Genomic DNA, 53733 nt, shown 5'->3' on the forward strand with positions numbered 1-53733 from the left:
CGCACTTTTGCCGCACGAGCCCATTTCCGGCCGATGTAGGTAGTTTGCATACGCATTTTCGACAATTCGGCAGGACGGTTTGAGTGGTTGAAGACGCCGCTTGCCATAAAAAGACGGCCCCGCCGGTAGCGGAGCCGTCTCGCTTCATATGATCAGTTCTACTGGATCAAGTTGGCGTCGGCCAGCATCCGCCGGATCATCGCGGCCGTCTCCGCCCGCGTTACGATGCCCATCGGCCGGAGCGCGCCGGACGAGCCGTTTACGATATGGTGGCGGATCGCCGCCGCCATCCCGGTACGAGCCCACTCGTTCACCTGAGCGCCGTCGACGAAGGCGGCGACGACAGCTTCGGCCTCCGCGTCGGAGACGGACGTGTCCGTCCCGGCCAGCTTCAGCGCCCGCACGGCCATCGCGGCCGCTTCCTGGCGGGTGATCGTCGCCTTCGGGCGGAACGTCCCGTCCGCGTAGCCGACGATCAGCCCGTACGACTCTGCGGCCGTCACCGCGCCGCCGTACCAATCGGCCGAGCCGACGTCCCGGAAGAGCTCGGACGTCTCCCCCGCCGGCATACCGAGCGCCCGCGTCAGGATCGCGGCGAATTCCGCGCGGGTGACGGCATCGTCGGGCCGGTAGCGGGCATCGTCGCCGCCGCTCAGAACGAAGCGCGACGCCAAATCGGCGATGTCCCGCTCCGCCCAATGCCCGGACGTATCCGCGAACGTCCGGTCGCGGCGAACCAAGACATAGTCGCTATTGGTCAAGCTGCGAATGATCGCCCACGTCCGCCCGTCCCGGGTTGCGAACGAGGTCGGCACCGGGCGCGCCGTGCCGTCCTCCTCCCAGACGACGGCCGTCGTGACGGCGCTCGGCTCCATACCGGAGGGCAGCGGAATTTCCCGGCTGACGTAAGACCCGAGGCGGTCGACCGCAAACGTCCGATCTTGATAGGTCGCCGTCACCACGAAGCTCACCGGCGGGGCCGCAAGCGCGAACGCCCCCGCGCTTGCCGCTTCCTCAACCTGCTGGAGGATGGCGGCGGCGCTTTGGCCGATCTCGATCTGCAGCGCGATCTCGGATAGCGGCACCGCATCGCCGAACGTCCGGGCGATCCGATCGATCCCGAGCGCCTGCGCCGGCAAAATGTAATTGCCGTTCGGCGTGCGCACCTCCAGCTGTCCCTCCCGGACGGCCAGCGCCTGAAGCGCCGCCCCTGACAGGCCGGTCATCACACGTTCCGCGGCCTGCTTCACCGGGATGACGACGAGCGGACGGTCCCCTGCTTGGGCGAGCTGCTCCGTCAGCTTGTCGCTGTCGATCGCGATCTGCAGGCGTACCTTCCCTTCGGCCCCCGTCGCGGTGACGGTTGCGAGCGGCTGCGGCTTGCCGCCGATTTCGATGGCGAAGCCGTTATCGCCTTTCGGCGGCTCCGTCGTCGAACCGCCCGTCGCCGGCGGCGTGCCCGGTCCCGGCGACGGATCCGTCGGGTCGGTCGGGTCGGTCGGGTCAGTCGGGTCCGTCGGATCGGTGGGGTCCGTAGGATCCGTCGGGTTCGTCGGGCCGCTTTCCCTCGTCACCTCGATGACATAGTCCGTCATCGGTGACGAGAAATCCGCGCCCGCGACCGTCACATGAATGACGTTCAGACCTACGCGCAGAGGCACCTCCTCGGAGGGTGCGCCGATCGCGAGCGCATACGGTCCGTCTGCCAGCCGGCCGGCTTCGTCATATACCGCGGCCGACACGGACAAGCCGCCGTCCCCGTAAGGCGTCAGCCGCAGCGCGGACGTCCCGTTCGCCACGCGGGCCGCATAGCCGGTCGTCTCCGGCGCGAAGTCCGGCGTCAATGACCCCTCGCTCAGCGTCAAGCCGCTCAGTCGGGCCGTCTCCGGCTCGGTCGGATCTTGGACTCGCCATTGCGCGTACAGCTCCACGTTTGCGGCCGGCATCGGGAACGTCGCGCCCGCCGCATACGAGGTCCCCTGCCCATCCGGCTGCGTGTTCCAGCCGGCGAATGCGTAGCCCGGCTTCGATAGCACGCCGCCGTTGCCCCGCACCGCGACAATCGCGCCCGCTTCGTACGCGTTGCTGTCTACCGGAACGCTGCCGCTCACGCTACCGCCTCCGAAATAGGTCACGCCGTATGTCGGGTTCGCCGTCCACTGCGCGTACAGGACGACGTCCGCCGTCCCGATCGTCAGCGTCTCTCCCGGCCGGTACGATTGTCCGCTGCCGTCCGCGGCCGTATTCCATCCGGAGAAGGTCGCCCCGGCCTTCGCGAGCTGCCCCGTATTGCCGAGCACATCGGCTTCCTCGCCCTCCCAATAGGCGAGCCCGTCGACCGGTACGGTGCCGCCCGTGTTCCCGTTTCCTCTATAGATGACGCTAAAGGTCGGGATATCCTCGGTCGTGACCGACTTCATCGCATAAGCGCTCTTGGCGCCGGCCAGGTCCCGAACGATCACGTTGAAATAATACGTGGTCCCGAAGACAAGCCCGGACACGACGAGTGAATCGATGTCCTTCGTCTCGGGTCCGACGGGGATGCCCTTCGACTCGATCCCGCTCACCGAGTCGAGATTCGCCTTGGTCGACCGATAGACGCGATAGCTCAGCTCGCCCTGCGGCGACAGGTTGTCCGACGCTTTGACCCAAGAGAGCTTCACGCTGTCCGTCGTCACGTCGGTCGCGGCGATCGCGCCGCTCCCCACGTCCGGTCCGGTTACGTCCAGGACGGCTCTGCTCAGCTCCGGCGTCTTGCGGGTCGTCTGCGTGCCGTCCCCGATTTGTCCGTAGCCGTTGAATCCCCAACCGTATACGGTGCCGTCGCTTTTCATCGCGGCGCTGTGAAAGGCGCCCGCCGCGATGAGCGAGACGTCCGACAGCCCGGGAATTTGGACGGGAGCATAGGTGCCCACCGTGGTGTAGCCTAGGCCCAGCTGGTATTGCGTATTGAGCCCCCACGTCCAAGCCGTGCCGTCTTCCTTCAACGCCAGACTGTGCCAGCCGCCGGCGGCGATCGCCTTCACGGGACCGAGGCCGGCCGCTTGTACGGGAACCAGTCTGTTTTTTGCGCTGCCGTCCCCCAACTCGCCGTACGTGTTCAGCCCCCAGCCCCACACCGTCCCGTTTTCTTTCAACGCCAAGCTGTGGTAGTTGCCCGCGGAGATCGCGACCACGTTGCTGATCCCGGTGACCTGAACAGGTGTCGGTTGGCTTTCCGCCGTCGTTCCGTTGCCCACTTCTCCGTCTTGGTTGAAGCCCCATGCCCAAACCGTACCGTCACGCTTGAGCGCCAGACTGTGGTAGCCGCCGGCGGACACCGCGACAACGTCGCTCAAGCCCTCGATCTTGACCGGTACATGCCGTTCTTCAAGCGTGCCGTCGCCGACTTCGCCGCTGCCGTTTTTGCCCCATGCCCACACGCTGCCGTCCGACGTCACGGCGAGCGTATGGTAGCCGATTCCGCCGGACAGCGCCACGACAACGCCCTGGATGCCTTCCACCTGTACCGGAAGCAGCCGATCGGTCGTCGTCCCGTCTCCCAATTGGCCGTTGACGTTCGACCCCCACGCCCAGACCGTACCGTCGTTTTTCAGCGCGAACGTGTGGCGCACGCCGGCCGCGATCAACTTGACATCCGTCATCTCCTTCGCCTTGATCGGACTAAGACGGTTCACCGTCGTGCCGTCGGCGAGGCCGCCGAATTCGTTGCCGCCCCAGCCCCAGGCCTGTCCAGCGGTATCTACGCCCACCGTATGATAATAGCCGGATACGAGCTGCGGCTGGACCGGCGCCCCGGCGTCCGCGGCGGCAGCTCGCCCCGGTCCGATCGGAACCCATCCCCATGCCAGCAAAAAACACAGCAGCGCACAAGCCGCTCGTTTCATTCCATTCCCCTCCGTTACCTTGATCTTCGGACATTGTACCGAAGGAGAGCGGCCCGGGGGATTAGCGAAAGTTAACTGTTGCGTCATTTTGTCACGCAATCCAAGTAAAAACGGCTCCGCGTCTTCAAGAAAGATGGCGGCACGTTTTTATCGGAGACGGATCAGTAAAGGGTAGGTGAACTTATACTTTCTGATCCGTTAAAAAAAAGAACCCGGCAGCAAGCGATCGTCGCTTGCCGCGCAGGTTCTCTCTTCTTAGCTATTCGCAGATTGCATCAATGCCGCGCTCGCCCGGTCAAGGTCCGCGATCAGCTCCTGCGGATCCTCCAGTCCGACGTACAACCGGACCAGCGAACCCGGAACCGATTCGTACCCCGGGCCGAGGCGTCCGACGGTGACGAGGCTTTCGTGCCCGCCCCAACTGACGCCGATACGGAAATATTCGAGCGAGCTCGCCCACGCCTTCATGCGTTCGGCGGGCAGATCGGTCTCGAAGGAGAACAGGCTGCTCGCTCCGATCATCTGCCGCTTGGCCAGCTCGTGCTGCGGGTGGGCGGCGAGCCACGGATGGTTGACGGTGCGCACGAACGGCAGCGTCGCCAGATGGTTCGCGACCGTCAGGCCGCTCCGCTCCGCGCGCTCGAGACGCAGCGGAAGCGTCCGCAGGCCGCGCATCGCCAGCGAGGCCGTGTGGGCGGTCATGATCCCGCCGAACAGCAGGTACTCCCGCGCGTTGACGCGATTGATCCGCTCTTCGGATCCGATCAGCACGCCGCCGACGATGTCGCTATGTCCGCCGATGTATTTGCTGATCGAATGGACGACGAGGTCGACGCCCATCGCGAGCGGATTTTGCAGAATCGGCGTCGCCCACGTGTTGTCGATAATCGTCACCGCGCCGATGCGCTTCGCCAGCTCCGCGCAGGCGCGCAGATCCTGCAGCCGGAAAGTCAGCGTCGTCGGGCTTTCCAGGTAGATCAGCTTCGTATTCGGCCGGATCGCCGCCTCCAGCGCAGCCATCGAGGTGCCGTCCGCGAAGGTCGTCTCCACGCCGAACTTCGGCAGAAAATACGTGAGCAGCTCTCTTGTCGGACCGTACGCTTGGTCTACGCAGACGATATGATCGCCTCCGCGGACGTTCGCGAGAATCGCGGTCGAGATGGCCGCCATGCCGGAAGCGAAGCAGCGGGCCTTCTCCCCGCCCTGCAGCTCCGCGAGCCTCGTTTCGAGCTGGCGGACGGTCGGGTTGTGTCCCCGCGAGTACATCGGTATATCGTCGGTCCCGGTCGATGCCCGGTCGAACGACTCGTAATCGGAGAAGGTAAACAGGCTGTTTTGATAAATCGGCATGACGACGGCGCCGTGATGCCCGCCGTCATGCGGGTCGTGCGCGACCGTCGTATAAGGATCGCGCCCGCCCGCCTTCGCGGCCGCGCCGCCGTTGCCTTTTTCTAGCTCCTCCACTGAATGTCCTTCCCTTCCATAAGATGATGAGATCTGGTTGCAGGATAGCGGAGATGCCGCCTCAGCCTTTGACGGCGCCCTGGGTCAGTCCCTCTACGATGAACCGCTGGCAGATCGCGAACAGCACGACCGTCGGGACGACGGACAGTACCGTGGCCGCGGACATGGAACCCCAGTCGATATCGAACTTGGTGATGAACGAGTTCATCGCGACGGGCAGCGTCTTGGAGCTTTCCCGGTCGATGAACATGATGGCCATGAACAGCTCGTTCCAGTTTTGCACGAAGGCGAAAATGAACGTGGCGGAGATGCCCGGCATCATGATCGGCACGATGACCCGGTATAGCGCGCCGAGTCTCGAGCAGCCGTCGATCATCGCCGCTTCCTCGAGGCTGGCCGGAATGCGTTGGAAGAAGCCGCGCAGCATGATCGTACAGAACGGCACCAGGCCGACGGTGTACATGAGGATCAGGGACGCCTGCTTGTTCAGCAGCCCCATCTTCGACATCATCATGTACAGCGTGCTGAAGCCGATGAACAGCGGAATCATCTGCGTAACGAAAAACGCCATCATGAGCTGCCCGCTCCCCCGGAAGGCGAACCGCGCCAGGACGTAGCCGCTCAGAATCGTGACGACCAACACGATCGCGGCGGCGACGAGCGAGATGAACAGACTGTTGCCCAGATAGACGTGAAACTTCGAAATTTTGAAGATCTGCACGTAGTTATCGAGCGTGAAATGCTTCGGCCAATACTGCAGCGGCAGCGTGAAAATCTCGTTGCGGGGCTTCAGCGAAGTGATGATCATCCAGTACAGCGGGAACACCATGAACACCAAATAAATCCCGAGCACGACAATCTTGCCGGCGAGGCCGAGCTTCGCGTACCTTTTCTTCATTAGAAGTCACCAGCCTTCCCCGCGCGGGTCGCGAACAGATAGAAGGTCGTGAACAGCACCAGAATCCCGATGCAGATGATGCCGATCGCGCTCGCCTGGCCATAGTCGCCGGAGAACACGATCTTGTCGAGCATGTACGTCGTCAGGATGTGCGTCGATCCGGCCGGTCCGCCGTTCGTCATCCCGTAGATCAGATCCGGGAAGTTGAAGATCCAGATCACCCGCAGCGCGGTCGTGGAAATGATCGTCGGCATGATGTACGGAATCGTGACGTGGCGCAGCTGGCCAAAGCTGCTCGCGCCGTCGATCTCCGCCGCCTCGTACAGCTCCGACGGCACGGACTGCAGCGCCGCGAGCAGCATGATGGCGAAGAAGGCGACGCCGTACCAAACGTTGGCGACGATGACGGAGAACATGGCCCATTTCGGATCCGACAGAAACCCGATCCGCTCCGAGATGAGGCCGAGCTTGAGCAGCAAGTCGTTGATGACGCCGATCTGCCCGTTGAACAGCCAGCGCCAGATGATGCCGATGAGGAAGCCGGACAGCGCCCACGAGTAGAAGACGAAGCCCTGATACACGCCGCGTCCGCGGAAGCTCTTGCGCATGATCAGCGCCACGGCGAAGCCGATGGTGAACTGGAGCACGAGCGAGATCGACACCCAGAGCGCCGTGTTTTTCAGGATCGTGCCGAACTGCGCCGAGCTCGTCACGGTCTTGAAATTGTCCAGACCGATATATCGGACGTCCGTCAGGTTAAACAGCGAATAATTGCGAAATGCGACGTCGATGCCCTTTACGATCGGATAGTACGTAAATCCGAAGACGAGCAGGATCGTCGGGAGCAAGCATAAGAAGATAAACGTCTGCGTGCGGTTCAGCCGAAATAGCTTCAACTTCATCGACTCCTCCCGGAACGGCAGACGGCGCGTAGAGGGAACCTACCCGCCGCCTTGCCTTGCGTTCCTTATTTGCCCTGTTGCTTCTCGTTGGTCCAGTAGGCGTCCCACTTCTTCAGTGCGTCGTCGATCGACAGTCGGCCGAGCAGGACGGCTTGCGCGTCTTGCTGGACGATCTTCCGCCATTCGCCGAAGCCCTTATAGTCCGTCTCCGGCTTGTAAGGAACGAAGTGCTCCGGATCGTTCGACATGTCGATGTACGGCTTGTACGCGCCTTCCTTGAAGTAGCTGTCGACGGATGCGCTGTTGTGAATCGGGATGACGCCGGCCGTCTTCGTGAAGATCGCGTTCTGCTCCGGGCTGGAGAGGAACTCGATCAGCTTCCAGGCTTCCTCCGGATGCTTGGAGTACGAGGTCATGCCCCAACCGGCCGCGCCCACCTTGTAGTGCGAGATGCCCGTCGGACCGACCGGCATCGGAGCGGTCGCCCACGTGCCTTCTCCAAGCTTCTGCTTGACCGGATCGATCGTATCGGGATCCTGAATCAGCATCCCCGTCGCGCCGGAGACGAAGCCTTGAACCTGCTCGGCGAACGCCCAGTTGATCGAATCCTTCGGAGAGCCGTCCTTGTACAGGTTCGTATACAGCGTCAGGCCTTGCTTGGCTTCCGGCGTGCTGAAGATCGTAGCGCCGCTCTTCAGGAACATCGCGTCGTCCGTGTTCACGTTCGCGCCGTTGAAGTCCCGGAGCAAGTCGACGATATAGCCGTCGGCGCCGGAGCCGCCGCGGAAGGAGTAGCCGAACCGGTTGTTCGCGGAGTCGGTCAGCGTCTTCGCCGCGTTCAGGAGGTCGTCCCACGTCCTCGGCGGGGTCAGGCCCTTTTCGTCAAACCAGTCTTTGCGGTAGAAGAGCATTTTTTGATAAAGGCCGTAAGGAATGTAGTAGGGTTTGTTCTCGATGTAGTTGGCCATCGCGATCGAGTTCGCGTTCAGGTCTTTGTAGCCGCTCCAAGCGTCGGTGTACGTCGTCAGGTCGGCGATCCATTTGTTCGTGACGAACTGCTTGACCGTAACGTCGCGAACTTCCAGGACGTCGAGGCTCTCCTTGCTGTTCAGCATGGTGGAGATTTTGTTGTCAGCGCTCTCGAGCGGCGGCGAAATCAATTCGACCTTGATGTTCGGGTTCGCTTCTTCGAAGCTCGCGATCATCTTTTTGATCACTTCGGTACGGGCGGGACTCGTGAGACTCTCGATCATCTTCAGCTTCACGGTGCCTTTGCCGTCTCCGCCGCTATCGCCGCTGCCGGAGCAACCGCTTACGACGCCTGCTGCAAGCGCTGCCACCGCAGACAGGGCCAACCATCTGTTCGTCCCCTTCATACTACCAACCTCCACCTTTTGTGTTTAGCGCCATCCTGTCGACCCGTATACCTGTCTGATAGGTCAAGTGATCTTCCGGCCATGCCCGAAGCGCCCTGCATATCTCTGTTGTATACGGTTCGCGACCCTGCTATATACCTGTCTGATAGGTCTACAGGGTTTGCGTTAGTCAAATCATAATATGAGGCTGTTGGATCGTCAATACGTTTTGTCATCTTTCTTCGGGCTGCGGCAAAAATGAAAACGCTGTACTGGCATTCATATGAAAAATTGCGTTAACTTTTCTAACATCAATGTCCGTATTTTCGAATCGAAGCTTCCATATTGTCCATCAACATGTATAATTCCTGACGTGCCTTCACCGGATCCCGGTCGACGATTGCTTTGAATAAGGTTTGGTGGAAAGGATAGCTCTCCTCAAAAATTTCTTGCTTGCCGAAGGGGGCGTTCCAAAAAACGGAGAACAGCTCCCACACCGACTCAACGATGCTTTGCAAAATCGGATTGCCCGTGGCTTTGTAGATCGCTTGATGGAACTTCATATCCGCGATCGAGCTCTCGTGCCCGCGCGTCCTGCTGATCTCGACCAGATAGTAGCGCATCTCCTCTTGCTGCTCCGGCGTGGACCGCAGCGCCGCGAGCTCTACCGCCACCGTCTCCAGCGCCTTGCGCACATCCATCAGCTGCAGCAGCGCCTCGCGTTCGTCGTCGATCCGGATTTTGGCCGACATGTGATACTGCGCCGTTTCCTTCACATAGATCCCTTTGCCGTTGACGACTTCGATGACGTCGCTCGCCTCGAGATACCGCAGCGCTTCGCGCAGCGACGAGCGCCCGACGCCCAGGTTGCGCATGATCGTTTCGGCGGGCGGAAGCTTGTCTCCTTTCTTGAGGTCGTTGCTGCGAATGTACTCCTTCAGCTCCTCGGATACCATCTCGTGCATTCTGACCTTATTGATTTTTTTCATTTGCGACTTCCCTTCTTTGTCCGCAATCCAATCTCATTATAGCAATTCTCCCCTCGAAAGGAACCCTGACGATGCAGGGAGCGCGATCGGGCGGGCTGTTGTCGGCGAGAAAATAGCTTTCGAGGCGGTCGCGGAGCTTGCAGTTTCGTCATGTTTGACGAAGCTCGAGGGTGCTCCGGCCCATTTGTTCCCTAATTGAACCATGTCGCGTCTGCCCGCCGAATAAGGAACATTTTGTTACCTATTTGCACCATGCCGCGTCGGATCTGCCAAGTAAGGAACATTTTGTTCCCTATTTGCACCATATCGCTCCAGACCCGCCAAATAAGGAACACTTTGTTACCTATTTGCACCATGCCACGCCAGACCTGCCAAATAAGGAACATTTCGTTCCCTATTTGCACTATATGCAGCCAGAACTGCCAAATAAGGAACATTTTTCTCCCTATCTGCACTATGCCGCGCCCGGCGAGTCCATGACGTCCCTCGACGCCGAAAAAACGAAATAGGGAGCGTTTCGCTCCCTATTTCTACCGCGTAATCAGGGGTTGATCTTGATGGTGAACGTGGAGGTCGTGTTTTGGATCGGCGTAGCGACGTTGTTGAACTTCAGGTTGTTGAATGTGACCGTGCCGACGGCTGGCCCTTGATTTGACTCTGGCATCTCGTTCGCCCAGATGCCGAAGCCTGATTTGGCGTCGTAGGCATCCCCGCTCTTCTTCACGCCGGAAATCGTGATGTTCGTAAAAATCGTGTCGGCCACGGGATACTGCGCCTGGCCTCCGACATAGTTCGTCTGGAACATGATGCCGTGATACGTCGGATCGATGATGTCCACGTCGCTGACGCGGATGCCCTGGAAGACCTTCGAAGCGGAGAACACCCAGATCGCCGGGAACGTCTGTCCGTTCCAGAAGTGGCCGCCCGCGCGAACGATAGAGATATTCTGCAGGTTCGTCGTCGGGGACGCTCCGAAGCCGTTCATCGGATAGCCGAAGTCCAGCGAACTGATGGTGATGCCCGAATAGCAGAGCGTGTCGGCGATGTAGATGTTGCGGAACGTGTTGGCGTACCCGCCGTATACCGCGATCCCCGCCGCCCGCCAGGTAAGGATGGACGTCAGATTCTCATACACGTTGTCCTTCATGTCCGCGCCGCCCGCGTCGATGGCGGAGAACAGCGCGAAGCTGTCGTCGCCGGTCGCTCGCGCCTCGTTGTTCGAAACGAGATTGTTGGTGCTGCCGTTCGTCATGTTGATCCCGTCGGCGAACGTGTTGCGGATCCGGGAATTTTTGATCGTCATGAAGTCGGTATTGGCGCCCCAGTACATGCAAACCTGATGCTCGGTCCAGATGTTGTCGATCGTGATGTTGGCCACGTTGGCGAAATCGAACACCTTGCCCGGCCCGTCGATTCGCGACGTGTAGTTGCCGAAGTACGCGAAATTGGCGAAGGTGGAGCCGTTCGCGGACGAGCTGGCGGTAAACCCGATATCCGTATTCGTCTGGTTCGAAGGCGCGACGAATCGCGTATACCACGGCCCCGCTCCGATCACTTTGATCGCTTTGCCGTACACTTGGAACTTGTTCGACGTCTCGTAGGTGCCCGGAGGCAGATAGACGCCCACGAGATTGCCCGTCGTGTCCATGCGGACTTGATCGAGCGCGTTCTGCACCGCCTGATGCGTGAATCCGTTCGGCGTGACGTACTTCGACGGATCCGGATTGGCGATCGGCGCCACCTGCTCCAGGCTGATGAAGTCGATCGCATAGGTCGTCGTGTTGGCCGGGTCCTTTTGCAGCTTGATCGTACTGCCCTTCGGAATGGTCGCATCGAACATCATATTGGCTTCGTCGTAAATATGGCGAGGCGCGCCCGCGCTCGGGCTGTTGCTCGGATTCGACTCGGACCCGTAGAGCCAGGCGTACTTGGAGGTCAGATTGATCGCTTTGGCGAACGTCCCGTTCACATATACGTTCAATGTCGAGTCGATCCCCCCGCCGCCCGGCGCGTCGGGAATCGAGAACCGGACGACCAGCGTGTTCGTGCTCTCCGTGGTCGTGAACTGCACGTAGCTGCCGCTGGTGTTCAGCGTAACCGCTTTGCGGCCGGACGCTTCGCCGGCCAGATCGCCGATGTCGCGGTTCGGGCCGACGATCGCGGCGCCGCCGCCGATCGTGCCGTCCTCGGCCTCGTAAATGTCGAATGGCATGTTTGCCCCCCGACCGACGAACAGCGGCTGCGTGGAGACGTTGTTCGCCTGCTTTACGGGCAGTTCGTTGGCATCGACGGCCACTTCCGTCTTCAGATTGTACCGGCCGTTGGCCGCAGTCCAGCTGCCCATGCTGATCGGGGCTGCCGAAGCGCCGGGAGCGATGGTACCGCTGACGCTGCCCGTCAGCGTCTTCACGATGGCGCCCGTCGACGCGTCGGTCAGCGTCAGCGTGACGCCGTGCGCGCCGGAAGCGGAGGCTGCGGTGCCCTGGTTTTTGATCACGACGGTAAAATTGACCGTATTGCCCGCCGCGGGATTGCCGGGCGACCAGCTCACCGAGGAGGCGACGAGGTCCGAGCTGGAGACAGGCGCGACGACTAGATTCGTCGGACTCGTGTAGCTGTTGTTCGTCTTATCCAGCTCGATGACGGCGTTGGCTTCGTCCACCTTGACGCTCGGCGTATAGGTGCCGGCGTCTTTGGCGCCGATGTTCAGCGAGACGTTCGCGGACGCGCCCGCCGCGAGAGCGCCGACCGGGGCCGAGCCTGCCAGGGTCGCGCCCAGGTAGAAGTTCGCGGTCGTCGCGCCGGATGGCAGCGAACCGATGTTTTTGACCGCGGCCGTCAGCGTGACGCTATCCGTCTCGACGGGCGCGGACGGCGTCCAGGTCAGTCCTGTCACCGTGAGGTCCGGGTTCGGCGCCGGGGTGCCGATCACCTGGAATTCGGCGACCTGCCCCGCGCTCGCGCCGCTGTTGGCGGTGAACTTCAGCTGAACGGCGCTGGCCGTCGCGCTGACGGGGATCGTCACCGTATTGCCGGTAGCCGGGTTAAACGTGTAGGTCGCGGAGTTGACCAGATTGGCGAAGCTCGTGCTGTTCTGATCGTGCGAGAGCACCTGCAGCGTCTGCGTCCGAGTCGACCATGCCGGGTCCGGATTGAGCTTGAGCACGATCGACGAGAGATTCGCGTTTGCGCCCAGATCGACGCTCAGCGTATTCGGATAGCTGTTCGCGGCGCCTTCCCAGTAGGTCGACACGTTCCCGTCATTCGCGTTTGTCGCCACATACGTGAAGACGTAGGAAGATGCCGTAATCGGCTTGCCTTGGGCCAGATTCACCGCACCCGGGGTTGGCGTCGGGGTTGGCGTCGGTGTTGGTGTCGGCGTTGGTGTCGGTGTCGGTGTTGGCGTTGGTGTCGGTGTCGGTGTCGGTGTCGGTGTCGGTGTTGGCGTTGGTGTCGGCGTTGGTGTTGGCGTTGGCGTTGGTGTTGGTGTTGGGGTTGGGGTCGATCCCGTCGCTGCTACCGTAATGTTGTCGAGGTTGATATTGCCCGAGTCTGTCACGTCGTATTTGTACGCGATCGTATTGCTGCCCGCGTTTAAACCGACGACTTCGGTACTCGTCCCCCACGTATCCCAGTTCGCCAAATTGGCGAGCGAGATCTGCTTCAGCTTCGTCCCGTTCGCGTAAAGGCTCACCGTCTTGGCCCCTCCGCTCGCATTGCCGTAGCGCAGGGTGACGTTGTAGTTGCCAGCCGACGCCGCGTTCACGGTAAACGTCGTCGCGGCTCCCTGCGTCCAATAGCCGTCCACGAAACCCGTGCCCGTATAGCCGGCATGGTCCGTGTTCACCTTGGCGCCGCCGGACAGGGCCGCGGCTTCCGCTTCGTACGTGCCCGGAGGAGGCGGCGGCATCGAACCGTACACCTCAAATTCGGACAGCTGGCCGGCCGGCCAGCCCGTGTTGGCGGTGAAGATCAACTTGATGTAACGCGCACTGGCGTCCGCGAAGCTGATCGTCACCGCATTGCCGGTCGACGGATCGAACGCATACGTGGCCGAAGCAGCCAGATTCGTATAGGCAGTGTCATTCGTGCTCCCTTGGACGGTCAGCGTCTGCGAGCGGGCTCCCCAGTTCGCGGGAAGCTTCAGCACGACTTGGTTAACGGTGGCTGCCGCCCCCAGGTCGACGCGAATCCACTGCGGAAAAGCGTTGTTCGCGCTCTCCCAGTAGGTGGAGGTATTGCCGTCGACGGCATTGCTTGCGACGTATACGTCCGCGTAGGAACTGGCCGTGACGGGTTTGCCGCTGGCGAGATTGGTCCCGGCAGCGCTTGCGGGACGAGCCGCCGGCGGGTAGACGAAGGAAGTAAAGACAAGTGCGAGGACCAAGAAAGTGGCTAAAATCGATTGATGCCGAAAACCTTGACCTCTGGTGCGCATAATCAGCCTCCTCATGGGTTGGTGTTGCGTTCGATTCGATCGGCGATAAGCCATGCTGCTCATTCGCTTTGCCTTCCGACAAAGTATGCGCTTACATTTTGTCGAATCTGAGATGCGTTCTTATCACCCCCTTTGGCTCGGTATCGGATTTTGCTGCACTTGCGGCATCCTTTCACCTGGGACGCATGAGGTATTATACGGCAGGCTGATCTCGCTCTCGATGCACATTTCTACGAGGAGTATGTGTTTTCTTATGGACTGTGGGGACAAGCTGCGCCGCCGGGCCAAATAGCCGTTCGAGCTTCGGACGGCTGTCGGGAGCGAAGCGTTCCTCGCGGGAATGGCATTATCGAGCGGAAGTGGTCGCCTAATCTGGATCTGTGAGGGTGACGCCTCAACTGGCTGTAGCGCCACCACAAAGCCGTCGCTTGCATGTAGCTGCAAAAATACAACTATTTTCATCGACGCCCACCCGAAACCATCAAATAATTGCAAATGTACCGCTATTTCTCCCGTAACGCCCCATTCGAGGTTCAACTGCCTAAATTACTTGCGCATTTGCATCTAAATGGCTTCCCAGCCCCTAAATCGAGCGAAATAGATGTACAAATGCAACTATCCGCGGTAAAGGGGTGCACGCGGGCGGCCGCAAGATGGATTGAGCATATTTGGGTTAGGCGGATAGATCGTGCTAGTTGAGATGGGTCAAGCAGTATGGCAGTATAGATCGCGCTTGGCGGGATGGGTCGAGCATAAATGGTTGGGTCGGGCAGTTTAACTGGATAGATCGCGCTTGGCAGGATGGATCGACGAAAAAAAGGCGACTCCCCGCCCGATCGGCAGGAAGTCGCCCCTCCTAACGCTTATCCCAATACGACCCGGTCGTCCGCCATCTTGTGGCCGCTGATCCGCTCGAACTCGCCGAGCAGCTGCGCGACGGTCAGGTCGCGTTTGCGCTCCTCGGGAATGTCGAGGATGATCCGCCCTTTGTCCATCATGATGAGCCGGTTGCCGAGACGGATGGCCTGCTCCATGTTGTGCGTAACCATGAGCGTGGTCAGCTTCATGTCGCGGACGATCTGCTCGGTGAGCCGCGTGATCAGCTCGGCGCGGGCCGGATCGAGCGCCGCGGTATGCTCGTCGAGCAGCAGAATGTCCGGCTTGGTGAACGTCGCCATCAGCAAGCTGAGCGCCTGCCGCTCGCCGCCCGACAGCAGCCCGACCTTGGCCTTCAGGCGTCCCTCCAAGCCGAGACCGAGACGCTGCAGCTCCTCGCGGAACAGCTTGCGCCGCACGGCGGATACGCCCCAGCCGAGCCCTCTCGGCTTGCCTCGCCGATGCGCCATCGCCAGATTTTCCTCGATCGTCATCGACGGCGCCGTCCCGGCCATCGGGTCCTGGAAGACGCGCCCGATCCAGCGGCTCCGCTTGTGCTCGGGCAGTGGGGAGATGACGTTGTCGTTGATGCGCACGTCGCCGAGGTCCGGCTTCATGACGCCCGAGATGACGTTCATCAGCGTCGACTTGCCCGCGCCGTTGCTCCCGATGACGGTGACGAAGTCGCCGGGCAGCAGCTTGAGCCGGATGTCGATGAGGGCGATCTTCTCGTCCGGCGTCCCCGGATTGAACAGCTTGGAGACGTTGTTCAGCTCCAGCATCAGATCCCCCCCTTTCCGCGCACCGCGGCCGCAAGCTCCGCCGTTCGCCGTTTGGCGAGGCTCTTCTGCTTGTAATGCCGGTTGATCGTCGGGATGACCAGGGCCACGATGACGATCAGCGCGGTGATTAGCTTCAGGTCGGTCGACTTCAGATGCAGGAATTCCGCCCGGTAAGCCAGCGCGAGCACGATCCGGTAGACGATCGAGCCCACGATGACGGCGAGCGTCGCCCAAAAGACGCTGCGCGTCCCGATGATCGCCTCTCCGATGATGACCGAGGCGAGGCCGATGACGATCATCCCGACGCCCATCGTGACGTCCGCAAAGCCGCTGTCCTGCGCGACGAACGCGCCGGAGATGGCGACGAGACCATTCGAGAGGCTGATCCCGAGAATGATCGACGTGTCGGTGTTGCCGCCCAGGCTGCGGATCATGCGCTTGTTGTCGCCCGTCGCCCGCAGCGCCAGCCCTCTATCCGTGTGGAGAAAGGCGTCGAGCAGCAGTTTGATGACGAGAACGACGGCCGCCAGAACGAGAATGTACTGCCACGCCTTGGATGCGATCGACGAAAACAGCGTATCGACGTTGATGAGCGAAATATTCGGCTTGCCCAAGATGCGGATGTTGATCGAATAGAGCGCGATCATCATCAGAATCCCCGACAGCAGCCCGTTGATTTTGCCTTTCGTATGAAGCAGACCGGTGATCGCCCCCGCAGCGAGTCCGCAGACGAAAGCCGCGAGCGTCGCGATCCATGCCGCATAGCCTTGCGAGATCATGACGGCCGCGATCGCTCCGCCCGTGGCGAAGCTCCCGTCGACGGTCAGATCCGGAAAATCCAGGATGCGGAACGTAATATAGACGCCCAACGCAAGCAGGGCGTACATAAGGCCGAGTTCGACGGCGCCGGTCATCGATTGAAGCATGACTACACAACCTCCCGTAGAAGAGAAAGCGAGGTGGACATGCCGCCCACCCCGTCCGATCCCATGCGTTTACTGAATGATGTCGTTGTCCGGATCTTGTACCTTTTTCTTCATCTCGTCGGTGACCGTGATGCCTTGGGCTTCGGCCGCCTTGAGGTTCAGGATGAGGTCGAGCTTTTCCTGCATGGTGACTTTGAGATCGCCGATGTTTTTGCCGTTCTTCAGCACTTCGACGGCCATCTGGCCGGCTTGGTAGCCGTGGTCGTAATATTTGAAGCCGACCGTCGCGAAGGCGCCGCGTTCCAGCGTGTCGCGGTCGCTCGAGAAGAACGGTAGCTTGTTGTCGTTCGCCACCTTAATGATCGAGTCGACGGCGCTGACGACGGTGTTGTCGAGCGTGATGAACAGCGCGTCGGCGCGTCCGACGAGAGACTCGGCCGCTTGCTTGACTTCGGAGGTGTTCGTGACCGGCGCCTTGACGAGCTTGATGTCGTGCTTGGCCAGCGCTTCCTCCGCCCGCTTCGTCATGACGACGGCATTCGGCTCGCCTTCATTCAGGACGACGCCGACCTTCTTCACGTTCGGAAAGTCGGAAGCGATGAAGTCCATCAGCTGCTCGATGGCCGCCGGATTCGTGTCGGAGGCGCCGGAGACGTTGCCGCCCGGCTTGTCCAGGTTCGTGACCAGCTTCGCGTCAAGCGGGTCCGTGACGGCGGCGAACAGCACCGGCTGGTCTTTGACCTTCTGAACGATGGCTTGCGCCGAAGGCGTCGCGATCGCGAGGATCAGGTCGTACTTGTCGGCAGCGATCGTCTGCGCGATCGTCTGGTTGTTGCTCGGGTCGTTTTGCGCGTTTTTGTAAACGACCTCCAGATTCTGCTTCTCGATGATGCCAGCATCCTTCAGCGCGGCCAGAAACCCTTCGCGCGTCGCGTCCAGCGACGGATGCTCGACGATTTGCGAGATCGCGATTTTGTAGTTCTTTTCGGCCGGGCTGGCGGGCACGCTAGCGCTTGCGCTTGCACTGGCGGACGGGCTCGCCGACGGACTGGCCGCGCCGTTGTCGCTCGGCTTGTTGCCGCAGCCGGCTACCGTCAGGATGGAAAGCGCAACCAATAATGGCGTCCACAATTTCCTTTTCATCTTCTTGCCCCTCTCTGAGATCGGAAACGACATATTTTTCTCAGTTTAAAGGTGTAACGACTGTTTAGTCAATTCATTCGTTTAAATTGCAACGCGTTAAAGCGAACCGTCACATCGGACAGCCCCGAACGGCTTCGCGGCAGGCCATTCGGTTGGGAACCCTCCCCAAGCGCGCCGACGCTCCGGGTTTCCTCCGCTCGCCTAGGATGCCCGGAAACGGAACTTTTACCGCATGATGGGAGAAGGGGGCGCTGACACCAAACCATCGTCGCCCCCCCTCGAGGCGGCACGGCACGCGCGCCGCTCCCGCCCCTCAATCCCAAGTCGACGGATTGGCGAAATTCCATGTCAGCTCCTGCTCTTTGCCGTTCGCCGTCCAGAAGTAATTGGTGACCGTCCTGTCCTGGAACGACGCCACGCCGAGATTGTGATCCCCGATATACCGGGAATTGTAGATGTCGTTGAGGCGCTGCCGAAAGAGCCGGCTCGGCTTCACTTCCTCCTTCGTCTTCTTTACGACGACCTTTCTCCCCTCGGCCAGGTCCCACTCCACGATCGAGAAGCCGCCGTTCTCCGTATCTCCCGTCAGCGTACGGCCGTCTTCCGTCAGGATCGTCGCCGTATCCGCCGTCGTCCAATTGGCCGGGATGCGGGTGAAGGTGTTGCTGGCGTAATTTTTCAGAGCGCTGCTCGTAAGCTGCAAAAACTTCGCCGCCCATAAGGGCTCATAGGTCGGCGAAGCGCCGGACGGCGTCTTGGGGAGCGTCGAACCCGAAGGCAGCCAACGCATCATCTTCCGGAGCGTCGGATCGTCGTATACGACGGTCTTCATCGTCGAAGTGAATGCGTAATGCACGTCCCCGGACAGGATGACCACGTCCCGGTCGGCCATCAGATTCAAAAACAGCAGGAGATGCTGCCGATTTGCCGACCAACTCTCCAAATCCAGAAAATAAGGACCCGCGACGGCGGAAACGGCGTTCTGCAAGTCCTCGATCATCTTGAAGCCGAATACCGGCGCCGCGGCGACGAGGACGAGCGGCCAGTTACGGTTCTGCCGCTTCAGCAGGGCGTCCAGCTTCTTTTTGGTAGCCGCCCACGATTCCGGACTTTTCAGGTAGGCTGGCGCGCCTTCGTCGCTTCCGCGCTGCCCGTCCTTCATGCCGCGCTGCGTGCGCGTATCGAGAAAATAGACCAGCGGATACGTCGGCGTGTGGAACTCCCAGTTCCGCATCGCCCAGAACAGATTTTCGGTACGTTCGTACTTCGCGTGACGATCCTTGATCCGATCGGCGATCACGTACACCTCTTGGTCGCTATACAGAGCCGGGTCGTTCCCGTAGCCCTGCGCCAGCCAGAAAGCCATCAGGCCGTTGGCGACGATCCGGCGCCCCAGCGGCGACGCGGCGACTTCCTTTTGCCACCTCGCGCACAGGTTCCAATCGTCGGTAATGTCGTGGTCGTCGAAAATCATATAAGTGGGGATGTTCGCCAGCAGCCGTCGTACATTGCCCAAGCCGTACGTAAACGAATAGAGCGCGCCGAACGGAGCCGCCCAATTGTTCACGTTCCACATCAAACCGTACATGGCCAAATACTCCGCGAACGTGACCAAGTGGTTGCCGCTTTCGCCCGACGTGAATTTGGCGTGCTTGGTGACGAAGTCCTTCCGCCCGCCGACGCCGGGCAAGATCGCGGAGATCGGGAGCTTTTCGCCGGCCGTGCCTTCGATTCGCTTGGCGAGCTGCAGAATCTCCTTCATCGCGACCGGATGCACATCGTCGGCGTAGATTTGATCGCCGCCCAGGCAGAGGATGGCCGGCCGCTTGTCGAGATCGCCGAAGTTGGCGGCGACAAGATCGTCGCCTTTCATCAGCGCATCCAAACGGCCGCCTTGCTCGTCGTGGATTTTTCGGCAGGAGCCGTACATGACGTTCAGTTTCTGACCCGGGCTTTGCAAGAAAAACGTAGGAAGCTTGCTTCGCTCGTAAGCCAGTCCCAACCCGTCGGTCTTGGCGATCGTCTCGAAGGGCTCGTAATCCGCCACTTCGTTCGCGTCCAGCACGCCGATGCTGTATTCGAGAAGCGTGCGGACCGGAAACGGCCGCCGCCCGTCGCTCGGCACGACCCTGCCAAAATAGAAGAACAAATTCGGCGAAACCTGGATAGGCACGGGCGTGTCGTCATGCCCGAGCCACGGCTCCCGGCCGTGTTCCCGGACGGAAAATTTCAGATTGATCGGCTTGAACGTGGCCAAGCAGATGACGACCAGATCCGGTTGCGCGCGACGCAGCAAGGGACCGATGAAAATATCCTTCGCCTTCATGCGATCACCGCCGCTCAGACCTGCCGGCCGGTCTTCGGATCGTAGGTCACCTCGACGGGGACGACCTGGTCGGTCGGAAGCACTTCGATCCACTGGTCGAAAACTTGGAAATGCCGCTCGGCATTGTTCGGATCGGGGTTCGGATCGTTCGGATTCACGCGGAATCCGCCCTTCAGCGGATAAAAGCCGTGCTCGAATACTTTTTCGATCGGGGTGGACAGGACCTTGTTGTCGTCGTTGATCTCCGCGGGCGGATAGGACTTGACCTGGTTGGACGCCTCCGACTTCTCCCGCACCTCCCGGCAAAGAAAATCGATGGCTTGCCTGATCGTCACCGCCGCGGACGGATCCAGTCCGAGCTTCACGCGGATGGCCGCCAGCTCCTCCTCCGGCGCGGCGTAGGTCGCGTCCAGCCCCTCGGAGCCTTCGACGTTGGCGTTTTGCAGCCAATTCAAGGCCGCCTGCTCCTTTCCGGGGCGAATCGGGATGACGGCCTTGACCCACGGCGCGTTCAGAAACGCATTGCGCAGGTTGTCGCCGTCCAACTGCAGCAGCCAGCCGAGCGAGCTGCCCATTGGCGCGGGAGCGGATTTTTCGGTAATGAGGTAATTGTCCTGCCGCACGACGCTGTCGCTCCAGGACACGATGCTGCCGTCCATCTGCGACTGGAGATCGGGGAGGTTGAGATGCGAATGGGCGCGGGGCTTCCACCATTCCGGCGCGACGAAATAGAGCATCTTGTCGATGTCGAAGATGGAGAGCAGCAGCTCCGAGAGGACGTGGCGGCTGCTGTCGCCGGCGGACTGGTATTGGAATCCGGTCATCAAGGAACGGACGAGCTGACGGTACACGACGATGCGCTCCTCCTCCCGCAGTTCTTCGAAGTTACGCTTGGCGATGCCGCGGGCAAGCTCGACGCGCTCCTTCGCCGATTTGATGTACGTCTCTTTCGTGATGCGGTCGTTTTCGGCGGTGGCCGCTTCTCCCTTCAGCTTTTTCGCTTGATTCGCGGCGGCGATTTCCGCCTTTTTGGCCGCAGTCGCCGTGCATTTCACGACCGTACCGACGGTAAAGTCGATCCGTTTGTCCCACTCGATGCCGCCAGGTCCCGTGATGACGCCGATCTCGATCTGTCCGTTCGGCGCGAAGCGGGCTCCGAACGCCCAGACGCCCGTGAAGTCTTCGCCGCTGCCGGAAATTTGCGCGGCCGCGAAGATGCCGCCCGCCTTGACGATCTCCATGCCTTCGGGGGCAGCGGGGGGATCCATCATCGCGACGGTGACGAAGCCGTATTTTCTCGAATCTCCGAAATTCCACACCGCGTTCGTTTTCAACGGGACGAACTGGTCCGCGGGAACGGGGATTTCCGTCTCATCCGGAACCGGGAGCAGATTGGCCGGCTGCGCGATATGGATGAGGTTGGCCAGGCCCAAATTGGTTCCGGGCTCGTCCACATACGCCTCCCAGCACAAATAAGTGCCGATGTCCTGCACCTGGACGCCCACCTGCCTCATCTTCCTGCGCAGCTCGTAGTTGATCAGCTTTTCCGTGGTGTTGGTCAAGACGTAGCGCTTGCTGGACGTGTCGGTCGTCTCCGTGATCGTTTTGAACGTCGACTTGAAGTTTTCCCGGATTTCGCTCGACAGCTTCTCGCTCTGCTGGCGCATTTTCTTGTGGGTCGTCTCCCGCGCCACCTGCTGGGTCTTGTCCATGTTCAGGCTGGCGGTGGCCGACGCGCTGCCCGTCCCCCAAGACTGATTCACCGTCGTCGTGATGCCCAGCTTCAGGTCGTCCTTATTGTCCTGCTTGACCGCCTCGCTGATTTCATCTTGATCCGTCGTGCTCGTTTCGGTTTTTTTCGACGTCTCCACGGACAGCTCGGTCGTCTTCTCGATGATCGTCTTGCGCGTGCTCACCTCGATCAATTCGACGGTGGCGCCCGGGCTCAGCCATACATGACCAGTCGGCGTTCCAAGGAAGGTGTCCAGCTCGAAAAAGTATTGACGATAGAGATGGACGATCCCGAGCGGGGACAACGAGACGTCCTTCACATCCTTTTTCGGGTCGAAGGTCAGATAGGGATCGTCGAAGTCGGCGTCCGTTTGGGAAAGGGCGTCGAAAAAGCCGGCTTTGGCATCCATTTTCAGATTGGCATAAAAAAGATCCAAAAGCTCGGCTACGCGATCGTTGTTGAACAGCTCCGAAAGCACGCCGGCGATGACGGCCTCGTTCTCGATCGCTTTCTTCGTCTCTTCCTTGCTCTGTTCCCGCAGGCGGTTCAACAACGCGGGATCGTTGCCGTTCTCTCTGCCGATCCGTTTGCAGGCATCTATGGAGGCTTGGTTGTACGTCTCCAATACTTGACGCTGCAAAATATCCCGGAGCACCTCCTCGCTGACGAACCTTTTCCACTCCTCGGCATTCCGGGGGATGCCTCCGAATTCGCTCAGCATCCGGCTCACCGCCCGAAGGACGATCGAATCGTGCGTCTTCAAGGTTGGCCCCGCGAATCCTGCCGGCCTGAGATTCGGCGCTGAGACGTAGCAATCCTGATTGATGTCGATGGGTGTGGCGTTGGCCAAGTATCGCTGCAGCCGGGGCAGCAAGGCGCTTCGTTCGAACTTCAGATTGGCGTGGATTTTGTCGAGCTTGCGTTTCGACTTCCAGCCGATGAGGGACTGGTGAACCCCGAACAGTTCGCTGGCGTAAGGCAGGACGGATTGATACTGAACGAGATCGGTAATTCGCTTCACATTTGTCATCTGACGCTTCTCCCATCGTTCTGAATTTTGTTCGTCCTAGCGGGCGTGCAAAATCGAGCGCAGATCGGCCTGACAGGTTGTGAGCATGGCGGTGGCGGTCATCGAGCGGGATGATGCAAGGAGGCGATGGTGCCGCGTTGGCGAAATGGGGGAGGTTCTTTCCAGAGTTGTTGCTGGGAGCATTCGAGGAGACATCCGCAATATCCTGCACGAAGCGACGGCCGCAGGCGAAAAGCGACCCAAAGGCCTAGACGAAATAAAACCAAACGCCTAAGGAACGCATACGTCCCGGGCGTTTGGTTGGGGAAGGCGGGTATTCGATGGTCTATTCCCTTGCCGGCTCGATCCGAAAGCGGCCTTCCTCACCCGGCGCGGGCTCGATCTTCCAGCCGTAGGACAACACCGACGCGAGCCGATCGCGCTCGGCGGGCGACAGGTCGGCCGTCACCGATTCGCGTCCGGGATCTCGCACGACCTCGGGCTCTTGGCCGAGCACGACGAAGATCCAGCTGCGGATGCCGCCGATCGTATTGTACTTGATTTGGTACCCTTGCCTGACCGCCGCTTCGAAAACATCCGGCTCGCGATTCGCCCAAGCCGTCAAATCGCCGTATTCGAAGTGAAAGTCGCTCTCGTCCGACGGCGTCTCGCCGCTCCGCACGCGGCGGATCAGCTCGTCGTCCGACCAGCCGAGCGCACGCAGAGACTCGACCAGCAACGCGTCCCATTGGGACAACTTCACCTTCGCCTCTTGGGATGATGCCGTCATGCGCGTTCCTCCTCCTTGTTGCTCCGTTTGTTTAAGGCGAGGCGTCCCATCGCCTGTCCGGCCCGTCCGCCATTACTCCGGCAGCGCCGCATAGTGCCCCGGCGCCATCTCGCGCAAAGGGGGCCGTTCGGCGTCCTCCGGCTCGCCCGTCCAAACGATGCGCGCGTTCGCCGCGCGCGGATCCGGAATCGGGATCGCCGACAGCAGCGCCTTGGTGTACGGATGCAGCGGATTGTCGTACAGCTCGTCGCTATCCGCCACCTCGACCAGCCGACCGCGGTACATGACGCCGATCCGGTCCGAAATATGCCGGACCATGGACAGGTCGTGCGCGACGAAGAGGTACGTCAGGCCGAATTCGGCCTGCAGATCCTCCAGCATGTTCACGACCTGCGCCTGTACCGAGACGTCGAGCGCGGAGATCGGCTCGTCGCAGACGACGAAGTCCGGACGGACCGAGAGCGCCCGCGCGATCGAGATCCGCTGCCGCTGTCCGCCGCTGAACTCATGCGGATAGCGGTACAGGTGCTCTCGCTTCAGGCCGACGCGCTCGAGCAGCGCCGCGACCGCCTCCTTCCGTTCCTCGCCCGGGTACAGCCCGTGGATGTTCATCGGCTCGCCGATCAGATCCAGCACGTTCATCCCGGGATTCAGCGACGAGTACGGATCTTGGAAGATGGACTGGATGCGGCGGCGAAACGGCTTCAGCGCCTTTTCCCCGAGCTTCGTCAGGTCGTGGCCGTCGAATCGCACCTCACCGTCCGTATAGTCGTACAGCCGCAGAAGGCAGCGACCGACCGTCGACTTGCCGCTGCCGGACTCGCCGACGAGTCCGAACGTCTCGCCCCGACGAATCTGAAAGCTGACGCCGTCTACGGCTTTCAGCACTTCGGTCGTGCGGCCCCAGACGTTTTTGCCTTTGGAAAAATGCTTTTTCAAATTGCGCACGTCGACCAACACATTGCGTTCCGCCGTCTCAGACATCGGTATTCCCCTCTCCTGCACCGACTTCTTCCACGGTCGGATGATCCTTCTCCGCCAGCCAGCAGAGCGAGCGGTGGCCCGGGCCGATATGAAACATCGGAGGCAGCTCCTTGCATTTGTCCATCGCATGCGGGCAGCGCGTGATGAACGGGCAGCCCGGCGGCGGATCGAGCAGATCGGGCGGCGTGCCCTCGATCGGGACGAGCCGCTCGCGCGTGCCGCCGCCCCGCTTGGGCACCGAGCGCAGCAAACCGATCGTGTACGGATGCTGCGGGCGGTAGAACAGATCCTCTACCGGCGCCTCCTCCATGATCATGCCCCCGTACATGACGATGACGCGCGTGCATACTTGCGCGACGACGCCCAGGTCATGCGTGATCAGGATGACGGCCGTATCGGGATTGTCCTTGAGCCGCTTGAACAGCTCGAGAATCTGCGCCTGGATCGTCACGTCGAGCGCGGTCGTCGGCTCGTCCGCGATGAGCAGCTCCGGCTGGCACGAGAGCGCCATCGCGATCATGACCCGCTGGCGCATCCCGCCGCTGAATTCGTGGGGGTACTGGCCGATCCGCCGCTCGGGATCGGAGATGCCGACTTCGCGCAGCAGACGGATCGCCTCCTGCTTCGCGGCTTCCTGCCCGAGGCCGCGATGCCGGCGGATGACCTCGATCATCTGCTGCCCGATCTTCTTGACCGGATTAAGCGAGGTCATCGGATCCTGGAACACCATCGCGATCTGGTTACCGCGAATTTTGCGCCATTTGCGTTCCGGCAGCTCGTTCAGCAATTCCCCGCGAAACTCGATCTCTCCCCCGATCAGCTCGCCCGGAGGCTGGATCAAGGACATGATCGCCCGGGCCGTCACGCTTTTGCCGCTGCCGGACTCCCCGACGATGCCGACGGTCTCGCCGGCATCGATATGGAAGCTGACGCCGCGGACCGCCTGATTGTCCCCGTCCCGCGTGTGGAACGATACGCGCAGGTCGCGGGCGGTCAATAGCCGTTCTGTCATGTCGTCTTCCCTCCTGTCAGTGCCGCGGTTCGTCCGCCGACTACCTGCGTCCGAGCTTCGGCTCGAAGCCCACGCGCAGAATATCGCCCAAAATGTTGAAGCTTAATACCGTTAACAAGATCAAAAGGCCGGGGAACAGCGCGAGATGCGGCGCGTAGGCGACGTAGCCCTGCGCGTTGTTCAGCATGCTGCCCCACGTGGCGTTCGGCGGCTGGACGCCGAAGCCCAAAAAGCTGAGCGAGGATTCCATCATGATCGCGGAAGCGACGTTGTTCGTCGCGCCCACGATGATGACGGGCACCAGGTTCGGCAGAATATGCTTCGCAATGATGCCGAGGGAGCTCTGCCCCGACGCCTTGGCGTACAGGACGTATTCCCGCGTCTTCAGCGTCATCGTTTCCGCCCGGACGATCCGGGCGATGTTCATCCACATGAGCAAGGCGATGATGACGATGATGTTGCCCACGCTCGGATTCAAAAAGACGCTCAGCAGCAGCAGTACGAGGAAGGACGGAATCGACAGGAACACTTCCAGGATGCGCATCAGCAGGTTGTCGAGACGTCCGCCGAAGTAGCCGCTGGCGACGCCGATCGCGACGCCGATGCCGGTCGCGAGAATCATGGAGGCGAAGCCCACGAGCAGGGAGACCCGCCCGCCGTACAATGCACGCGTGAAGTAATCGCGCCCGTAATCGTCCGTGCCGAACCAGTGCGCCGCGTTCGGCGACTGCAGCTTCGCGGTCGCGTCGAGCTGGTTCGGATCGATCGGCGACAGGAAGGCGAAGATGGCGCTGAGGGTAAACACCGCCAGGATGACGATCGCGACGATGCCGAACTTGTTCGCCCCGAGCTCCGCGCGGAGATTTTGCCATCTGGTGCGGTTCATGAAGACACCTCCCCCGACTTGATCCGCGGATCCGCGACGCCGTACAAAATATCCGCGAGCAGATTGCCCACGATGAGCAGGATGGCGGAAAACAGCGTGATGCCCATGATGACCGGATAATCCATCCCGCGCACGGCCGTCATGCCGAGCGAGCCGATGCCCGGCCAGGAGAACACCGTCTCCGTGACGAGCGCGCCGGTGACGAGGTCGCCCATCGACATGCCGAGCAGCGTAATGATCGGCAGCAGGACGTGCTTCATGACGTGGCGGAAGAGCACCGTCGACTTTTTCGAGCCGAAGGCGTACTGGATCTGGACGTATTCTTCCTTGAATTGTCCGATCGTCCCGGAGCGAATGTACCGGACATAGCTCGCCAAAAACCCGATCGTCAGTACCGCGCACGGCAGGATGCCGTGCTTCACGACGTCGAGCGCGGACTCCTTGCCGATCGTCCGCATCCCCATGCTGGGGAGCCAGTGCAGCTTGATCGCGAACAAATAAATAAACAGGATGGCGAGCCAAAACAGCGGCACCGAAATGCCGATGTAGGCGATCAGATTGATGAGCTTGTCGATCCAGCGATTGCGGTTCGCCCCGGCGACCAGGCCGAGCGGAATCGCGAGCAGAACCGCGAGCCCGATCGAGATGCCCATAAGGCCCGCGGTTGCGGGCAGACGGGCCAGAATCTGATCGAGCACCGGCTGATGATTCACGAGCGAGTAGCCCAGGTTGCCCTTGAGGCACTCTTTGAGCCATAGCAGGTATTGAATATAGGCGGGCTTATCCAGGCCCAGGTTGTGCCGGATGCGCTCGATGTCCTCGGCGTGCATGTTCGGCGTGACGAACGAGAGCACCGGGTCTCCCGGCGCCAGCTTGATCATCCCGAAGCACACGACCGAAACGACGAACAGCAGCGGGATCGCCTGAAGAAGCCGTTTGACGATGAGTTGTCTCATGCGATTCGTTTCTCCCCGGTGGTAGTAACCTGCAAAAAAGGGCTTCGCGCCGGCTCCCGCCCGGCTCCTTCATGGAGTACGGAGCGGAGGGCGCTGGCGCGAAACCTCCTCGCGAACGCGGCTGGACAAGTAAAAACCGGCTTCGCCGTCCTCAGATGAGGGCGAGACGTTTTTATCGAAGACCATTTTGAAATGGATAAGCGTGAAACTTATCCATTCTATATGGTGCAAAAAAATAAGCTGAACGTTCCAGCTTATTTTTTCGCCGTACGCGTTATTTCAAATAGATCTTGGACGGATCTTCGAAGATGACGACCGGCTTCAGCACGGCTTCTTCCAGGCCGCCGTAACGCTTGTCGACCGCGACGATCGTCTTCGTGTAGGCGATCGGGTACATGACCGCGTCGCTCGCGATCGTCTCTTGCAGTTTCTTGTAGGCTTCGCCGCGCTTCGTCTCGTCCGCTTCGCTCGCGCCTTCGTTAAACAGCGCGTCGACTTCCTTGTTCGAGTAGCGGGAGTAGTTCGAATTGCTGCCCGTCGCGAACAGGATGCGGTAAGCGTCGGGATCGTAGCCCATGATGTAGCCGGCAAGCGCCAGCTCGTAGTCTTTGGACTTCAGGTCCACGAACTTTTGGCCGTAAGCCGAGGCGTCCATGTTTTTCAGCTCGACCGTGATGCCGACGGCTTTGAGCTTTTGCTGCACGTACAGGGAGACGGCTTCCTGCGCCTTGTTGCCGCTGGAGACGATGAAGCGCAGCTTCAGGTTCTTCACGCCTGCAGCGTCGAGCAGCTCCTTCGCTTTGGCAACGTCATTGTCGTAAGAAGTGACGTCGTTCGTGTGGAACAGGCCGTCCGGGGTGACGAACGACTTGGCCGGGTCGGCGTATTCGCTCGACGTGTACGTCGTCTGGATCAGCTCGTCGCGGCTCAGCGCGTAGGAGATCGCCTGACGCACTTCCTTCTTGGCGATGGCGCCGGTGTCGCTGTCTTCGTTGAACAGCAGGTAGGCGAGGCGGCCTTCGCTATACGGCAAGATCTCGAAGTTGTTCGTCGCCTGGATCGTCGCGACGTCCTGCGGATCGAGATACTTGACGTTGATCTCGCCGTTTTGCAGCGCGAGGTTCGCGGCGTTCGTGTCCTTGGCGATGCGATACGTGATCGAATCCAGGTGCGGCTTGCCGCCGAAATAGTTGTCGAAGCGCTCGAGCGTCACGTACTCGCCAGACTTGTACTCCTTGAACTTGAACGGGCCGGAACCGATCGGCGCGTTGTTCTTCGAGCTCTTCTCGATGTCCCCTTCATTCTCGAAGACGTGCTTCGGAATCGGAGTGAGCTGGACGAGCGTCGCCTCGAAGGCCGGGCTGACTTGGGGCAGCTTGAAGTCGACCGTCGTGTCGTCGACCTTGACCGCCTGAACCGGCTTGCCCCCGATGATGAGGTTCTCGCGGAACATGCTGTTCTGCTTCTCGTCGAGGATCTTGTCGATCGTGAACACGACGTCGTCCGCCGTCAGCGGCTGGCCGTCGTGCCAGGTGAGGCCGCTCTTCAGCTTGAGCGTATAGGTCAGATTGTCGGCCGAAGGCGTCAGGCTGTCCGCCAGATAGAACGTCTTCTTGCCGTTATTCACTTGGAAAAGCGGCGCGTACAGCGCTTGGTCGATCGTCAGGCTGACGCGGTCGCCCGCGTAGTTCGGGTTTAGAATGACGGGATCCGCGCCGACGGCGATGATCAGGTTGCCTCCGTCTTTGGGCTGGCCGCTCTCTGCGGGTTGGGAAGCGCTGGGCTCGCCCGTGCCGGGCGAAGGAGACGCATTGTTGTTGCCCCCGGAGCAGGCGCTGATCAATACGCTCAACAGCAATAGAGCCAGTACAGCAGATATACCTTTACGCATGGTTCTTCCATCCTCCATATCTGTCTAACACGCATGGTGTAGATTTGAATCTTTTTAAACATTATATATCGGATTAGTCGGAATTACAATCGGTGGCCCAAAAACGATTTTCCTCTGTCGGACGCGAATGGGCGACTCCGTTGCTCGCCTTCAGTATGCGCAATCTTCTCCTGATTATGGGTCGTTTGCTTCGGGTTTGCGTTTTCGCCATGATTCGCTATTATACGACTTTTTGCCGGGAAGGCAAGTTTTGCGGCCATGCCCCGAATGGCAAAAGGCAGCGGGCCTCGGCCGACTGCCTTCTTTCTGATCAATGGCACCTTCGATCGGCTGCGTGCGGGCGATTTCCGACATGCCTAGGAGGAAGATCCTGAAAAGCCCCCATCCGGGGATTAACCGGAAATCCAGCTCATAACCGAAATCGGTGCTTGTCCAGAGGAATGGATGGGAGTGCGTATAAGCGGGCGAAAATGCTTACGGTTGTGAGCGACGCTATTTAGGTAAAAATGGGGTTTGCAAAATGTAACGGTTACCAGCAGGCCTATTTCCCGTTTTTTCGTAGGCAGAGGGGCTGTTTCGTCCAAATAAGCGCGCATGCAACCGTTAGAAAAGAAACCTCCGTTTTTGGGGCCGATTAAGCGCTAGGACAACCGTTACGTAGCCATGTTCCAAACCGATCGCTCGTTCGAGGCTAACCCGTTAGTCAAGCGCCGAATTCAGGTCGAGCCGGAAATTCTCCAGCTTGAACGGACGAGATGACTCCATGACCGCGCTGTTATGCATTGATGCCATCCTTGTATGCGCGCCCGTCTTCGCCCGGCAGCAAAAGCTCTACGGTCGTCCCTTTGCCTACTTCGCTGCGGACCGCGAGTCGGCCCTGATGGGTGTCCAAGATCTGCCGGACGATCATAAAGCCGAGGCCGTTGCCGTTCGGCCTGGTCGTGCGAAACGGCTCGCCGAGCCGCTGCAGCGCCTCCGCCGTCATCCCTTCGCCGTCGTCCGCGATTCGGATGCGCTGGCAGCCGTCCGCCTCGTCCGCGACGATCGCGATCTCGCCGCCCGCGGGCAGCGCCTCCATCGCGTTCATGAGCAGATTGAGGATCGCTTGCTTGATCTGGTTGCGGTCGCAGCGGATCGTCATGTCGCGAACGAGCTCCCGCCGGATGACGATCCCGTTCATAGCCGCCTGGATCTCGAAGATGCTGAGCACCTCCTGCAGGATCGGCAAACAACGCTCTTCGCGGAAACGCGCGGCCTGCGGCTTGCCGAGAAGCATAAACTCGCCCACGATCAAGTTCATCCGCTCCAGCTCCGACATGATCAGCTCGTAGTGCCGCGGCGGATGGGCATCCCGCCCGGCCAACTGGAGCATGCCCTTGACGATCGTGAGCGGATTGCGGATCTCGTGCGCGATGCCGACCGCCACCTGGCCGGCGAACACCAGCTTCTCCGTGTTGCGAAGCAGCTCCTCCGTCGACTTCATTTCCGTGATGTCGCGCAGGCTGCCGACGACGCGCGCGAGCACGCCCCCCTTGTCGTAGATCGGGATCGCATCCAGCAGGTAGTGCCGCAGCGCGCCGCGGACCGTCAGAGCGAGCTCCGCGCCAACGCACGCCTCGCGCCCTTCGACGACCTGCCGGAATCGCGGTCCGATCTCCCGCAGCCCGAATACGCTGTCTCCGGGCTGCGCGCCCGCGGACCCGGCTTCCGGAGCGAGCACCTCCCGGATGCGGGCGTTCATCTCTACGATGACGCCGGCCGCGTCCGCGACGAGGACGCCGTAATGCTTCGTCTCGAGCAGCGCTTGGTATAGGATCTGCAGCTGGGTGTTCTGCCGGCGCAGCCGCAGCTCCCGCTCCACCGAATCGGTCATCGTGCAGAGCAGCGCGAGCAGGTGCGGGTGTGCGACGGAAACGTCCGTCATGAAGGCGAGCGTGCTGCGGATGCGGCCGGTCCGCTCGTCGAAGATCGGCGCGGCGTAGCAGGCGACGCGATGCAGCGCGCGGTGGTAGTGATCCTCCCCGCTCAACCGGACCGGCTGCCCGAGACGCAAGCAAAGCGTAAGCGCGTTGACGCCCATCTCTTCGTCGAAGCGCACGCCCTCCGCGATGCCCAGCGTCTTCACCGTCTCGATGATCGACCCATCCCCCTTGAAGGCCAGCACGTGTCCTTCGCCATCCGAGATGAGGATGGCGATCGGATCGCCGGGCACCAAGGAGAGGAAGCGTTCCGAAAAGAAGGCGATCACCTCGAGCAGCTCCTCATATTCCTTCAGTCGATCTTTCAGCTTTTTCCCTGTCAGCGCCTCCCGGAACGCGGGGAGCCGATCGGGATCCATGCCCCGCAGCGCGCTTTCGCGATGCATCCGGGCTATCGTCGTCTCGATCATCTCAGTACCGTTTTACCCTTTCGTCGTGAAAACAAGCTCCTCTATCATTCGCCTCCTGTGGCCGACTCTCCTTCCTCTAGGACAAAAGGAATTTCCCGCACGGGCCTTTTTACCCAGAAGGACCGAAGGTCGGCCTACTTGGCCGACCCCCGTTTTCGGTAAAACAGGTTGATGAGCTCGTCCAGTTCCATCGAGTAGCGCAAGCACCCCCCGTCGGACAGTCCGTGCCTGTCGGCATGCAGATTAAGCTGCTGGCGCTTGGCCTGTATCGCCCGCTTGAGCTCGGAGAGCTTGTCGGCCGCTGCCCGCCCCCCGGTTCCGGAACGCAGTCGCCCGAGCCGATCCACCCATAGGCGGCCGGCGGACCGCGGCAGCGGCGCGTCCGGCGCGGCCCGCCCCGTCAACGAGGCGAATCGGCTGTCGGGGGATGAGGCTTCGTGGAGATCGAGGCGGCCATCCATCCATTCGGCAACGTCGGGGGTGAGACCCCGTCTGCGTAATAGCATGCGATATCCGCTCCTTCGTCTCGTAGTGTGCGGCGAGGAACGAGCTGGAATATCGGGGCGGATGCCCCGGAGGCGGCTGCGGCCATTGATCGGCAGCCTGGCGGTGACGGCGCTCGAAGAGGCGGACGAGCATACGGGGCGGCACCAGCTGGCAAGCCGCCGCGGCCAGGAGTCCTCCGTGCGTCGCCGGCGAGCCGCTCGCCGGCCCCGTCAGTCCGCTCCGCCGGCCGCCTCGGTCTCGCCCCCAGGATGCGGGGCGGCGCCGAATCGGGACCGGATCGCGGGCGAAAGGCGCATATCGTCCTCCCAATCGTCCGACGGGACCGAGCGGAGCATGGCGCGCAGCCTGTCTTGCTCAAGATCTGGGCTGGCGACGAACTCGTCTGTCTGGGTCGAAGTCGGGGAGCGGGATCGAGGATGCAGGGCAACGCGAGGCAGGAGGGGAAGCGAGTAGTCGAGGTCGGCCGTTGTCCGCTCCCGCGACACTCCCGGCCACGCGCCGCAGGCGGCTCGCGAAGGCGGCGCTTCGGGTGTCGGATGACCGCCGCCGGGCTGCGGCGATTTGCCCGTCGGCGAGGAGAGCGGGTCCGGCGACGGCGTCCGCACGCACGGCTCGTCCAGGCTCTGGGCCGATGCGCGCTGCCGAAGCGCGAACGATAGCGCAAAGCTCAGCGAGAGAGCCCATCCTACGCGCCGCGCGAGCGTTCCCGCCAACTTCCCGGCAATTCTCTGCTTCAAGCCGCATGCCTCCTTCCCGGCCAGATAGACGGTAAACGAATGAGAAACGAGGATGCCAGGTCCTTGTATCCATGTATGACATGCCCCGCGCGTCGAAAGTTGCAAACATTCTGTTAAATTTTAAATAAAACCTCGAATCCCAATACAGCCGGCTTGCAAGAGGACTCCGTATTATTTCACGCCATGCGAGCTGTAGGCGTCCGAGTACCGGCTCGGTTCTTCCTTCCGCCACACGTCGGCATACTCGGCACGGCGTTTGAACAGCGCCAGCGCGTAAGCGCACGAAGGAATGATTTTCCTCCCTTTGTCCCGCGCCTCTTCCACGACGATGTCCAACAATTCCTTGGCCATGCCCGTTCCGCGGTACCGGGGATCCAGAAAAATGTGGTCGATGATCCAGGTGTCCGCATCCGCCATCCGATAGGAAATCTCGCCGACCTGCCCGGTACGGTCCCGCAGCATGTAGCCGTTGCCCTGCTTTTGCACTTCGACCTCCCGCGCCGGCTCGGACGCTTTCGATTCGCTCATCTGTGACGCACCTCCTTTTCTCGGATCGCCTGCTGTCCTATTATTTACCCGATCCGGATGAATCCGAGACGGCGGGACGCAGGTCCGAAGGCGCGTGCGGTTGATCCCGGCCGCAAGAGGGTAAGAATCGAATAGAGCCAGCATTGACCATTCCATCTACGGGAGGGAACCAACATGGCGAAACATCGGAAAATCGTAGGCGTGTTCACCACGGAGGAGGAAGCGATCAGCGCGATCGAAGGGCTGAAAAGGCAAGGCTATGCCTCCGACGACATCTCTATCGTGAGTAAAAACAGGGACGACCTGCACGACATGATGAACGAAACGGGGACCAAAGCGCCCCAAGGCGCCACCGCGGGCGCCGCGACTGGCGGCATCGTAGGCGGGGCCACCGGCCTGCTTGCCAGTCTCGGCCTGCTCGCCATTCCGGGCATCGGCCCGATCCTCGCGGCGGGGCCGATCGCGGCGACGCTGACGGGTCTCGCGGTCGGCGCCGGAACGGGCGGCATCGTAGGCGGGCTCATCGGCATGGGGATCCCCGAGGACGAAGCCAAGGAATACGAAGCTTACGTCCGGGACGGCCGTATTCTCGTGCTGGTCGATTCTCGCGCGGCGCACGACACGGCTTACGATGCGCGCGCGAACCGCGATCGCGGCGTATACGACACCTTCCGCGAAAACCAATCGTTGAACGCGAACTACTACGATCGGGTCTGACTGCCTGCTGTCCATCAGCTCCGGACAGTAGGCATATACAAGCCATCGAATGCGCCGCAGGCAGGCGCCTTCGGTGGCTTTTTGGCGTTGGGGGTCTTGGTATCCGTCGATTCCCTGACCACGCCATCCGCCGGAGATGATATAATAATAGGATTCAAACCCCGGACGGCAATCCCGCTCCGGATCGGATGGTGGAATCATGCAACCGACCTATGTCATGGACGATACGCAATGGCAGCGGCTTGTGCAGGAGGCTGCCGGGACGTTTAACGATCTGACCCTCAAGCGGGGCTTCCAATATTACAAGCAGGAGCGCGTCCAGCGGCTGCGCGCCGCGGGGCCGGACGAGATCTCGGGGATCGTCGCGGACGAGGAACCCCGTCTCGTCGAGCTGAAGCTGGCGCGCCTCGCGGACAGCCGGTGCAGCTGCCCGCAGGAGCGCGGCTGCAAGCATCTCGCCGCGGCGCTCATGGCGTATGCCGAGCGGCAGGGCCGGCCGGTGAACGCGCTCGCGAACGCCGGCACCGCGCCGGCTGCGACGCGCACCGCAGCGCCTGCCGGAGGCAAGGCTTCGGTCGGCCTCAGGGAGGAGGCCGCGCGCATCCCCGGGCTGACGGCGGCGGAATGGCGCGGCCTGTTCGCGCGCTGCGTCGCGCCCCTCGCGCAGGAGACCCGCAACGTCCAGTACGCGAAGGAAGCGCTGGCGGCAATCGACCGGCTGGCGCCCCCGCTCTCCCCCGCGACCGCGCGCTTCTACGCTCTCCATGCGCTCCTGTTCGTGCTGGAGGAGGTATTGAATCCGCCGCGGCAGACCTTTTGGCAGCAGCCCGTCTCTTCCTTCGGCTACCATACGCACCTGGCCGTCTCCGAGCTGCACGAAGCGATCGCGGCCAGCCTCGGCGACGGGCCCGACCTCGCAGGCGAGTCGGACCAGCGGGAGCGGCTCGCCGAGACGATCGCCTACCTGCGCGAACGGATGCTCGGCGATGCGGCCGACCAGGCCGATTATTTCGACTTTTACGACCGCCTCTGGCGGCACTGGGTCCGGCCGAATCTGACGCCGGGTGAAGCCGCGCCGTACGAAGCGGAGATTCGCCTCCTTCAGGACGCGGAAGCCGGCGAGAATGACGGCCCCGCGCGGGCCAAGCTTTCGCGCCGGACGCGTCTGCTCGCCGAGTGTCTCATGCGCTATGCCCTGAAGGACGACGAGGCGGCCTGGGCGCTGCTCCGCCAGGCCGATCAGCTCAAGATCGCGCTGTCCGCGGCCGACGCCTACCGTTTCCTGTCCGACCTCGCGGAATCGGAGGATGGGCCGCGATTGCTCGCCTGGCTCGAGGCAACCGCTCCCTTGCTCGGCCATTATCAAAACCGCAACCAGCTGGGTGCTTATGCCGCCTACTGGGAGCAGGCCGCCCGCCGGCTGCCCGAGGCCGAGCCGCGGATGTGGGAGGCGCTCGTCCGGATGCTGCCTTATTCCGGCGACATCTACGAGGAGAAGCTTCGGGAACGCGGCGAATGGCATCGGTGGATCGATTACCAGATCAGCGCGGGACGCGATCCACTCGACTTCCGCGCACCCGAGCTTCAGCCGCTGGAGAAGGAGGCGCCCGAGGCGCTGCTTCCTTTTTACCACCATGCGGTGGAGCGCTACGTGGCGGAGAAAAACAGAAGCAGCTACAAGTCGGCGACCCGACTCCTCAAGCGGCTTGCGAAGCTGTACAAGAAGACGAAGCGAGAGCCGCGGTGGGAACGGTTCTTCGAGGCTTTCTCGGCACGCCATAGCCGGCTGCGCGCGCTGCAGGAAGAGCTGCGGAAAGGAAAGCTGATTCCATGACGACGCATCTCGATACGATTCATATCCAGATCAGCCTGACCGAGCACGGCGACGCCGTCATTCTCGGGACGATGGACGGCTACCGCTACGTGTCCGGGACCTTCGTCAAGCAGCGGCTGTTCGCCTGGCACGAGCCGTCCTTCTACGGCACCGAGCTGGAAGTACAGACCGTGAAGGAAGACATGGACGTCGTCATCCTGCCTGCAGAGATGGTCATCCCCTTCTTCGCGGAACCGCAGCTGCTCCGCCACATCGACTGGGCGTGGACCGGCGACAACGCACGCCTCCTGATCCGTCTTGCGCCGCTGCTGGCGGCATCCCTCGAGGCGAGGCGGTACGCGCCGAGCTACGCCGCCTTCCGGGAAGGCTCGCTCCGCTGGGACTGGGAGGACGAAGCTGTGGACGAGGCGCTCGCGACGACGGGCCGCGAGACGCGTCTGACGGACGGCGGCCCATTGCCGGAACCGGAAGAGGAAGAGGAAGAGACTCGGCGGGACTTTCGGAGCGGCCTGGCCGCCGCTTTCTCCGCCGCCGTCTCGGAGCGTTACTTCAGTACCGAGGCCGAGGCGGCCGATCTGCGCCGGGAATATCCGCTGCTGTTCGCCCGGGATCCGTCCGCCTTCGCAGGCATGGACGCGGAGGCCTGGCTCGTCGCGGTCGGCTGGAAGGCCGATGCGGCGCCGTTCCGCCCGCTGCTCCAATTGCTGGAGCCGGAGGAGGAGCTGCCCGAGTGGCGGCTACGGCTCGTACTGCAGGACAAGCGCGATCCCGCCGCGGTCTTCGCCGCCCGGCTGGGCGCGGGCGGCGAAGCCTCCGGCGCGTGGCCGGAAGCTTGGACGGCGCAGGTGCGCCAGCGCGCCGGAAGCTGGCTCGACCGGCTGCGCGCGAGCCTGCCCGCCGAGCATCTCGGCAGCGGCGGCGACGTGCTCGGCGAGCCGCTCGACGACGGGGCGGCGTGGCGCTTTTTGACCGTGGACAGCCGACGCCTGCTCGAGGGCGGATGGCAGGTGCTGCTGCCCGCCTGGTGGGAAGCCGCCAGCCGCAAAAAGCCCCGCCTGCGCGCCAAGCTTCGGGAGACCGACGGCGAAGGCGCCAAGAAAGGCGCCGGTCGTCCGTCGCTGTTCGGCCTCGACGCGATCATCGACTTCGACTGGCGCATCGCCATCGGCGATGCCGACCTCACCGAGGCTGAATTCGCGGAGCTGGTCGCCCGGGGCGAGCGCCTCGTCAAGTTCCGCGGGCAATGGATCCCGCTCGATCCGGCGCTGCTTGCGCAAATCCGCCGTGCCATGGAGGGTATGGACAAATCCCGCGGCCTGTCCTTTCAGGACGTGCTGCAGCTGCATCTGCTTGCGAACCGGGGCGCCTGGGCCGCTGCCAAAAACGGCGAAGCGGCGCCCGAGGAGGCGCCGGAGGACGAGTCTGGGGCCACGCGCGTCGCGATCGAGGTCGAGCTGAACGCCCACCTCTCCCGCGTCGTCGACCAGCTCGTCCAGCAGGCCGAATGGCCCAAGCTCCCGGCGCCGGCCGGCTTGCGGGCGGAGCTGCGCGCCTACCAGCGCGACGGTTACTCCTGGCTCGCCTTTCTGCGGACATTTGGGCTCGGGGCCTGCCTGGCCGACGACATGGGCCTCGGCAAAACCGTGCAGCTCATCTCCTACCTGCTGCACATCCAGGAGAGCGGCTCCCCGGCTGCCCGGGTCCCCTCCCTCGTCATCTGCCCCACCTCGGTGCTGGGCAACTGGCAGAAGGAGCTGGCCCGCTTCGCCCCGTCGCTGCGGGTTACGCTCCACTACGGTCCGCGGCGGGCGGGCGGCGAGGCGTTCGCCGCCGCGATCGGAGAAGCGGACGTCGTGCTCACCACCTACGCGACCGCGGCGCTGGATCAAGAGACGCTGCAGGCTTATACCTGGACGACCGTCTGCCTGGACGAAGCGCAAAACATCAAGAACGCGCAGACCAAGCAGTCCGCCGCCGTCCGGGCGATTCCGGCCCGCCACCGGGTCGCCCTCACCGGCACGCCGATCGAGAACCGGTTAGCCGAGCTTTGGTCCATCTACGACTTCATGAACCCCGGCTACCTGGGCTCGCCCCGCGCGTTTCAGGAGCGCTTCGCGACCGCCGTTGAACGGGAGCGCGATGAGCGCCGGACGGCGGATCTGCAGCAGCTCGTGAAGCCGTTCATGCTTCGCCGCAAAAAGAAGGACCCGGCCATTCAGCTCGACCTGCCGGACAAGAACGAAATGAAAGTATACATCCACCTGACCCCCGAGCAGGCTTCGCTCTACGACCAGACGGTGAACGAGCTGATGGATCGCATCCGCAAGCTGCAGGGCATCGAGCGCAAAGGCGCCATCCTGGGCGCGCTCACCCGGCTCAAGCAGCTGTGCGATCATCCGCTGCTCTCGACGAAGGAGCCGCTCCCCGCGGCCGACGACGGCCAAGGGCTCGATGCCGATATGCTGATCGGCCGGTCCGCCAAGTTCGAGCGCTTGATGGCGATGGTGCGGGAACTGCGGGACGAGGGGGACCGCTGCCTTATTTTCACCCAGTACGTCGGCATGGGCGAGATGCTGCAGGCGGTGCTTCAGCAGGAGCTCGGCGAGCCGGTACTCTACTTGAACGGAAGCACGTCCAAGACCGCCCGGGATCGCATGATCGAGCGGTTCCAGTCGCGGACGCTGCCGCCCGAGGAGCAGCCGAACGTCTTCATCCTCTCGCTCAAAGCCGGCGGCGTCGGATTAAACCTGACCGCGGCCAACCACGTCTTTCATTTCGATCGCTGGTGGAATCCGGCCGTCGAGAATCAGGCCACGGACCGCGCCTTCCGGATGGGACAGACCCGGGACGTGCAGGTGCACAAGTTCATTTCCCTCGGCACGCTCGAAGAGAAGATCGACGAGATGCTGGAGGACAAGCAAGCGCTAAGCGACAATGTCATCTCCGCTTCCGAGGGATGGATCACGGAGCTGTCTACGGACGCCCTGCGCGACTTGATCGTGCTGCGGAGAGATTGGTGAACGACGGCGCGCAAGGACGTGCCCGCCAGCGATACAAATGAAGGAGGCAGATGCGATGAGCCATCGTCCGATCCCCGAACCCGAACGACACTTCTATCGAAACCGGCGCTCACGCGACCTGCTCTTCCTTTTCGGGGCCGTCGCGATCATCGCGCTGACTTGGTTGATCTCCGATCGACTAGGCCCATCCGCGGCGTCTCCCAAGGCTTCTTCTCCGACGTCCGCCAAAGCCAGCTCCGACCTGCCGGTCCGCGCGGCGTCGGCGCCGACGGTGCATGCCCGGTTCAAGGTCGTCATCGACCCCGGACACGGCGGATACGATCCCGGAGCGGAAGGCGCGAGCGGCGACGAGGAAAAGGACTTCACGCTGTCGCTCTCTCAGAAGGTCGCGGACCTCATGCGGCAGGAACCGGAGACGTTCGAGGTTCATCTGACCCGGACCGACGACACGTTCGTCGACCTCGCGGAACGCCCCGCTTTGGCGAACGAGCTCGGGGCGGACGCGTTTCTGTCCATTCACGGCAATACGTTTGTGGAGGACACGAGCGTTTCCGGGACGGAGAGCTTTTACTACAACGATGGCAGCCAAGAGCTGGCCGAGGCTGTGCACCAGCCGCTGCTCGAGGCGCTCGGGTTCCGGGACCGCGGCGTGAAAAAGGAAAGCCTGCAGGTCATCCGGGACAGCGAGGTGCCGGCGGCACTGGTGGAGGTGGGCTTCCTGACGAATCCCGCCGAGGAAGCGCAGCTGCTTCAGGAAGAGACGCAGGACCGCGCGGCCGAAGCGATCGTGAAGGGCTTGCGGCGGTTTTTGGAGTTGCGCGCCGGCCAGCAAGACTCGCAACCCTGACTGCGCGGTCAGGTAGGATGGCGCCGATCGGATTTCCGGTCGGCGTTTTCTCATGGAGAGACGGTAACTGGAGGATAAAACGGCGTTTGCGCCCGATTCGATGTCTCCGTCACACCACTGAATTTTAATTTTACTAGTTACCACTTTTCTTAGAATTTTATTTTACAACCTCCCGATCCTTCTTCTATAATGGAGGGACTAGAGAAAGCGGGTGGAACGAATGGCCTACTATATCGGGATCGACGGCGGCGGCACCAAGACCGAAGCGGCCGTGTGCGGTGAAGATGCCCACCGGCGCGTCGCGCCCCTTGTCGGCGGTCCGACCAATCCTTATGCGAACGGACGGGACAACGCCCTCCACGAACTGACCGGCTTGCTGGACCGCGTCTTCCGGCAGCCGGAGCTGGACGGCGGCGCCTGCGCCGGCGTCTGCCTGGGGATCGCGGGCGTCGCCACCCCGGAGGAGCGCGCGGCGTTAACAGCGGGCCTGCAAGAATATCAGCGGCAGAGCGGCCGGGTGTTCCCCTTTTCCATCCGCAGCGAGATGGAAATTTCGCTGATGGCGGCGCTGGATCAACCCGTCGGGATCGCGGCGATCTCGGGCACCGGTTCGATCTCGGCCGGCTATACCGCGGACGGCCGGGCATTCCGCGCCGGCGGATGGGGACATCTGCTCGGGGACGAGGGCAGCGGCTATCGCATCGGCCTGCTGACGCTGCAAGCCGCGATGCGGAGCCACGACCGCGTCTACCCGCCGACGGCGATCACCGAGGCGGTGAAGGCGCGGCTGGGGCTGACCGAGGTCACCGAGCTCAAGACGTACATCTATCAGGCGCACATCACCAAGCGCGACATCGCAGCCTTCGCGGAGCTCTGCATCCAGGCCAGCGCGGCGGGCGACGCGATCGCTTCGGAGATTTTGCGCGGGCAGGCGACCGAGCTGGCCGATACGACGGCGGCTCTCATGCGCCAGGAAGCGTCGTTCGGCGATGCGGACGTCGTCACGATCGGCTCCATCTTCAAGCACGGCCGCCTCTTCCGGGCGCAATTTCTCCGAAGGCTGACGAGCTTATACCCGCAGCTGCGCTTTCACGAGCCGACCCGCAGCCCGGCCGAAGGCGCCGCCTTGTTGGCGCGGCTCACCTGGCCGGCGGCTTCGGCTGCGGATGGGGAGCAATTTCAAGGAGGGACACGTTGCAGCGACTGAAACGACCGGTCGCTAACGGTTCCCGCAGTGATACGGAGGCGAATCCGGGCCTTACTGGGGCCGCAACGAAAGTTTCTTTCGTTACAGCGGCGAATCCGCGGCGGGCAGAGCCTGCAACGAAAGTTTCTTTCGTTGACCCCCACCACCAAAAAGACCGCTGCGGCGGCTGCGCTCGGCAGCCCGCCTGCAACGGTCTTTGGTTTAGTCTTTGCCTTTCAGCACCTTCACGGCTTCGCGGCTCATCTCGAGGTATTCGACGGACTTCTCGTAGTCCTTGCTCGCCATGCCCATGTACAGGATGTCGATCACGTTCAGCTGCGTAATCCGCGAAGACGTCGCGCCGACGCGGATTTCGTTTTCCGTGGACGTCATGTAGAGCGGGATGTCCGCCAGCGCGCTTACCGGCGTGTGGCCGTACTTCGTGATGGTGATCGTGGCCGCGCCCTTCTCCTTGGCGAGCTTGAGACTCGCGACGACGTTCTGCGTTTCCCCCGAGTAGGAGATGCCGATCGCCGCGTCCCGGGGCGTCATCGTCGCCGCGGAGCTCATCTGGAGGTGGGTGTCCGTGAAGGCGAAGCTCGTCTTGTTGATGCGCATGAACTTGTGCTGCGCATCCTGCGCGACGAGGTTGGACGCGCCGACGCCGTACAGGAAAATGCGATCTGCCTCGTACAGCGCGTCGATCGCCTTCGTAATCATGGCGACGTCCAATATTTTCAGCGTATCCCGGATCGACTGGATGTTGTTGTTGGAGACGTGCTGGACGATCGACGCGATCGAGTCCTGCGGTTGGATCTCCTGATAGCCGAACCCGACCCCCTCCTGGAGGTCGCCCGCAACCTTGAGCATGAGCTCCTGGTAGCCCTTGAATCCCATCGACTTGCACAGACGGATGACCGCTGCCTGGCTGCCCCCGCTGCGCTCGGCCAATTGGGCGACGGACATCCCGATCATCGCCTGCGGGTGCTCCAGAATGAATTTGGCTACCTTCCGCTCGGAAGGCGTAAGCCGATCCAGCACTTCTCTTAGCCTGACAAGGCCACCGTTCATCGATTCAAACCTCCGCACCGAAACCGAATCCGTTGTATAATCTATCGCGTTCCGCATCATGGTTCAACCCTATTATACTTTAAATAGTCAAATCTTCCAGACTGGCCGCGACGGCATTATGCAGAACCGCCCGCAGCCTCGCGACCGACTTGTCCCGCCCGTAATGAACGCGGTTCGTCAGCAGGACGACGGTCAGCCCCAACGCCGGATCGACGTACAGGCTCGTCCCCGTGAATCCGGTATGCCCGTAGCTTTGCCCGGTCAGCAGATCCCCGGACGCGTCCCACTTGTCGCCCTTGAGCGCCCAGCCAAGCCCTCGGTTCCCGACGGCCGACGCCGTCGTTTGATTGCACGCGGCCAGCCGGATGGACAGAGGCGACAACACGCGCGCCCCTTCCCCTCTCCCCTCGTTCAGCCACATCGCCGCGTAGCGGGACAGATCCCGCGCCGTGGAAAACAGCCCCGCGTGTCCGCTGACGCCGCCCATCGCTCCCGCGTTCTCGTCGTGGACGACGCCCCATCGCGGGCCCGGCTCGTACGCGTAATGCTCCGTCGGCGCGATCCGCCCCCAAAGCGCGGGCGCCGGACGGAAGCCGGTGTCCGTCATGCCGAGCGGCGCGAAGACGCGTTCGGCGGCGGCCTCGTCGAGCGGCCGGTCGAGCACGACCGAGATCAGCCGGCCGAGCAGGATGAAGCCGAAGTCGCTGTATACCACCTGCGTCCCCGGCTCGCACTGAAGCGGCTGATCCGCGACGAAGTCCAGAATTTGCGCCGGCGACCAGCCGTGCGAGTGCATGTCGGCAAAAGGCGCCAGCCCGCCCGTATGCGTAAGCAGCTGGCGGATCGTGACGCCCGCCTTGCCGTTCGACGCGAAGGCGGGTATATAGCGCGCGACCGGGTCCTCCAGCCGGATGCGGCCCTCGTCGAGCAGTTGAAGGACGAGCGGCAGCGTCGCGACGACCTTCGTCAGCGAAGCACAGTCGTAGATCGTGTCTTCGCAGGCCGGCGCCCGGTCCGGGCCGGCAGGAATCGCTTCGCCGGACGCGTACGTCAGCAGCCGCCCACGACGCCCGATCGCGACGACGCCTCCCGGCGTCTCCCCCTCCGCGATCGCCTCGTCCAGCGTCGCCAGGGCCCGGCCGATCAGCCGCGCGTTCATCCCCATCTCCCGCGCCCTTTCGATCGTCCCTTCCTTCATCACCGAATCCCCTTTCTTCATTCATGTCGGCCTTGCGGGCACGCCCGTCGCCTTCCCCGATAAAAACGCGGCCAGCCGTATCCCAAACCGCCGCCGGCCGGCTCCCAAGGGGAGCCGGACCGGACGGACGGGCAAGGATCGGCTGACGCGCGATCGTCCATGCGACTGACGGTCTGAGCCGGCGCGGCGAATTACAGGAACATCTGCAGGCGCTGGTGCACGCCGCCCGGCGCGACCGCGTAAGCTTGCGCGCGCTTGAAGTTGTTGACCGCGCCGCGGACGACGGTCAACGCTTTATAGTACTCGATGTACGGGAATCCGTACGTCTCGCCCCGCGCGAAGGCGTAGCAGTTCAAGCCTTTGACCCATTTCTCGTACGCCTCCTCCGGGATGTCCAGGAACACTTCCGGATTGTAGTCGTACATGTCCTCCCAGTTCTCGGAGAAGTACACCCGCTTGACGCCGTGGTGCGGCAGCTCGCGCTCGAAGCCGGGAATCGCCGCGTAGAAGCGCGCATCCTTGACGATGAAGTGGGTGTTCTCGTGGTCTTTGTGCATGCTCTTCGACCAGTGGGTGATGAGGATGTCCGGCTTCAGCTCGCGGATGACGTCCGCGACCTGGAATTTGATCTCCTCGTTCAGCGGCAGCTCGCCGTCCTTGTAGTCGAAAAAGCGGACGTCCGCGCCGATGATGTGCGCGAATTGATGCGCTTCCTCGATCTTCTGCTTGGCGTACTCCGTCGGGGACAGGCGGGGATGGCCCTTTTCGCCCGGCGTCAGATGGAGCATCGTCACCTTGTGGCCTTCCATGACGTACTTGGCGAGCGTCGCGCCCGCCGTCAGGTCTTGGTCCCCCGCATGCGCGCTGATGGCGAGAATGTGCTGTTTTTGATTGCTCATGGATAAAGTCGCTCCTTTGTTAAATAGGGTGATGGAATCGGGCTTAAGACGCGTTACTTCAGTCCTGCGTTCATCATGCCGCGAACGTAGTACTTTTGCAAAAAGATGAAGAGCATCAGGATCGGAATCGTCGCGATGACGAGCCCTGCCATGACAAGCGGCTGCGTGAGCGTCGGGTCGATCGCGGACTTGAGCATCTGGATGCCGACGGGCAGCGTCGCCAGATTCGAATTGACCGAGTTCATGAGCAGCGCCCAGATGAATTCGTTCCAGGAGTTGATGAACTCGAAGATCGCGAGCGTGGCGAGCGCCGGCGCCGTCATCGGCATGACGATCTGGACGAAGATGCGCAGCTCCTTGGCCCCATCGATGCGGGCGGCCTCCAGATAGGCGTCTTCGATCGAGATCATGAACTGCCGCATCAGGAAGATGCCGAAGCCCGATACCGAAAAGGGTACGATCAGCCCGAGCACGCTCGCCGCCAGTCCCCCTTCTCCGCCTTGGCCGAGGATGTCGTTGCCCCCGACAAGCGGAAAGTGGACGGTGATGAAGTAGTTCGGGATGAAAAACAGAAACGCCGGAAACATCATCGTCGACAGGATGAAGCGGAACACGACCTGCTTGCCCGGAAAACGGAGCTTGGCCAGCACGTAGCCCGCGAGCGAGCTCGTGATCAGCACGAGCAGCGTGATCGAGACCGAGCGGATCAAGCTGTTCTTGAACAGCAGAAGCAGTTGAAGCTGTTCGACCGCCAACCGGTAGTTGTCGAACATGAATTGCTGCGGCAGCAGCTTGTAGTTCAGCAGCGCGTACTCGGACGCGCTCTTGAACGACGAGAAGATCATGTCCAGGAACGGAAAAACCATGATCACGCTGCCTACGGCGATGATGACGTAAAAGTACCAAGGGGCGCGATGGGATTTCATCAGTAGCTCTCCACCCCTCCCTTGCGGAAAATCAGCAGCTGCGCCATTGTGATGATGAAGATGACGACGAACAGGACGAAGGCCATGGCGCTCGCCACGCCCCAGTTGCCGAAGCTGAACGCCTGGTTGTACATCTCGAGCGCGCCGACGTTCGTCGAGTTGCCCGGTCCGCCGCTTTTGGCCATGACCATCGTTAGCGTGAACGACTGCAGGCCGCCGATGAACGACGTGATCAGCACGAACAGAATCGTCGGCTTAAGCAGCGGGAACGTGATCCGCGTGTACTGGCGGAACTGTCCGGCGCCCTCCAGCTCGGCGGCCTCGTAGTAGTCGTGCGGAATGCCCTTCAGCCCGGCGCTCAGCAGCAGCACCGCGCTGCCGATGCCCATCCAGCCGCTGACCGCGGTAATGGACAGGAGCGCGTGGTTCGGATCGTCCAGGAAGTTCACCGGGCGGAAGCCCAGCGCGGTGATGACGCCGTTGATCAGCCCGTTGGTCGGGTTGTACATGTAGTACCAGACGTTCCCGATCGCGACGACGGTCGTGACGGCCGGCATGAAGAACATCGTCCGCCACAGCCCTTCGAACCGCATGCGGGAGATGAGGTACGAGATCACGAGCGCCGCAACGAACGAAATGGCCACGCCGCCGAAGGCGAAGACGAACGTGTTCGTCAGGATCGGGTGGAGGAAGCTCGACTGTCCCGAGAAAATGGAACGGTAATTTTTCAAGCCGACCCACTTCATCGAGGCGAAGTCGAATCCGCCCCAGTCGGTAAAGCTGATGATCACGGAGAAGACGACCGGGATCATGAGAAAGATCATGTAAAACAGCAAAACCGGCGACAGGAAAGAGTAGGCAAGCAGCGTCTCTCTCTTGAATTTGAATCGTCTCATGGCCCACCTCCTTGCAACTTCGGGTCAGGGGAGCGGCGGGGGCGGCGCTGAAGCCGCCCGGCCGCCTTCCTCCTTATTTCTCGGCGAGCTTGGCGCCGATTTGCTCGTGCGCGTTTTTGAGCGCGGCATCCGCCTGGATCTGATCGGTCCACATGCTCTCGATCTGCTTGTACAGGATGTCCTGTACTTCCATGCCGGCCGCCGGGCTCTGCTCGTCCAGCGCGTTGTTCAGCGCGTCTGCGAACAGCTTGGCGCTCGGGCTGGACTGGAGAACTTCCTGCACCTTGGCGGACTGCAGGTCCGACTTGCGGGACGGGATGACGTTAAACGTATCGAGCAGGAACTTGCCTTCCGGCGTCATGCCGCTGTCGTCGGTTTGCGTGTTCAGCCATTGGAGGAACTTCCAGGCTTCTTCCTGATGCTTGGACTTGCTGTTGACGCCGTATGCCCACGTATACGCCATCGTGCCGCCCGCGCCGCCGTCCGGCGTCGGCATCGGCGCTTCGCCTACGTCCGCGTACGCGTCCTTCATCAATGTCTTGAGCGAGCCGTCCCACCAGCCGGCGCCGATCGTCATGCCGACTTGGCCCGCGCCGAAGCCTTTGGTCGTGTTGAACGCGATGTCGGTGATGCCGTTCTTGCCGTACACTTTGCTGTAAAAGTCCATCGTCTTGCGGCCCGCATCGCCGTCGAGGTTGGACTTGGCCAGGTCGTCGCTCAGCAGCGGGCTGCCCGCGGCGGCCATCATCGCCATGAACGGCTGGTCGACGAGACCGGCATAGCCGCGCTGGAATCCGAAGCCTTGAACGAGCACCTTGCCGGACGAATCCCGCTTCTCGATCTTTTGGGCCATCTCGAGCATCTCGTCCCACGTCTTCGGCGGCGCGTCGTACCCCGCTTCTTTCAGCAGCTTCTTGTTGTAGAACAATCCGTAGGCTTGTACCTCCGTCGGGTAGCCGAATACCTTGCCGTTCAGGGAAGCGCCTTTGACCGCGGCTTCCGGATAGTTCTGGGCGACGTCGTCGGCGACGCTCTGCGGCGCTTCGGCGAGCACGTTGCTCTTGGCCAACTGGCCGCCCCACAGCGTGTAGACGTGCATGATGTCCGCGACTTGGCCGGCCGACTGCTTGGTCATGATCGTCTTGAGCAGCTCGCCGAAGTCGACCGGCGTCAGCTTGACTTGGATATCGGGATTCTCGCTGTTCCACTTCTCGATGATCGGCTTCAGCGCCGTTTCGTTGTTGCCGTTGTAGTGCGACAGAAGCGTCAGCGTCACCTTTTTGCCGGACGAACCGCCGTCGCCGCTGCCGCAGGCGGCCGTGGTCGCCGCGAGCGCCGCCAAAACCGTACCGCTCAATACCTTTTTCCACGTTTTCATCTGTTGAGCCCTCCCTGAACGCATGGTTTTTATATGGATTTGCACACGATGTCGAAGCTTCGTGTGATTGTGAAACCCGTCTTCAGATACAGCTGACCTGCCGGACTCTGTTCTCCGGTCCATAGAAACCATGCGCCATGCATGCCCTGCGCGCGCATGAGCTTGAGGCATTCGTACAACAGAATTTTGCCGATGCCTTTGCCCCGCTGGCTCGGGTCGACGCCGAAGGGACCGAACCGCTCCCGCACGCCTTCGTATCCGCCATGCAGGCAGAAGCCGACCAGCGTCCCTTGATGTCTCGCCACCAGTATCTGCGACAGCTTCAGCTGCTGGACGAGCCCTTCGCGGATGGCGCGGCCCCAGTCGGGATTAAACGCCTCCGCGGCAAAGCGGATCAGCTCGTACAGATCGCGATCCGTCGCCTGTTCGAACGTGTACCCTTCGCGCTTGCGCTGTTCGATCAACTGGCCGACGGCCTCGGGGATTTCGAAGTCGACGAGAGAATAATCCATCGCCACCGACGTGTACTGTCTGGCGAAGCCGAGCTTGTCGAGCCAAGCGGCTGCCTCGGGGTATGCTTGCTTGTCGATGCCGGGCACGACGTAGTTCGGGGCGTAAGCGGAAAAGAACATTTTGTCCCGCTTATTGGCCCGCAAAAAAGCGGTCGCGTCCTCCAGCAGCCGCGTCGCGACGCCCTGTCTCCGATACGCGGGGTCGACGAAGAAGAATGGTACCCAGCCCCGGTCCGGCTCCAGCTCCGTGCCATGCATCGGCAGCAGGCGCCGGATGGCGTAATAGCAGCCGACGACCTCTCCGCCCGCGCTGGCGATGCGCATTCCCTGCGGATCGAAGTTCGCGTCGAGCAGCACAAGATTGCGAAAGCGCAGCTCGGTGATCGGATCCTTGGTCAAGCAGCGGTTCCACAGCTTTACGATGGCCGCTTCGTCTCCCGGCACATAATGACGGTATTGAACGGTTGTCATGGGATCACCTCATATCGCGGATATAGTCAATCGTAGAGCAGGCTCGAACGTCTCGCTTCGATCCAGTCCCGGCTGTCGGCTTGCCAGTCGGCCAGGATCGCCTCCAATGCGCCTTCCTGGTGCAGCGTCTTGCGAACCCGGTCGCTGCCGCTCAGCACGTCGATGAACCAACCGGACTCCGCTTCGGCGGGCTTCACCCACGCGAACTCATCCGGGTGCAGCGTCATGATTCGGTGAACGAGGCGAAGACCGGTCGCGGCCGCCTCGTAAGCGCGCTTATCCGTGACGAACGTCATCACGCCGTTGCACAGCTCCCCGCGGTGCTTGGAAATGACCGGCGTAAACGTCACGGGGTGAAACACGACGCCCGGGAGGCCTAGGGCGTTCATCTGCGCACACAGCTCGCGATTTTGCAGCCACGGCGCGCCGATCATTTCGAACGGCTTGGTCGTCCCGCGCCCTTCGGAGAGGTTGGTTCCTTCGAAGAGACAGTTGCCCGCGTAGACGCGCACGGTATCCATCGTCGGCATGTTCGGGGACGGGAGAATCCAGGGCAGCCCCGTGTCGGGATATTCCATGTCGCGGTTCCAGCCTTCGAGCGGCACGACGCGGAGCGCGCAAGGCTTCTCCATCCGGCTGCGGACGAACGTCGCGAATTCGCCGATCGTCAGTCCCGTGCTGAAAGGGATGCGCCAGGCGCCGACCATGGAGTAGAAGCCCTCTTGCAGATAGCCTCCTTCGGCGGTGTGCCCGCCGAGCGGATTCGGCCGGTCGAGCACGATCACCTCGACGCCGTGCTCCGCGCAGGCTTCCATTACGTAGACGAGCGTGGAAAGGTACGTATAAAAGCGAACGCCCAGATCCTGAATGTCGAACACGATCGCGTCCAGTCCCGCCAGCATCTCGGCCGTGGGCTTGCGGTGCCGGCCGTACAGGCTGTGCACCGTGAGTCCGGTCTCGGGATCGATCTCCTCCTCGAACTTGACGCCGGCCTGGCGGTCGCCCCGGATGCCGTGCTCGCAGCCGAACAGCGCCTTCAGTTCGGCTCCCGGCAGCGACGCGCAAATCTCGATCGTGGACCGGTACCGCGAATCGATGCCGGTCGGGTTCGTCAGCAGGCCGAAGGCTTTTCCTTTTAAGTATGGCCCGGCTTTTTCTGTCAGATTATCTGCTCCGGTTTTCACTATAGTTGACATAAACTTCACCTCAATCCCTTTTATTTCGAATCCATGTTATGTTTGCTATTATATTAAGTCAGAAATTTTATTTCAACAAGACATTTTATCTTGAAATATAGAATCATATTCCCGCATTACCTCCTCTTCCATACGCTGGATTTCGAACCGCCCGTCGTCCGAGCTTCGATTGTAAGCGCTGCCTAAACCCCATTATAGAGAACTAAAATAATTTTTCAATACATAAATAAAATTATAATTTTTTATTTTACAAATCATTTTTTCCTGTATATACTGGCTCTGAACGCTTCGCAACCGCCGCCTCAGGGCGCGGGAGCCGACTGACGACGAATACATCGAGCGATGGAGGCAAGCTTATGAACGAAAATATCAGTGCGCTGACGACGGAGAAACAAAATAGAAGAACGCGCCATATCGATCGATATTCGACCCCCGAGCTTCTGCGGCTGATCAACGAGGAGGACCGTACCGTCGCCGACGTCGTCGGCGCCGCCATCCCGGCGATTTCGGAAGCCGTCGCGCGGATCGTGGACAGCTTCCGCAAGCAGGGGCGTCTGTTCTACTTCGGCGCGGGGACGAGCGGCCGGCTCGGCATTCTGGATGCCTCGGAATGTCCGCCTACCTATGGGACGGACCCTGATAGGGTGCAGGGCATCATCGCCGGCGGCGACAAGGCGATCCGCGAAGCGGTCGAAGGCGCCGAGGACAGCTACGAGCTCGGCGTCCGCGACGTGACCGCATACGGCATCCGGCCGGAAGACGTCCTCGTGGGCATCGCCGCCAGCGGGCGGACGCCATATGTGCTCGGGGCGATGACGCGGGCGCGCGAAATCGGCGCCACGGTCATCGGCATCAGCAACAACGAGCGCAGTCCGATGGCCGACATCGCCGATCTGATGATCGAAGCGGTGGTCGGCCCCGAAGTCATCATGGGTTCTACCCGCATGAAGGCGGGAACGGCGCAAAAGCTGATTCTGAACATGCTTACGACCGCATCGATGGTAAAGGTCGGCAAAGTGTACGACAATCTCATGGTCGATTTGCAGCCGTCGAACGGCAAACTCGTGGACCGGGCGAAGCGGATCATCCAGCTCGCCACGCAGGCCTCCGACGCCGAGGTGGAGGCCGCGTACGAGGCGGCGGACGGTCACGTGAAGACGGCGATCGTCATGCTGCGCGCGGGAGCCGACAAGGAACAGGCCCGCCAGCTGCTCGAGCGGGCCGACGGCTTCGTCGGCGGGGCGATCGCCATGTCGCAGCAGAGCGGCGGGTCGGCCTCCTGAGCCGGCGCTCGAGAGTCTTCCCCTCGCGAAAGGAGAGCCAGCGGAATGAATGTCGACCTTTATGAACGATACGGCCTGCGCCGCGTTCTCAACGCAGCCGGGACGATGACTTACCTGGGCTCGTCCTCGGTCGGCCCCCGCGTGGCGGCGGCGATGAATGCCGCGTTGCCTGCTTTTGTCGAGATGCGGGAACTCCAAGCCGCCGCGAGCCGCGTCATCGCCGAGGCGACCGGGGCCGAGGCCGGCTGCGTCACCGCGAGCGCCGCTTCGGGCATCGCGATCGCCGTCGCCGCCAGCATGACCGGGACCGACCTGGACCGAATCGAACGGCTGCCGGATGTCGCGGGACTGCGGCACGAAGTGATCCTTCAGAAAGGCCACAGCGTCTCCTTCGGCGCCAGCCTGGCGCAGACGATCCGGCTCACCGGCGCTTCGCTCGTCGAGGTCGGCGCCGCGACGGCTTGCGCGGGCTACCAGTTGCGCGGCGCGATCGGGCCGAATACGGCCGCGATCGTCTATGTCGTTTCGCACCATGCCGTGCAGAGCGGCATGCTCGGCCTCGCGGAATGCTGCGCGATCGCCGCCGAGCGCGGCGTTCCCGTCATCGTGGACGCCGCTTCGGAATACGACCTCGAAGGCTTTCTCGCCGCGGGCGCCCGGCTCGTCGTCTACAGCGGGCACAAGTTCTTGGGCGGTCCCACGTCCGGCATCGTCGCAGGAGAGCTGGGGCTCGTCCGCGCCTGCTATATGCAGGAGAAGGGCATCGGCCGCTGCATGAAGGTCGGCAAGGAAAGCATCGTTGGCGTCCTCGAAGCGCTGGCGCAGTGGCGGGACCGCGACGCTGCCGCCATCCGTCGAGCCGAGGAGTCTCGGATCGACTATGCGTACGAGGCGCTGAATCGGCTCGAGGGTCTCGTCGCGGATCGGGTCGTCGACCCGACCGGCAACCCGATCACGCGGCTGCGCGTGACGGTGGACGCAGGGCGGTGCGGCTTGTCCGCCGAATCGCTCGTCCTGCGCCTGGCGGCGGGGAACCCGTCGATCCAGCTTCGCGCCCACGAGTCCGCGCTCGGGCATTTCCAGATCGACGCCTGCCAGCTCCGGGACGGCGAGATCGAGCGCGTGTGCGAAGCGATCGCCGGAGCGCTGCTCGATCCGGCGCCGCCGCCGAGCGGCAGCCCTGGCGACCGAACCTACGCTTCTCTGCTGCGATGGCCGGACTGATCGTCGCGACGGCGGGTGTATTTGGCGCGCCGCGCCGGACCGAGGCGTCCTATGTCCGCTTCTATTCGGAAAGGAGATGACCGCAGATGAACGAACTGCTGCTCCGCAACGCCAGCCTCATCGGCTTCGGTCCTTCATGCGACCGGTCGCCGACCGACCTCCTCATCGGCGCGGACGGGAACGTAATCGCCGTCGGCCGCTCGCTGGAGGCGCCGGCGGACGCCGAAACGATCGATCTGCGGGGAAGCCTGCTCTCGCCCGGCTGGATCGATCTGCACACCCATGTTTACTACGGCGTATCCAATATCGGACTGCCGCCCGACGACATCGGCCCTCGCGCAGGCGTCACCGCCCTGGTGGACGCGGGCAGCGCGGGCGAGGCCAACTTTATCGGCTTTCGCGAATATATCGCGAAGCCGCGCGACTATCCGATCTTCTCCTTCCTGAACCTGGGGATGATCGGCCTCACCTACGCCAGCCAGGTCAGCGAGCTCGACAGCCTGGAGAAGCTGAACATCGACCGCATGATGGCGTGCATCGCGGACAATCGCGAGACGATTAAGGGGATTAAGCTTCGGGCGAGTGGCGTCATTTTGCGGGGACTCGGGCTCGAAATCGTAAAGGTGGCGAGGCGCGCCGCCGCGGAGGCCGAGCTGCCGCTCATGATCCATGTAGGCGAACCGCTGCCGCTGCTGGAGGACATTCTTCCCCTGTTGGAGGAAGGCGACATCGTCACGCATTGCTATCACGGCAAGCGGTGGGGATTGTTCGACAACCGCGGCCTGATCCCGCAGGCGGCGGCCGCCTGGGATCGCGGCGTGCGCTTCGACGTCGGCCACGGCGCGGCCAGCTTCGACTACACCATCGCGGAGCGCGCGATCGCGCTGGGCCGCAAGCCGTTCTCCATCAGCACCGACCTTCACGCGCGCAACATCGGCGGCCCCGTTCACAGTCTGACGCTCACGATGTCCAAGCTGCTGGCCGTCGGCCTCAGCCTCGACGAAGTCGTCGACGCCGTCGCCGCCCGACCGGCCGCGGTCGTCGGCCTGGACGACTTCGCCGGCGGACTCGTCGGCAAGCAGGCGCGGTTCACCGCGTTTGCCGTCGCGTCCGAGCCGACGCCTGCCGTCGACTCCTCGGGTCAGACGCGCCTGCTCGACCGGGTTTTCCGACCGGAACGGGTCGTGCTGGGGCGTGCGGTCGTGCGGTGCGAGTGACGGCGCCGTTGACGAGAGGAGAGCGCTCGGCTGGCACATTCGCCGAATGTAGGTAGTTTAATTACGCTCTTTAGCGCTTCAACGGTACTTTCGCGGAATGTAGGTAGTTTAACTACGCACATTCGTGCGCCAACGGTATTTTCACCAAATGTAGGTAGTTTAATTACGCTCTTTAGCGCTTCAACGGTACTTTCGCGGAATGTAGGTAGTTAAACTACGCACTTTCGCGCGCCACCGATATTTTCGCCGAATGTAGGTAGTTTAACTACGCACATTCGTGCGCCAACGGTATTTTCGTCGAATGTAGGTAGTTTAACTACGCACATTCGTGCGCCAACGGTATTTTCGCCGAATGTAGGTAGTTTAACTACGCACATTCGTGCGCCAACGGTATTTTCGCCGAATGTAGGTAGTTTAACTACGCACATTCGTGCGCCAACGGTATTTTCGC

General features: G+C 61.9%; 38 protein-coding genes. 8 read left to right on the forward strand and 30 right to left on the reverse strand.

Features of this window, described 5'->3' with window-relative positions:
* Window positions 1–158: 158 nt before the first annotated feature.
* The 22 genes from LKX83_RS26725 to LKX83_RS26830 all read right to left on the reverse strand — a co-directional run bounded on the left by LKX83_RS26725 (window position 159) and on the right by LKX83_RS26830 (window position 33407).
* Window positions 159–3887, reverse strand: a complete 3729-nt coding sequence (locus LKX83_RS26725) for an RCC1 domain-containing protein (RefSeq protein ID WP_227885895.1) — start codon at window positions 3885–3887, stop codon at window positions 159–161.
* Between the two features lie 255 nt (window positions 3888–4142).
* A complete protein-coding gene (locus LKX83_RS26730) occupies window positions 4143–5351 on the reverse strand; it encodes a trans-sulfuration enzyme family protein (RefSeq protein WP_227885896.1) in 1209 nt (402 codons plus the stop codon).
* A gap of 61 nt (window positions 5352–5412) precedes the next feature.
* Window positions 5413–6249 (reverse strand): carbohydrate ABC transporter permease, encoded by an 837-nt coding sequence (locus LKX83_RS26735; RefSeq protein ID WP_227885897.1) that lies wholly within the window; start codon window positions 6247–6249, stop codon window positions 5413–5415.
* On the reverse strand, window positions 6249–7151 hold the full coding sequence (locus LKX83_RS26740; protein ID WP_227885898.1) for a carbohydrate ABC transporter permease: 903 nt from the start codon (window positions 7149–7151) through the stop codon (window positions 6249–6251). The genes LKX83_RS26735 and LKX83_RS26740 overlap by 1 nt, the downstream gene beginning before the upstream one ends.
* 65 nt (window positions 7152–7216) lie before the next feature.
* A complete protein-coding gene (locus LKX83_RS26745; RefSeq protein WP_227885899.1) occupies window positions 7217–8527 on the reverse strand; it encodes an ABC transporter substrate-binding protein in 1311 nt (436 codons plus the stop codon).
* Window positions 8528–8817: 290 nt separating this feature from the next.
* Complete coding sequence (locus LKX83_RS26750; protein WP_227885900.1) at window positions 8818–9495, reverse strand: FadR/GntR family transcriptional regulator; 678 nt, start codon at window positions 9493–9495, stop codon at window positions 8818–8820.
* A 541-nt stretch (window positions 9496–10036) separates the two neighbouring features.
* Window positions 10037–13933: a galactose-binding domain-containing protein gene (locus LKX83_RS26755; RefSeq protein ID WP_227885901.1), complete on the reverse strand. Its 3897-nt coding sequence runs from the start codon at window positions 13931–13933 to the stop codon at window positions 10037–10039.
* Between the two features lie 863 nt (window positions 13934–14796).
* The gene (locus LKX83_RS26760) at window positions 14797–15591 is read right to left on the reverse strand and encodes an ABC transporter ATP-binding protein (protein ID WP_227885902.1); all 795 of its coding nucleotides are present in this window, start codon (window positions 15589–15591) and stop codon (window positions 14797–14799) included.
* Window positions 15591–16517 (reverse strand): ABC transporter permease, encoded by a 927-nt coding sequence (locus tag LKX83_RS26765; protein WP_227885903.1) that lies wholly within the window; start codon window positions 16515–16517, stop codon window positions 15591–15593. The genes LKX83_RS26760 and LKX83_RS26765 overlap by 1 nt, the downstream gene beginning before the upstream one ends.
* 69 nt (window positions 16518–16586) lie before the next feature.
* Entirely contained in the window at window positions 16587–17660 is a 1074-nt protein-coding gene (locus tag LKX83_RS26770) for an ABC transporter substrate-binding protein (RefSeq protein WP_227885904.1), read from the reverse strand.
* A gap of 313 nt (window positions 17661–17973) precedes the next feature.
* On the reverse strand, window positions 17974–19986 hold the full coding sequence (locus tag LKX83_RS26775; RefSeq protein ID WP_227885905.1) for a metallophosphoesterase family protein: 2013 nt from the start codon (window positions 19984–19986) through the stop codon (window positions 17974–17976).
* Window positions 19987–20000: 14 nt separating this feature from the next.
* On the reverse strand, window positions 20001–22748 hold the full coding sequence (locus LKX83_RS26780) for a peptidoglycan-binding protein (RefSeq protein ID WP_227885906.1): 2748 nt from the start codon (window positions 22746–22748) through the stop codon (window positions 20001–20003).
* A 325-nt stretch (window positions 22749–23073) separates the two neighbouring features.
* The gene (locus LKX83_RS26785; RefSeq protein WP_227885907.1) at window positions 23074–23517 is read right to left on the reverse strand and encodes a hypothetical protein; all 444 of its coding nucleotides are present in this window, start codon (window positions 23515–23517) and stop codon (window positions 23074–23076) included.
* Window positions 23518–23589: 72 nt separating this feature from the next.
* Window positions 23590–24501, reverse strand: a complete 912-nt coding sequence (locus tag LKX83_RS26790) for an ABC transporter ATP-binding protein (RefSeq protein ID WP_227885908.1) — start codon at window positions 24499–24501, stop codon at window positions 23590–23592.
* A complete protein-coding gene (locus tag LKX83_RS26795; RefSeq protein ID WP_227885909.1) occupies window positions 24494–25513 on the reverse strand; it encodes an ABC transporter ATP-binding protein in 1020 nt (339 codons plus the stop codon). Before LKX83_RS26795 ends, LKX83_RS26790 begins: the two co-directional genes overlap by 8 nt.
* Window positions 25514–25553: 40 nt before the next feature.
* Window positions 25554–26399: an ABC transporter permease gene (locus LKX83_RS26800; protein WP_227885910.1), complete on the reverse strand. Its 846-nt coding sequence runs from the start codon at window positions 26397–26399 to the stop codon at window positions 25554–25556.
* Window positions 26396–27355 carry an ABC transporter permease gene (locus LKX83_RS26805; protein ID WP_227885911.1) on the reverse strand — a complete coding sequence of 320 codons (960 nt, stop codon included), beginning with the start codon at window positions 27353–27355 and terminating at the stop codon, window positions 26396–26398. The genes LKX83_RS26800 and LKX83_RS26805 overlap by 4 nt, the downstream gene beginning before the upstream one ends.
* Before the next feature lie 274 nt (window positions 27356–27629).
* Window positions 27630–29246 carry an ABC transporter substrate-binding protein gene (locus LKX83_RS26810; protein WP_227885912.1) on the reverse strand — a complete coding sequence of 539 codons (1617 nt, stop codon included), beginning with the start codon at window positions 29244–29246 and terminating at the stop codon, window positions 27630–27632.
* A gap of 775 nt (window positions 29247–30021) precedes the next feature.
* Complete coding sequence (locus tag LKX83_RS26815; RefSeq protein WP_227885913.1) at window positions 30022–31635, reverse strand: ATP-binding protein; 1614 nt, start codon at window positions 31633–31635, stop codon at window positions 30022–30024.
* A gap of 134 nt (window positions 31636–31769) precedes the next feature.
* Window positions 31770–32141: an aspartyl-phosphate phosphatase Spo0E family protein gene (locus LKX83_RS26820; protein ID WP_227885914.1), complete on the reverse strand. Its 372-nt coding sequence runs from the start codon at window positions 32139–32141 to the stop codon at window positions 31770–31772.
* Window positions 32142–32351: 210 nt separating this feature from the next.
* On the reverse strand, window positions 32352–32879 hold the full coding sequence (locus tag LKX83_RS26825) for a hypothetical protein (protein WP_227885915.1): 528 nt from the start codon (window positions 32877–32879) through the stop codon (window positions 32352–32354).
* A 171-nt stretch (window positions 32880–33050) separates the two neighbouring features.
* Window positions 33051–33407 carry a GNAT family N-acetyltransferase gene (locus LKX83_RS26830; RefSeq protein WP_227885916.1) on the reverse strand — a complete coding sequence of 119 codons (357 nt, stop codon included), beginning with the start codon at window positions 33405–33407 and terminating at the stop codon, window positions 33051–33053.
* Window positions 33408–33581: 174 nt separating this feature from the next.
* Here LKX83_RS26830 and LKX83_RS26835 point away from each other — a divergent pair, with 174 nt between their 5' ends.
* The 5 genes from LKX83_RS26835 (at window position 33582) to LKX83_RS26855 (ending at window position 41032) form a co-directional block, all read left to right on the forward strand.
* Entirely contained in the window at window positions 33582–34124 is a 543-nt protein-coding gene (locus LKX83_RS26835; protein WP_227885917.1) for a general stress protein, read from the forward strand.
* Between the two features lie 199 nt (window positions 34125–34323).
* Window positions 34324–35958, forward strand: coding sequence for an SWIM zinc finger family protein (locus LKX83_RS26840; protein ID WP_227885918.1), 1635 nt, complete (start codon window positions 34324–34326; stop codon window positions 35956–35958).
* Complete coding sequence (locus LKX83_RS26845; protein ID WP_227885919.1) at window positions 35955–38978, forward strand: DEAD/DEAH box helicase; 3024 nt, start codon at window positions 35955–35957, stop codon at window positions 38976–38978. The genes LKX83_RS26840 and LKX83_RS26845 overlap by 4 nt, the downstream gene beginning before the upstream one ends.
* 55 nt (window positions 38979–39033) lie before the next feature.
* Window positions 39034–39825: an N-acetylmuramoyl-L-alanine amidase family protein gene (locus LKX83_RS26850; RefSeq protein ID WP_227885920.1), complete on the forward strand. Its 792-nt coding sequence runs from the start codon at window positions 39034–39036 to the stop codon at window positions 39823–39825.
* 220 nt (window positions 39826–40045) lie between these two features.
* Entirely contained in the window at window positions 40046–41032 is a 987-nt protein-coding gene (locus LKX83_RS26855; protein ID WP_227885921.1) for an N-acetylglucosamine kinase, read from the forward strand.
* A gap of 201 nt (window positions 41033–41233) precedes the next feature.
* On the opposite strand, the gene LKX83_RS26860 is transcribed toward LKX83_RS26855, so the two are convergent.
* From LKX83_RS26860 to LKX83_RS26895, 8 genes are all read right to left on the reverse strand, one after another.
* Window positions 41234–42082 carry a MurR/RpiR family transcriptional regulator gene (locus tag LKX83_RS26860; RefSeq protein ID WP_227885922.1) on the reverse strand — a complete coding sequence of 283 codons (849 nt, stop codon included), beginning with the start codon at window positions 42080–42082 and terminating at the stop codon, window positions 41234–41236.
* A 79-nt stretch (window positions 42083–42161) separates the two neighbouring features.
* The gene (locus tag LKX83_RS26865) at window positions 42162–43280 is read right to left on the reverse strand and encodes a serine hydrolase domain-containing protein (protein WP_227885923.1); all 1119 of its coding nucleotides are present in this window, start codon (window positions 43278–43280) and stop codon (window positions 42162–42164) included.
* Between the two features lie 191 nt (window positions 43281–43471).
* Window positions 43472–44179 carry a PIG-L deacetylase family protein gene (locus tag LKX83_RS26870; protein ID WP_227885924.1) on the reverse strand — a complete coding sequence of 236 codons (708 nt, stop codon included), beginning with the start codon at window positions 44177–44179 and terminating at the stop codon, window positions 43472–43474.
* 53 nt (window positions 44180–44232) lie between these two features.
* The gene (locus tag LKX83_RS26875; protein WP_227885925.1) at window positions 44233–45105 is read right to left on the reverse strand and encodes a carbohydrate ABC transporter permease; all 873 of its coding nucleotides are present in this window, start codon (window positions 45103–45105) and stop codon (window positions 44233–44235) included.
* Entirely contained in the window at window positions 45105–46001 is an 897-nt protein-coding gene (locus LKX83_RS26880; RefSeq protein ID WP_227885926.1) for a carbohydrate ABC transporter permease, read from the reverse strand. The genes LKX83_RS26875 and LKX83_RS26880 overlap by 1 nt, the downstream gene beginning before the upstream one ends.
* A gap of 73 nt (window positions 46002–46074) precedes the next feature.
* Window positions 46075–47379 carry an ABC transporter substrate-binding protein gene (locus LKX83_RS26885; protein WP_227885927.1) on the reverse strand — a complete coding sequence of 435 codons (1305 nt, stop codon included), beginning with the start codon at window positions 47377–47379 and terminating at the stop codon, window positions 46075–46077.
* Window positions 47380–47408: 29 nt separating this feature from the next.
* Window positions 47409–48362 (reverse strand): GNAT family N-acetyltransferase, encoded by a 954-nt coding sequence (locus LKX83_RS26890; protein ID WP_227885928.1) that lies wholly within the window; start codon window positions 48360–48362, stop codon window positions 47409–47411.
* Window positions 48363–48388: 26 nt separating this feature from the next.
* Window positions 48389–49558: an exo-beta-N-acetylmuramidase NamZ family protein gene (locus tag LKX83_RS26895; RefSeq protein WP_227885929.1), complete on the reverse strand. Its 1170-nt coding sequence runs from the start codon at window positions 49556–49558 to the stop codon at window positions 48389–48391.
* Between the two features lie 356 nt (window positions 49559–49914).
* Between LKX83_RS26895 and murQ the strand changes: the two genes are divergently transcribed.
* From murQ to LKX83_RS26910, 3 genes are all read left to right on the forward strand, one after another.
* Window positions 49915–50841, forward strand: coding sequence for an N-acetylmuramic acid 6-phosphate etherase (murQ, locus tag LKX83_RS26900; RefSeq protein ID WP_227885930.1), 927 nt, complete (start codon window positions 49915–49917; stop codon window positions 50839–50841).
* 45 nt (window positions 50842–50886) lie between these two features.
* A complete protein-coding gene (locus LKX83_RS26905) occupies window positions 50887–52065 on the forward strand; it encodes a PLP-dependent aminotransferase family protein (protein ID WP_227885931.1) in 1179 nt (392 codons plus the stop codon).
* An 86-nt stretch (window positions 52066–52151) separates the two neighbouring features.
* The gene (locus tag LKX83_RS26910; RefSeq protein ID WP_227885932.1) at window positions 52152–53282 is read left to right on the forward strand and encodes an amidohydrolase/deacetylase family metallohydrolase; all 1131 of its coding nucleotides are present in this window, start codon (window positions 52152–52154) and stop codon (window positions 53280–53282) included.
* The last annotated feature ends 451 nt before the right edge of the window (window positions 53283–53733 follow it).

Origin of the sequence: Cohnella baijiui (assembly GCF_020731285.1) — a bacterium.
GTDB lineage: Bacteria > Bacillota > Bacilli > Paenibacillales > Paenibacillaceae > Cohnella.

Coding starts and splice junctions, on each gene's coding strand:
- LKX83_RS26725 (WP_227885895.1), bottom strand. CDS start 3,887: ATGAAACGAGCGGCTTGTGCGCTGCTGTGTTTTTTGCTGGCATGGGGA.
- LKX83_RS26735 (WP_227885897.1), bottom strand. CDS start 6,249: ATGAAGAAAAGGTACGCGAAGCTCGGCCTCGCCGGCAAGATTGTCGTG.
- LKX83_RS26740 (WP_227885898.1), bottom strand. CDS start 7,151: ATGAAGTTGAAGCTATTTCGGCTGAACCGCACGCAGACGTTTATCTTC.
- LKX83_RS26745 (WP_227885899.1), bottom strand. CDS start 8,527: ATGAAGGGGACGAACAGATGGTTGGCCCTGTCTGCGGTGGCAGCGCTT.
- LKX83_RS26750 (WP_227885900.1), bottom strand. CDS start 9,495: ATGAAAAAAATCAATAAGGTCAGAATGCACGAGATGGTATCCGAGGAG.
- LKX83_RS26755 (WP_227885901.1), bottom strand. CDS start 13,933: ATGCGCACCAGAGGTCAAGGTTTTCGGCATCAATCGATTTTAGCCACT.
- LKX83_RS26760 (WP_227885902.1), bottom strand. CDS start 15,591: ATGCTGGAGCTGAACAACGTCTCCAAGCTGTTCAATCCGGGGACGCCG.
- LKX83_RS26765 (WP_227885903.1), bottom strand. CDS start 16,517: ATGCTTCAATCGATGACCGGCGCCGTCGAACTCGGCCTTATGTACGCC.
- LKX83_RS26770 (WP_227885904.1), bottom strand. CDS start 17,660: ATGAAAAGGAAATTGTGGACGCCATTATTGGTTGCGCTTTCCATCCTG.
- LKX83_RS26775 (WP_227885905.1), bottom strand. CDS start 19,986: ATGAAGGCGAAGGATATTTTCATCGGTCCCTTGCTGCGTCGCGCGCAA.
- LKX83_RS26780 (WP_227885906.1), bottom strand. CDS start 22,748: ATGACAAATGTGAAGCGAATTACCGATCTCGTTCAGTATCAATCCGTC.
- LKX83_RS26785 (WP_227885907.1), bottom strand. CDS start 23,517: ATGACGGCATCATCCCAAGAGGCGAAGGTGAAGTTGTCCCAATGGGAC.
- LKX83_RS26790 (WP_227885908.1), bottom strand. CDS start 24,501: ATGTCTGAGACGGCGGAACGCAATGTGTTGGTCGACGTGCGCAATTTG.
- LKX83_RS26795 (WP_227885909.1), bottom strand. CDS start 25,513: ATGACAGAACGGCTATTGACCGCCCGCGACCTGCGCGTATCGTTCCAC.
- LKX83_RS26800 (WP_227885910.1), bottom strand. CDS start 26,399: ATGAACCGCACCAGATGGCAAAATCTCCGCGCGGAGCTCGGGGCGAAC.
- LKX83_RS26805 (WP_227885911.1), bottom strand. CDS start 27,355: ATGAGACAACTCATCGTCAAACGGCTTCTTCAGGCGATCCCGCTGCTG.
- LKX83_RS26810 (WP_227885912.1), bottom strand. CDS start 29,246: ATGCGTAAAGGTATATCTGCTGTACTGGCTCTATTGCTGTTGAGCGTA.
- LKX83_RS26815 (WP_227885913.1), bottom strand. CDS start 31,635: ATGATCGAGACGACGATAGCCCGGATGCATCGCGAAAGCGCGCTGCGG.
- LKX83_RS26820 (WP_227885914.1), bottom strand. CDS start 32,141: ATGCTATTACGCAGACGGGGTCTCACCCCCGACGTTGCCGAATGGATG.
- LKX83_RS26830 (WP_227885916.1), bottom strand. CDS start 33,407: ATGAGCGAATCGAAAGCGTCCGAGCCGGCGCGGGAGGTCGAAGTGCAA.
- LKX83_RS26835 (WP_227885917.1), top strand. CDS start 33,582: ATGGCGAAACATCGGAAAATCGTAGGCGTGTTCACCACGGAGGAGGAA.
- LKX83_RS26840 (WP_227885918.1), top strand. CDS start 34,324: ATGCAACCGACCTATGTCATGGACGATACGCAATGGCAGCGGCTTGTG.
- LKX83_RS26845 (WP_227885919.1), top strand. CDS start 35,955: ATGACGACGCATCTCGATACGATTCATATCCAGATCAGCCTGACCGAG.
- LKX83_RS26850 (WP_227885920.1), top strand. CDS start 39,034: ATGAGCCATCGTCCGATCCCCGAACCCGAACGACACTTCTATCGAAAC.
- LKX83_RS26855 (WP_227885921.1), top strand. CDS start 40,046: ATGGCCTACTATATCGGGATCGACGGCGGCGGCACCAAGACCGAAGCG.
- LKX83_RS26860 (WP_227885922.1), bottom strand. CDS start 42,082: ATGAACGGTGGCCTTGTCAGGCTAAGAGAAGTGCTGGATCGGCTTACG.
- LKX83_RS26865 (WP_227885923.1), bottom strand. CDS start 43,280: ATGAAGGAAGGGACGATCGAAAGGGCGCGGGAGATGGGGATGAACGCG.
- LKX83_RS26870 (WP_227885924.1), bottom strand. CDS start 44,179: ATGAGCAATCAAAAACAGCACATTCTCGCCATCAGCGCGCATGCGGGG.
- LKX83_RS26875 (WP_227885925.1), bottom strand. CDS start 45,105: ATGAAATCCCATCGCGCCCCTTGGTACTTTTACGTCATCATCGCCGTA.
- LKX83_RS26880 (WP_227885926.1), bottom strand. CDS start 46,001: ATGAGACGATTCAAATTCAAGAGAGAGACGCTGCTTGCCTACTCTTTC.
- LKX83_RS26885 (WP_227885927.1), bottom strand. CDS start 47,379: ATGAAAACGTGGAAAAAGGTATTGAGCGGTACGGTTTTGGCGGCGCTC.
- LKX83_RS26890 (WP_227885928.1), bottom strand. CDS start 48,362: ATGACAACCGTTCAATACCGTCATTATGTGCCGGGAGACGAAGCGGCC.
- LKX83_RS26895 (WP_227885929.1), bottom strand. CDS start 49,558: ATGTCAACTATAGTGAAAACCGGAGCAGATAATCTGACAGAAAAAGCC.
- murQ (WP_227885930.1), top strand. CDS start 49,915: ATGAACGAAAATATCAGTGCGCTGACGACGGAGAAACAAAATAGAAGA.
- LKX83_RS26905 (WP_227885931.1), top strand. CDS start 50,887: ATGAATGTCGACCTTTATGAACGATACGGCCTGCGCCGCGTTCTCAAC.
- LKX83_RS26910 (WP_227885932.1), top strand. CDS start 52,152: ATGAACGAACTGCTGCTCCGCAACGCCAGCCTCATCGGCTTCGGTCCT.